We start from the raw sequence: 57,671 nt of genomic DNA on the forward strand, positions 1-57,671 counted from the left end.
CGATATTTGCATATATTGTTAGATAGATACTTTTAATATGTGCAAATACCATTCATATTGTGCAATGCAATTATTTTGATACACCGGAATACTCTCAAGTGTCTTACACTGGGGAATGAAAGCCGGTAGCAATGAAGAACCGGCCCGCACCACACGTGGACAAGGTAGTCATATGATCACCAGGGCGAAGCAAGCAAAATGGGGGAAGGCCGTGTGGTGCGCTTTGTGCGCGATAGCCATTACGTTGGCCCCGCTGCTTGACGCCATGTTTTTCTCGCCGCTTACCACCGTGACGGCATAGACCGACGAGGTCGGTCCCCAAGTTTTGCAAACCATTGATTACAAGCCGAAGCATCTACAAGATGCTGGCGACCAACAACCATATCAATACCGGTCATCCTGAGCTGCGTATGGACTTTGTGTTGCGTGTGGCACGCGGCCAGGTCAATCCGACCACTCCCGCCACATGTACGACCGGTACATCCCCTTCAGGACGCAGTCGCGGATTCAAACTGTTCTATCAGGCCGGGGCGAACACTTCTGATGATCTCGACCAGCTAGGGCATATCTATGCACTTGGCGATGGATTGCTTGGGCTGCCGGTGCGTTGGCTTGGGCAATGAATGTCAATGACAATTATACGATTCACAATATCGTCAATTCGGGTGTGTACGACTATCTGACGGTTTCAGTCGAAGCGAAGCTGAATTATACCGACGATGTCAATGAAAAGTATCCAGCGACACTGCACTTGAGCCTGGCAATATCGTCGATGAGATTGTCCCGGCGACCGGCGGCCTGGGAGTGATGACCAAAGGCCAGCTGAAGGTGGATGGCTTGGGTTCTGACATCTACACAGTCAAGGAGACTGCGGTGCCCGTGGGCTACAGCAACGCTTTCGCTTCGACGTTCACGGTGACCATGAACACGAACAATCCGAACAGTGCTGCGCAGTCTGCATACTCGAACACCGGTGATGGATGGCTTTTGGCCCAGGGCGCTTCGTGGCCGTATACCTCGGCTTCTAACCATATGATTACCGTTTGGGAAGCCACTTCCTTCTCTCAGCTGCCGATGACAGGCGGCGCGGGTGCGATTGTGTTCGGACTGGTTGTGGTGGTCCTGCTTGACGGCGCGGCTGTGCTTTTCTTCATTACCCGTCGCATCCTAAAGCCGTTTAGCGCCAGAATGGCGACATTCAGCCTCCTCCTGCGATACCCCCAATGCCTTGGTACTGATTGTGGGCACGCATTCTGATTATTATTTCAAAGTCGCATAATGAAGTGAGAATGGAACCATGAACGGATCGGAAGCAGAATCGAAAACGCGATCTGGCATTTTCTCAGGCATGGAGGCGAAAACGGAGTCTGTCGCGGACAAGACAAGCGGGGATTGGAACGTGTTGCTTAAGCAGTTTCTGGCGCATATCGACGTAGAGCGTGGACTGGCGAAATCCACGGTGAAGGCATACGCGGCCGATATCCGCAAATATCTGGATTGGCTGGCTAGGCGGGGTGTCAATAACCTAGCCGACGTGACCAGCCTTGACGTTGAAGCGTATGTCGCCGCGCTCGATAGCGCGGGGGAAAGTGGGCGCAGCAAGGCCCGAAGGCTTGCCAGTGTCCACGAATTCCACAAGTTTGCGCTGATGCAGGGTGTGGTGTCCGACGACGTTTCGGCTCGGGTCAAGGCGCCGAAGGCCAATGAGCATTTACCGGACGTGCTGAGTGTCGACGAGGTTGCCAGACTGCTTGACGCGGCTTCGATGGGGGGAAGTGATGACCCTGTTGTTTTGCGTGACAAGGCGTTGCTTGAGTTCATGTATGCCACTGGCTGCCGTGTCTCGGAAGCCGTCGGCGTGGATTTGAATGATATTGACACCGATGAGCGCGTCGTGGTGCTTACCGGCAAAGGGTCGAAGCAACGGCTGGTGCCGCTCGGAAAGTATGCGATCGATTCGGTGCAACGCTATGTTTCGTTGGGTCGTTCGCAACTGGAATCCAGAGCGAAAGACGCCAAGGAGCGCCGCGCGATGTTCCTCAACAAACGTGGCAGGCGCATCTCACGGCAATCGGTTTGGGAGGTCGTCAAAGTGGCGGGCGAACGAGCGCATATCGACAAGCCGCTTCATCCTCATACGCTCCGTCATTCCTTCGCCACCCACCTGATCCAGGGCGGTGCCGACGTGCGAACCGTGCAGGAGCTATTGGGCCATGCCTCGGTGACCACCACGCAGATCTACACCCATGTGAGCCCCGAAAACCTCATCGAAACCTACCTGACCGCCCATCCTCGTGCGCGATGATGTGAGGAAAATCAGGATTTCGGCACCATAATCCTTAAGTTTGCTCGCATGCTCATTGAAGCCGCGATGAAAATCACGATTTGAACGTGATTTTGCTGATTTTCCTCGCTAGTTCAATGGTGTCGAGGTTGGCGACTGTCTGTTTTGTTGGTATGCGGATGGATTAGGATGATTGCCAGTATGCTGTATGCGACGAGGCGGGAGAGACGTGATGGCAACGAAAAGTGCAAAGTCTCGCAAAAGTGACGATAAAAGTGCGGACAAAGCCCCAATCAAAGGTGGAAACGGCAAAACGGCGCATCGATCCAAAACCCAATATCGTGATGGCGGATTCAGCAAGGCGAGGTGGCTCGGTGAGGAACGTCCGAAGCGTGTGGTGCAGGGCAAGCTTTCGCTTCCGGGCACCGTATCGGTCAAGCCGGCGGACGATGCCGTGAACAGGCCTGTTGGTAGCATGAGGGATATGCCTACCGATCTTCTTGGACGAAAATATGAGACTTTTCCCGCGCCGAAACCGCTTGATCATCATGGTCCGGCGCGCATCATCGCGATGTGCAATCAGAAGGGCGGGGTCGGCAAGACGACAAGTTCCATCAACATCGGCGGTGCGCTGAGCCAGTACGGCAGACGGGTGCTCATCGTCGATTTCGATCCGCAGGGCGCTGCCAGCGTGGGTCTGGGCATCAATGCGAATACCGTGGACGCCACCATTTACAATGCGCTGTTCGATTCCTCGATGGACGTCCACGACGTTGTACAGCACACCGAATTCGAAAACCTTGACATCATCCCGGCCAACATTGACCTTTCCGCGGCCGAAATTCAACTGGTCACCGAAGTCGGGCGTGAACGCATTCTCGCCAGCGTTCTGCAGGGCGTACGTGATGAATATGATGTCATCATCATCGATTGCCAGCCTTCCTTGGGTTTGTTGACCGTAAACGCGCTGGCTGCCGCGGACGGCGTGATCATTCCCGTGGCCGCCGAGTTCTTCGCTCTGCGGGGCGTGGCATTACTGATGCAATCCATTGAAAAGGTGCGTTCACGCATCAACCCGCAGCTTGAGGTCTATGGTGTTTTGGTGACGATGTACACTTCGACCCTGCATTGCGAGGAAGTGCTGCAGCGCATTTATGAGGCGTTCCAGGACAAGGTTTTTCATTCGGTGATCTCGCGTTCCATCAAGCTGCCGGATTCCAACGTCGCCGCTGCGCCGATCACGATTTATGCGCCAAATCACAAAACTGCCAAGGAATACCGCGAAACCGCCCGTGAGCTCATCGCCCGTGGCATTGTGCAGTGAGCTTTCAGGTCTGCTTGGTTATGGGGATTTTGGATTCCGCAAGATTAATGGACATATTACGTAAGTGAGGCGTCGTGAACGAAGATGAGCTTGGTGCTCCCGTTGATGACACTGAATCGAGTGGGAAGACGGTACGAATCTACGATGCTGCAAATAGTGTCGCTTCGGTATCGAATGCGGGTTTCGATTCGCATGACGATGTAGACGACCCAGACAGAATAAGCACCTCTATAGGAGCCGTTAACACTGTGAATTCGCAAAAGCCTGAAACCGCTGGCTTTTCCGTCAATCTTTCCATCTATTCCGGACCGTTCGATGCACTGTTGACGATGATTGCCAACCGTCAGCTCGAGCTTACCGAGATCTCGCTTTCGGCCATCACCGAAGAGTTCATCGAGTACGTGCGCGGACTTGACATGGCTCGCGATATGGAGCAGGTCAGTGCGTTTCTTGATGTCGCGTCGGTGTTGGTCGAGGCTAAAAGTGCGACGATTCTGCCGGGCGATGAGAACGGCGAACGCGACGAACAGAGCATGGAAGCATTGCGCGAGCGCGATCTGCTCTTTGCCCGGCTGGTGCAATATCGTGCGTTCAAAAGCGCCGCCAATGATTTCCGTGAACTGTTCGCCGCCAATTCCGGACGTTTCTCGCATCCCGCCTTCAGCGACCCGGCGGTCGCCGCAATGCTGCCGGAGCTGGCCTGGACGCTTGGACCGAAGGATCTAGCCAAAATCGCGGCGGAGGTGTTCTTGAATGCTCCGGCGGATCAGGTGCGGCTCGACCAATTGCACGTCTCTCAGGTCGATCTGAAACGACAATCGCAAATCGTGCGTGACCGTTTGCGCGGATTGGATTCCGGTGGCTCGATGACATTTGCCGAACTGACCGCCGATGCCAAAAACACATTGGTGGTCGTCGCGAGGTTTTTGTCCATTCTGCTTTTCTTCAAGCAAGGTGTGTTGCAGTATAAGCAGGCCGGTCCCTTTGAGGATTTGCACTTACGATGGATACCAGGTGCCGATAACGGGGACGACGCCATAGAAGTGAACGAGGGTGATTTCGCATGAGCGAGACCAATGATATGGCCGAAAACGGCATCGAATCGGCAACTGGAAGCGAACGTCGCGAAAGCGGTGCCAAGGATTTTGTGATGGATGCCAAAATGTCAAATGCTGATAATGACTTATTGAGTGATGCCCAAAGCGAAACCGCTGGCTCGTCTGGGTGTATCGGTCGGCAGGCCGATGATGCCGATTCCGGTTCTGTACTAGAAAGTGCTGGAATAGGTAACGGTACGTCGGCCGATGATGGCCGAAAGCGGTTTGCCGATGAAGACGATGATGATGGTCATCCTGCTTCTGCCAAAGGCCCGAATACTGCGCCCACACGTCCGGAATACGTGGATTTTTGCGTCGACGATTTCCCCGGTGGCTTAGAATCCTGCCTTGAGGCGATCCTGATGGTTGCCGACCAGCCGCAGCAGGTGACGGATTTGGCTCGGGTGCTTGCCCTTGACGAAGATGAGGTGCGCGCTGCGCTTGAATCTATGCAAAGGGAATACGACGGCGATGAATCCAGGAATCTTGCGCCTCGTGGTTTCGAGCTGCGGCATACCGCGCTTGGCTGGCAATTCGGCAACCGCGCGGTGTTCGAGCCGGTCGTCTCCGCGTTCGTCACCGATGGACAGATGGCTCGGCTTTCGCAGGCGGCACTTGAAGCTCTTGCCATAGTGGCCTATAAGCAGCCGGTTACCCGCGCCCAGATTGCGGCCATCCGCGGCGTCAATTCCGACGGCGTGGTGCGTGCGCTGAGTGTGCGAGGGCTTATCCGCGAGGACGGCGCCGACTCTGATTCCCGTGCGGCTTTTTTGGTCACTACCGGGCTTTTCTTGGAGAAAATGGGCTTGGAATCGCTTGATCAGCTTCCCGAACTTGCTCCCTTCATGCCTGCCGCCAGTGATGTGGTCAATCAGGCCGAAGAGACTTCTGGACCTACGGTGAATTAAGTAAATCAAATAAAATTACGGAGAGTTAGGACAAAGTCCTTCAATATTGTTGAAAATCAGCGTGTCTGAATTATAGTCATGTTGACTATAAGTGGTATCTTAAAGATGTTTGTGCCGGTATTGGCACGATCATTGCTATTCGGCGGGTTATTTGCGTTGACAAACCAAGACCCACGAAAAGAAGAAGGACACTATGGTTACACAACTTTCGGGCGGGGCCTCGGCGGGGGAACCCAAAACCCTGACCCGCAACGAGCGGCTTGACAGGCTGCCGTTCAACAAAGCGCACCGTAAACTGCTGATTGCCTCCGGCATCGGCTGGTCGTTCGATTCGATGGATGTTGGCCTCGTCTCCTTCGTCGTCACCGCCATCGCCAAGGACCCGCATTTCGCGCTGAACCCCTCGCAGAAGTCGTGGGTGCTTTCCATCGGCTTTGTCGGCATGGCCGTCGGCGCGGCGCTCGGCGGCTATCTTGCCGACCGCATCGGCCGCAAGAAGGTCTTCACCTATACGCTTATCATTTACGGCCTGGCCGATGCGCTGATGGCCGTGTCGTGGTCGCTGCCGGTGCTTTTGATAGCGCGTCTCATCATCGGGCTGGGGCTTGGAGCCGAACTGCCCGTTGCCTCGACGCTGGTCAGTGAGTTCTCGCCGGTCAAGCAACGAGGACGTATGACAGTTCTGCTGGAATCCTTCTGGGCCGTCGGCTGGATCGTCGCCGCCCTCGTCGGTTTCTTCATCATCCCGAACACTGGCGACTGGGGCTGGCGTTGGGCCCTCCTGATCGGCGCGATCCCGCTTTTCTATGCCATCATCACGCGTACGCAGATCCCCGAATCCGTGCGGTTCCTCGAATCCAAAGGCCGTGAGGACGAGGCCGAGCAGGCCGTCCGCTACTTCGAGGAGGCCAGTGGCATAGCGCCCGTGCCGTCCCCGAACGGCAAGCCGCTGCCCAAGGTGCCTACCAGCGCCCTGTTCGGCCACAAGTATCTCGGCCGCACCGTCGCCATCTGGCTGACCTGGTTCTTCGTCAACTTCTCGTATTACGGTGCGTTCACCTGGATGCCGTCGCTATTGGCCGACCAGTTCGGCTCGCTCACCAAATCGCTGGGCTATATGCTGGCCATCACCATCGCCCAGCTGCCCGGCTACTTCCTTGCCGCATGGCTGGTCGAGATCTGGGGACGCCGCAAGACGCTGAGCATCTTCCTCGCCGTCTCCGCCGTCGCCGCCTTCCTCTTCTCGCAGGCCTCCAGCGTGGCCATGGTGCTGATTTTCGGCATGCTGCTCTCCGCCGCCAACCTCGGTGCCTGGGGTGTGCTCTACGCCGTCACCCCCGAGATCTATCCGACCCGTCTGCGTGGCGCCGCCGCCGGTGCTTCCGCCGCTGTCGGCCGCATCGCCGCGATTGTGGCTCCGCTTCTGATGCCGTGGTTCCTCACCATGTCGGGCGGCAACAAGGCGATCGCCTTCGTGGTCTTCGCCGTCGCCTTCATCCTGGCCTGCGTTTCGGCGCTTGCACTGCCTGAGCTTACTGGCAAGGAGCTTGAGGACTGAATGGTCGCCGCACAAGTCGGCATATAGGTTTTCAGCTTCCCCGGAATTCCAAGGATACGAAAAACCTATATGCCGACTTGTGCGTATTTATCGTCGTCTTGGTAGTCTCAAGGCGGAAGTTTTTTTATTTGCGATCGTCTCGTTGATGACGGAAGGTGCGTCGAAATGTGGCAGGGCAATGTTACGGAACGCAAGGCAGGGCCGCCCGAGGTCGGGGTTTCCGTCATCATTTTCGCGCTGGCGCACACTCACGACGAGCATGGCGGGAAAGCGAAACGCGACGAACTGTGGATACCGCTGGTGCGGCGTGTGCGCGAGCCGTTCAAGGGCATGTGGGCACTTCCCGGTGGGGATCTGCTCGCCGGCAGATCGCTGGAATGGTCGGCGTTCGTCGCGCTGGAGTCCACCACGAACCTGCGTCCCCGCTATCTCGAACAGCTCTATACTTTCGGCGACCCGCATCGTTCCGGCTCCGCCCTGCCCATGGTCTCCATCGTCTACTGGGCGTTGATCGGCAGCGCGCAGGTCGACGAGCTGCGCGACGGCGACAACGTGCAGTGGTTCGCCGAATCCGCCTTGCCGCCGCTGGCCTTCGACCACGCCGACATCATCAAGTATGCGTTGAATCGTCTGCGTTCCAAGATGTCATACCCCGACGTGGCTTCGAAGCTGGTCGGGCCCCGTTTTACGCTCCGTCGTTTGCACGACGTCTACGAGGCCATCGCCGGACGGACGTTCGATCTGGGCAATTTCCGCCGCAAGATGCTCGCTTCCGGGCAGCTTGAGGAGACGGGGGAGAAGCTTGCGGAAGGTCGGCACAGACCCGCCGCCGTCTACCGTTACATTCCCGGAGTCGTCGCCGTCGGCAATGAGGTGTGGAAATCGTGGGACACGCAGCTCAACCCCAAGCCGGGTGACGGCGTTGCGGCGCGTATCGGTTCGGGGGCTTCCGACGACATCCTCTCTCCGTTGACCACCGACTGATTGCTTCTTGCCGCGATAATTACGTGATGATGGCTCAAATCAACTGTCGGTCGGATGGCTATGGGCAAGTCGGTTGTGAACAAGTCGGTGATGGGGCGGATGGCCGTAGATGCAGTTGGTGGCAAGCCCATTGCTTGGGGTTCGGCTGAGCAAAGAGCAAAGTATCGATAATAAAAAATATTGCAAAATTAGACGTTTTGTCGATTTGCGGAAAGGCTGGTGCAACCTTGGTTTTCCGGCGCTTTGCAAATAGCGTACCCGTGTCGGGATACGTGGATAATATTGTGAAGGTTTGTGTGTAAGTGAAGGGCAGAATATTTCTTAGACCCTAAACACCCAAGAAAATACGCAGTAGGAGAGGCTTTTATGGCGGTACGTGGTGATATTCGAAATGTGGCGATCGTGGCTCATGTCGATCACGGCAAGACCACGCTGGTCAACGCGATGCTTCAGCAGTCGCATGTGTTCAGCGAACGTGAGGAAGTGCCGGACCGTGTGATGGATTCCAACGATCTCGAGCGTGAGAAGGGCATCACCATCCTTGCCAAGAACACCGCCGTGCAATATACCGGCCCCCTGGCCGCCAAGTACGGCGAGCCGCAAGGCATCACCATCAACGTCATCGACACCCCCGGCCACGCCGATTTCGGCGGCGAGGTCGAGCGTGGCATCTCCATGGTCGACGGCGTCGTGCTGCTGGTCGACGCTTCGGAAGGCCCGCTGCCGCAGACCCGTTTCGTGCTGCGCAAGGCGCTGGAAGCCAAACTGCCGGTGATTCTGTGCATCAACAAGGTCGACCGTCCCGATGCGCGCATCAGCGAAGTCGTCAGCGAGACCACCGATCTGCTGCTCGGCCTGGCGCAGGACGTCACCGAGGAAGGTGTCGACCTTGATATCGACTCCCTGCTTGACCTGCCGGTCATCTATTGCGCCGCGAAGGCCGGCTACGCCTCGCGCAACCAGCCCAAGGACGGAGGCCTGCCGGACAACAAGGATCTTGAGCCGCTCTTCGATACCATCATCTCCAACATCCCTGCGCCGGAATATACCGAAGGCGCGCCGCTTCAGGCGCACGTCACCAACATCGACGCTTCCGATTATCTTGGCCGCCTCGGTTTGGTCCGTATCTACAACGGCACCCTCAAGAAGGGCAAGCAGTATGGCCTTTCCCGCGTCGACGGCTCGCTCGAGAACTTCAAGCTGACCGAGATCCTGCGTACGCAGGGCCTCGACCGCACGCCGGTCGAAGAGGCCGGCCCCGGCGATATCGTCGCTGTCGCAGGCGTCAACGATATCATGATCGGCGAGACCATCGTCGACCCCAACGATCCGAAGCCGCTGCCGTTGATCCACGTCGACGACCCCGCCATCTCCATGACCTTCGGCGTCAACGATTCCCCGCTGGCCGGCCGTGAGGGCAAGGACCACAAGCTCACCGCCCGCATGATCAAGGACAGGCTCGACAAGGAACTGATCGGCAACGTTTCCATCAAGGTGCTGCCCACCGACCGTCCCGATACCTGGGAGGTGCAGGGTCGTGGCGAACTCGCGCTCGCCATCTTGGCCGAGCAGATGCGCCGCGAAGGTTATGAGCTGACCGTCGGCCGTCCGCAGGTGGTCACCAAGACCATCGACGGCAAGCTCAACGAACCTATGGAGAACGACACCATCGACGTACCCGAGGAATATATGGGCGCCGTCACTCAACTCATGGCCGACCGCAAGGGCCGTATGGACTCGATGTCGAACCATGGTTCCGGCTGGGTCCGTCTGCAGTTCACGGTTCCTTCCCGTGGCCTGATCGGCTTCCGTACCGCGCTTTTGACCGCTACCCGCGGCACCGGCATCTCCAGCTCCATTTCCGCCGGATATGCCCCATGGGCGGGCGAGATCGTGACCCGCCAGAACGGCTCCATGGTCTCCGACCGCGCCGGCGTCGCCACCCCGTACGCCATGCAGCGCTTGCAGGCTCGTGGCAACTTCTTCGTCGAGCCGCAGTCCAACGTCTATGAGGGTCAGGTCGTCGGCATCAACAACAAGCCCGACGAGCTCGATGTCAACGTCACGCTGGCCAAGCACATGACCAACATGCGTTCCTCCACCGCCGATGTGCTCGAAACACTCACCCCGCCGATCAAGATGAGCCTTGAAGAGGCGCTTGATTTCGCCAACGAGGACGAGTGCGTCGAGGTCACCCCCGAGGCGATCCGCGTGCGCAAGGTCATTCTCGACCGTGACGAATGGTACAAGTGGCACGCCCGTCAGCGTCGCCAAAACGCCAGCAAGGCCAATCAATAGTCGAACTGCTTCGATTCTTAACGCCTCCTGAATCATTCAGATTCGGGAGGCTTCTCTGTATCAGAAGTAAAAACCGGCTTCACGGCGCGAAATGAACATAAGTGCGCTGAGAAATGTTATTTATTGACGTGATTTATGACTGACGGCAACAAATGAACAAAATCCATCAGCAAAGTGGGTTTTCTCTGCCGTCCTAGGAATCAAATCGGTTCGGCAGACATGATTTAATTCATCGGTTTGATATGGCAACTCGGCGCTTTGACCGCCCGGTGGGGCATACTGGCATTATGACTTCTCCTGCTGTATCAGCTAAAACCGCCGCGCAAAAAGCGGATCTGCCGTGGTCATATCAATACAATGCATGGATTCGTGCGCTGATTTGTGTGGTGGCAGGAATCGTGGTCGGAGTGTGTGGCACGCTGGTGCACCGGCTGGGAGCACAATACAATGCACCAGTCGGTTTGGTATTGGCTTTGCTGATTGTCGGCATCTCGGCTTGGAGTTCTCGCGCCCGCAGTGGGGTAGTGGGGTTGGGATTGCATATGATTGTTTCCTCTGGCGTCGTCGCCGTGGCATCGGCCACCGCGATGTCCGGCGATATTCTGGTGCCTATGGGTTTCTACAGCTCAACCATTCCATTCTTTAGTCAGTACGCCGGCTGGTTCTGGTTCTTCGGCATGATCGTTATCCAGATCGTGATGGTCTTCCTGCCGCGTCGCTGGTTTGTCATTCCCGTATTGAAAAAATCTTCGGCAGCCCACCGCAGTGATATGGCGATTGCCGCGGCTTGCGATAAGGCAGCACGGCAATGAGCGCCGTAAACACCGACGTAGCGGGCAATGGCGTGGGGCAAATTGGGCGACACGAGCCGAAAACGTTCCTTTTCTTAGGCCCGGAAGGTTCATTCACCCATCAGGCGGCGGTGAACGCAGCACAAGCATTTGGCGGGCAGCATCGTCATATCGAGCTTGCTGCCAGGCAGAACGTTCCGAACATCATCCGAGATGTAGAGGCCGGTTTGGGTTGGGGGGTTATCGCTTGGGAGAACAGTGTCGAGGGCTATGTCGTGCCGAATCTTGATGCCGTCATCGACGCAAGGAACGTGGCTGGTTTGGCCAGGCTGGGCATTGAGATCGCGTTCGATGCGTTCGTTTGTCCGGAAAAGACACAAGAGGATCGTACCGTTGCCAACAAACCGAGCATCGACACGGGTTCATCCAACAGTATCGATTCAATAGAAGATCTCGCGTCATCCGTCGAAGGGCATGATACTCGTGGTTCTGTTCGCGAGAACCTTGCCTTGAACGACATCACTCTGCATGAGGCCACTGCGCACCCGCACGGTCTGGCACAATGCACGCGATTTATCAGCGAACACGATCTGACACCGGTGCCGTCATCCTCAAACGCGGCCGCGTGCCGCGATGTCCGGCCTGGCCAGGTGGCGTTGGGGCCGTCGATATGCGGCAGCCTGTATGGTCTACAAACGCTTGCACACAATGTACAGGATTTTGGCGGCGCCAAAACCGACTTCCTCGTGGTGGCTCCGCGCAACGAGGTCCGTCGCGTTTTACAGGCCAAGCGCGAAAGCGACGTTATCGATTTCGAGACGATCATCGCGGTGATACCGCTGAGTACCGGTCCCGGCGTCATCGCCAACCTGCTTGATGCCGTACGCGACGAAGGGCTCAATATGACCAGCCTCATGTCACGGCCCATCAAAGGCAACGCCGGTACCTACAGCTTTATCATCACACTCGACGCCGCCCCCTGGCAGCCCAATTTCAGCCGGCTGCTTCACCAGATCGTGTCCAAAGGCGATTGGGTCAAGACCCTGGCTGTCTATCCGCGTGGTGAACACCCGAATCCACCGGTCGACACATGGATGCTGCCGCAAGGCGGGATATGCCGCAGGCGCGAACATGATATGGTGGCCGGTTCCGTCGATGGCAGTACCGACACGGATCAGGTTTCAGATGTAAAAAGGGCCAAAGAGGAAAGGGAATTGCTGTGGTGACATCGGTCGGAATCGTAGGCTTGGGGCTTATCGGCGGTTCGCTGGCAAGACGTCTGGCTGCCCATGACGTCGAGGTGATCGCTTGGAACCATACCGACAGGCCGTATGCCGACGCGCGCAAGGACGGGATTGACTGCGTCGCGACGCTTGAAGCGTTGGCCGCCGCCAAGCCAGAAGTGCTGTTTCTGTGCAATCCGCTGAAAGCCATGCCCGAAATGCTTGCCCGCCTTGCCCCGGTACTCGACCGCGAGGCGACCACGCTGAGCGATGTCGGCAGTGTCAAGGCAATGGTGCGTTCCCAAGTCGTAGAGGCTGGTCTTGCCGATTGCTACGTCGGCGCGCATCCGATGGCCGGTACCGAATTTTCGGGGTTTGCCGCCAGTGATCCCGCCATCTACAAGGACGCGCTTTGGGCACTCAGCGTTGACAAAAAGACCGACTACGAGCGTTTTTTGAAGGTTGCCACTTTGATTACCGGGGTGGTCGGCAACCGAATCATCGTTCTGGACGACCAGACACACGACCGCGCCGCCGCGATGATCTCGCATGCGCCGCACGTCGTTTCCACTGCGTTCATCAATGAGTTGAGCGAGAGCCCCGACCGCAACATCGCGGCCGCGCTTGCCGCGGGTTCCTGGCGGGACATGACCCGCGTGGCCCTGACCGACCCGGAGCGCACGCGGGCGATGATCGAGGAGGATGCCAACAATGTTGAGGCGCTGTTGCGTGATTTGGCCAGGCGCCTGACAGCATTCGCCGACGACCTTGACGCCCGTGACGACGCTGCGTTGACCCGCTTTTTCGAAGCCGGGCAACCATTCCGGGACTACAAAATACGCCAGCGCGAAAACGAATCACATCTGCCGTGGGAATTTGACCAGCGTGCCGATGACTGTGCGGTTGAGAGTCAATCCGTAGCACTGCAGAAAAGCGAACGTACCGTCATTCCGATTCCCAAATCGGCGTGGCAACGTACCTTCCTTGATTCTGCGCGCCGAGGCGAACACGTGATACGCTTCATTCAGCCGTGGCAGGTAGAAGTCGAGACTCGTTCCGCTATCTGAAATTACTTGGCGTTTTCGGTTGCCGGTTTTGTCGCTGATAGGCGAAATTCTGATAGACGAATGTGTGCGAACCATTCTGCCGAGACTCGACCGATTTATTGCGTGGCCGGTTTGTTTTCCGCCTGTCCCGGTCGTTTCCGTTCGGGAATCGGCTTTAGCGCGACGATGACGTCACGGGGGATATCAACGTCATATGCAGGTCGTGAACCGTTGGCTGACGCGTCTCGTGTGATGCAAAGCGTGTACCTGTCCCACGAACGCACATGGCCGATGAAGTCTCGGTATTGCAAACAGCCTGTTTGCTCGTCACGGCCGTCAAGCGTGCGCACCATCAGACGGGCCCCGGCGGGGATGGATTTTGGCAGCGGCATTTTTCTTCCTTTTGCGTTTGCACAAGTTTTGAACGTTGCATTTATACTATGTCATTTCATGAGAATGAAGGATTCCTGCTTTGACGTCATATCAAGGAAGCCCAAGGTTCATGGTCAATACAATAATTGAAGAAATAAAGAAATAAAGTTTCGATTTGGTCGACGCCGAAACAAAAAATGCGGGGAGGCGGAAAACATGGAATATGAGCAACAAACAGAACGGTTCCTGGCTTTCCTCAAGGCCAATCGAGGGCTTTCGGACAACACCGTCAAGGCCTACCGCTCAGATTTGCTGGAATGCCTTGGTTTTCTTTCCGATTCCGGCGTATCCAACTTGGACAACGTGAGGTTGGAAGACCTGCGTGGCTGGATGGCGCACGAATCGCCCGACCACGCCCGCAGTTCAATGGCACGTAAAACGGTTGCGGTGCGCAACTTCTTTGCATGGGCGGACGAACACGATCTCATTGCCACTGACCCCGCGGCGACACTGATGACCCCGAAGATCGCGCAGACACTGCCTACCGTTTTAAATGAGACACAGGCCGAACGGCTGATGGACACCGTCGATGACGATTGCGTCCAAAAGCTCGAAGATCCGGGAAAAACCAAGAAGGATCGAGCCGAAGCCACAGCGTCGAAACGGAAGCCCGTCGATGAGGCGCTTGCACTGCGCGATGCCGCGATGGTGGAGCTGCTCTATGCCACGGGCATCCGCGTGGCCGAACTTACAGGGCTGGATGTCACTGATATCTCGTTTGATACCAGAACCGTGCGTGTCACTGGCAAAGGCGACAAGCAGCGCGTCGTGCCGTTCGGGGCACCGGCAATGCGCTCGCTGGAACGTTGGCTCGGCAGCGAGGGGCGTCCTGCGTTCGTCAAGAATGAAAAATCAGGAAATGCACTGTTTTTGGGTACCCGTGGAGCCCGCATTGACCAGCGGATCGTGCGTCAGGTGGTGCACCGCAAGGCCGAAGAGGCGGGTGTGCCCGATATCGGGCCGCATGCATTGCGCCACAGCACCGCCACCCATTTGCTTGACGGCGGTGCGGATCTGCGTGAGGTCCAGGAGATGCTCGGTCATTCCTCTCTGAAGACCACCCAACGTTACACGCATGTTTCCATCGGGCAACTGAAATCTCGATATGATCAGGCATTTCCGCGTGCATAAACAGGAATATGTTTTTTTATTGTCCGTTTTTGTTGTCCATTTGGTGAATTTCGGCTTGCATAATCTACGTGCTAGCGTATAAATGAGAAGTATCAGCAAAGAGGTTGGCGTGTCTGCCGGCCTTTTTTGTTAGATGTGCAGGTTCTCTGCACAATAAAAAAGATAGGAGAAATCTTATGAAGAAGAAAGGTCTGGCCCTCGCAGCGGTAGTCTGCTCAGCGGCCATGCTCCTCAGTGCCTGCGGTGGCTCCGGCTCTTCGTCAAGCTCATCGTCCAAAAGCACCAGTGGTGACAAGATCATCACTGCCTATAGCAGCGAACCACAGAACCCGCTGGTTCCCGGAAACACCAACGAAAGCGAAGGCGCAAAGCCGATTCAGCTTGCATTCTCCGGTCTGGTTACGTTTGATACCAAAGGCAACGCGAAGAATGAGGTCGCCCAGTCGATCACTCCGAACGCCAATTCGACCCAATACACCATCAAGCTGAAGCCGGGTTGGAAATTCACCGATGGCACCGCCGTCACGGCTCAGTCCTTCACCAAGGCGTGGAGCTATACCGCCAACGCGAAGAACGCCCAAAAGGGTTCTTCATTCTTCTCCACCATCAAGGGCTTCTCCGACCTGCAGAAGACGGATGGCTTGAAGGGTGACGAACAGCTTTCAGGCCTCAAGGTCGTCGATGACAAGACCTTCACCGTCGATATGTCTCAGCCTGATTCGACCTTCCCGATCAAGGTCGGCCATTATGTCTTCGCACCGCTGCCCGCTTCCTTCTACAAGGATCCCAAGGCCTTCGGCGAGAAGCCGGTTGGCGATGGCCCATACAAGGTCGTCCAGTGGGATCACAGCACCGATATCAAATTGGTGAAGAACAAGGATTACAAGGGTGTTCAGCCTGTCAAGAACGACGGCATCACCTTCAAGATCTACACCAAGGACGATGCGGCTTATGCCGACATTCAGTCCGGCCAGCTCGACGTCATGGAATCCATTCCCGCCGCCGACAGCAAGACCTTCCGCACCGATTCCAGCGTCCAGCCTTACAACAAGCCCGGCTCCGTCAACCAGATGTTCACCATCCCCTCTGACCTCAACCACTTCAAGGCTGGCACCGAAGAAGGTACCCTGCGCCGTCAGGCCATCTCCATGGCCATCGATCGCAAGGGCATCGTCGACAAGGTGCTCAATGGCTTGGACAAGCCGGCCGATGATTTCACTTCGCCGTTGACCCCTGGCTACAAGTCCGGGCTCAAGGGCAGCGAGAACCTGAAGTACAACCCGACCAAGGCCAAGGAACTGTGGCAGAAGGCCGATGCCATCTCCAAGGACACCGATCCCTTCACCCTGGCTTACAACGCCGATGGCGGTGCCAAGCCCGTCTTCGATGCGTTGGTCAATTCCATCAACAACGCGTTGGGCAGCAAGATCGCCGCCACCAACCCGATGCCGACCTTCCAGCAGTTCCGCGACGCGGTGGGCAACCACTCCATCAAGGGCGCTTTCCGTTCCGGCTGGCAGCCTGACTATCCTTCGGCTGAGAACTATCTGTTCCAGAACTTTGCTTCCGGCGCTGCCGATGGCAATGGCTCGAACGACGGCGGTTACAAGAACCCGAAGTTCGATGCGCTGATGGACAAGGCGTATGCGGCCAAGGATCAGAACGAAGCCAACGGGTACTATTCCGAGGCCCAGGAGATCCTGCTCAATGATCTTCCTGCCATCCCTATGTACTACAAGAACAATGATGGTGTCGCCTCCACCAAGGTCAGCGGATTCGAAATGAACTGGCAGGGTGAGCCTGTCTATGGCGAATTGGTCCGCAAGTAAGATAACCCCAAGCATAATCCTGCGTCTTTGCGCCGGTCTTTCGGATAATGGGCTGATACGCTGACGATTATGCAGGTTGTTGTGAAAAGGAAGCACATGCTTTGCCGTGTGCTTCCTTTTTGTGTTCGGATTCGGGTTCTTTTGCGAAAAGAGTTGAAGAAGGGACCGATAAAGCGGCTTTATCGCAAATTGCTTATTTCAGGCCGTTGTGAGGAAAACAATCGCCATCGGTGTGTCTGGCTAAATGTGTCGGATATAATCCCACTAGAAGCGGGATGTCATCATTCCATCACGGGCCAGAGAGAAGGGAAACCCGGTATGTCGATTACACGCACGCTGTCATGGTTGGACTGTGCAAGGTTCTATGAGATCTACCCCCAGAGCTTTTATGACAGCAATGGCGACGGTATAGGGGATTTGCCCGGTATCACCGAGAAGCTCGATTATATTCGCGACCTGGGCTGCAATGCCATCTGGATCAACCCATGCTTCGATTCCCCGTTCAAGGATGCCGGGTACGACGTTCGCGATTACAGGAAAATAGCCCCTCGCTATGGCACCAACCAGGATATGGTCGACCTCTTCGAAGCCGCGCATGCCAAGGGGATGCATGTGTTGCTTGACTTGGTTCCAGGGCATACCAGCGAGGAGCATGAGTGGTTCAAGGCAAGCCAATTGGCCGAGCGCAACGAATTCTCGGACCGTTATATATGGACAAACGGCGCTTTCGAGCGTTATACCATGCCGTTTGTGGGTGGTGAATGCCCACGAGACGGCGCTTATATCCTCAATTACTTCAAATCGCAACCCGCATTGAACTATGGTTTCGGCAGGCGTGACAGGGCCTGGCAGATGTCCCCGGATTCGCCCGCGGCACGTTCAACCCGCAATGCCATGGTCGATGTCATGCGCTTCTGGCTTTCCAAGGGATGTGACGGATTCCGCGTGGATTTGGCCGATTCGCTGGTCAAGAACGACGATGCCGACCATCGTTGGACGGTCGCGGCCTGGAGGCAGATGTTCGCCACCATCAGACCAGAGTTTCCCGAGGCCGCATTCGTCTCCGAATGGTCGAATCCCAAGCAGTCTTTCGCGGCCGGGTTCGATATGGATTTCTATCTCGACAACCTCGATGGAGGCCAGTCCGACACCAAGGAAGGCAACGGCTATCACAAGCTGGTACGCAACATTCTGACTTGGGAAGGCAGAAAGCAGAACCTGAGCTATTTCAAGGCCGAAAGCAGCACCGGCATCGGCGCGTTTCTTTCCGATTACCTTCCTCTTTATGAGTCCGGCAAAGGCAACGGCTATTTCTGCATGATCACGTGCAACCACGACACCAACAGGATCATGCCGATGCTTTCCAAGCGCGAGTACAAGTTGGCGTTGGGTATGATCCTGACCATGCCGGGGGCGCCTTTCATCTATTACGGCGATGAGATCGGTATGAATTACCTTGACGGTTTGCCCACCAAAGAAGGCGGCTACCGAAGGACCGGCACGCGTACGCCCATGCAATGGTCTTCCGGGAAAAATCTTGGTTTTTCGCAAGGGGATCCGGATTCGCTCTACCTGCCGGTTGATTCTTCGCCTGATGCCCCTACCGTTGCCGACCAGCAACGTGATGGCGATTCGCTCTTTGCCTGGACCAGGACCCTGCTCCATCTTCGTGACGATAACCCTGCTCTGCTGGCAAGCGCCGGTTTTGAAGTTCTTGCAGCGCCGGATGACGGCAAATCATTTGTTTATCGGCGTATTTGCGAGGACGGCGGTGACCTCGTGGTCGCGATGAACCCCGGTTTGAAAAACGAGAGTGTCAGAATCCATGCCCCTCAAGAAGGAACCGGAAAGATGCTTGTCTGCTTGGGGGAGATCAAACTGAATGACGGTGGGATGCTGCGACTGGGGCCGCAGAGTTTTTCCGTTTTTGCCGTCAACGGTTAATCTGCAAGTACTCGTCATTTGTTGTCAATTGGCATACAAAGCAATACATTTTATTTATGGTACGCTGATTTGGTCGCCAATATGACGATTTTGTTTCAATTGGTTATATAGAAGTAACCAAAACAAAGGAGAAAAATCAATGAAGAAGAAATCTCTGGCATTGCTCGCCATCGGTTGCTCGATGGCGATGCTTTTGGGCGCCTGTGGCAGTTCGTCATCCGGCGGCAAAACGTCCGCATCGAGTGACCATACCATCACGGCATACCTGACCGAGCCGAACAATCCGCTGATTCCCGGTGACACCAATGAGACCGGTGGCGGCAAGCCGATTCAGCTTGCCTTCTCCGGGCTGATCTACTTTGACGCCAAAGGCAATTCCAAGAATGAGGTGGCCCAGTCCATCACTCCAAATGCCGACGCCACGCAGTATACCATCAAGCTCAAGCCGGGCTGGAAATTCAGCGATGGTTCCGCAGTGACCGCGAAGACCTTCACCCGCGCGTGGAGCTATGTCGCCAATGTGAAGAACGCACAGAAGTGCTCCTCGTTCTTCTCGACCATCAAGGGTTATGACGATCTGCAGAACAAAGACAAGGTGCAGGGCGATGAGCAGCTCAGCGGTCTTAAGGTCGTCGATGACCAGACCTTCACCGTGGATATGGCAAAGCCGGATTCGACATTCCTGCTTCGTATCGGTCTGCCTTCCTTCTCCCCGCTCCCTGACGCCTTCTACAAGGATAAGAAGGCCTTCGGCGAGAAGCCGATCGGCAATGGTCCGTACAAGGTCGAAAAGTGGGACCACAATCACACGATCACGATGGTGAAGAATTCCTACTACAAGGGTGGCCAGACGCCGCAGAACGATGGCATCACCTTCAAGATCTACACGACCCCGGATTCCGCCTTCGCCGACGTGCAGGCGGGCAATCTCGATGTGATGGACACCATTCCGGACTCCGCGCAGAAGACCTTCCAAAAGGATTCTTCGGTTACGCCCTTCAACAAGCCGGGTTCGACCATCCAGATGATCGATATCCCCTCGTACGTCGAGCATTTCAAGACCGGAACCCAGGAAGGCACGTTGCGTCGTCGCGCGATTTCGATGGCGATCGACCGCAAGAACATCGTCGACAAGGTGCTCGGCGGTCTCGGAAAGCCGGCCCGCGACTTCACTTCGCCGCTTACCCCTGGTTTCGATGCCAATCTCAAGGGTGTCGAAAACATCGAATACAACCCGACGAAAGCCAAGGAACTCTGGAACCAGGCAGAAGCCATTTCGCATGATCCGAATCCGTTCACCATTTCCTACAGCAGCGACAGCGGCACCAAGGCCGTGTTCGATGCGGTTGTCAATTCCGTGAACAATGCCATTGGTTCGAAGGTTGCCCAAACCATCCCGATCCCAACGAATCAGGAGTTCCTCAAGCCCATTTACGATCACTCGATGACCGGCGCCTACAAGGCCGGTTGGGCTCCGGACTATCCGTCGGCGGAGAACTACCTGTTCCAGAACTTCGCCAGCGCGGCCGCTGACGGCAATGGCTCGAACAACGAACAATACAAGAACCCCAAGTTCGATCAGCTCATCGACCAGGCCTATATGGCCAAGAGCGTCGATGCCGCCAATAAGCTCTACAGCCAGTCCCAGGAGATTCTTCTTGAAGACTTGCCGGGAATCCCACTGTACAACAAGGCCAATGTCGGTGTCTCCTCGACCAAGGTCAAGGGCTACCAGATGGATTGGAAGAGCCAGCCGGTGTACAACGAACTGAAGAAGTGAGGAAATAAATAGACGGTCTTTTGTTTGCGTGCCAAAGCTTTTGGGTCTGCACAGGCACTAAGACTTTGGCACAGGCCGTATATGGATAAGTGTCGAAGTCGACCGGATAAGGATGCATCTGTCGCCTTTTCGGTCGACTTTGACGTGTGTGTGAGTTAAAGTAGCAATCATGTGTTTATGAGTTGGCCATTTAGACATTTTTGAGCTTGGTCGATTCCAAAATAAGGAGTAACCGATGGGTAAGTATCTTCTGCGCCGTATCCTGCAGATGATCCCTGTGGTTCTCGGCACGACATTGTTGGTTTATGCGCTTGTCTTCGCATTGCCGGGCGATCCGGTCAAGGCGATGTTTGGAGACAAACCTGTCAACCAGGCGGTGGCCGCCCAGATCCGCGCCGAATATAATTTGGATAAACCGTTCATTATCCAATACCTGCTGTTCCTCAAGAACGCGTTGACCTTGAATTTCGGCAACACGTTCGCCGGCCAGCCGGTTATCGATGAGATTGGCCGGGCGTTCCCGGTAACCATCAAATTGGGGCTTATGGCCTTCGTCTTCGAGGCGCTTTTCGGCGTCGCGTTCGGCATTGTATCCGGCTTGAAGAAGGGCAAGTGGTATGACTCCGTCATTCTCATCGTCTCCCTGCTTCTGATTTCGGTTCCTACGTTCGTCACTGGCTTCCTTGGCCAGTATTTCATCGGTGTCAAATGGCGTCTCCTTCCCGTGACCGCAGGCAACGACCCCGGTTTCATGGATTTGCTGATGCCGGCGATGGTGCTTGGATCTGCCTCGATGGCTTATGTCATCAGACTTACACGTTCCGAAGTCTCTTCGAACATCGCCGAGGATTATGTGCGCACTGCCCGCGCCAAGGGCATGAGCAATCGTTCGGTCATCGTCCGCCACGTGCTGCGCAATTCGCTGATCCCGGTCGTCACCTATCTGGGACAGGATCTTGGAGGCCTCATGGGAGGCGCCATGATTTCGGAAACGATCTTCAATATTCATGGCATTGGATTCCTGACCTATCAGAGCATTCTCAAGGGTGAAAGCAACATGGTGGTTTCCATTGTAACGTTGCTGACCTTGATATTTGTGATCTGCAACCTGGCTGTCGATATGCTTTACGCGGCCCTCGATCCTCGTATCCGTTACGCGTGAGTCTGGAGTGTGAATAAGATTTATGAGTGATAGCACTATTCAACAAACCAAGACTTCTTCCCACATTCTGCCGGGACAGGAGCGCTATGTCTCCCCGGCCGGGAAAGTGGAACTGCAGGATGTCGATTCTGTCGATGAGTCGATGCCGGCCACGAACATGTGGGCGGATGCATGGCGCACGTTGCGACGTAATCCTCTGTTTATCGTCTCCGCAATCCTGATTGTCTGCATTATCTTCGTTGCGTTGTTCCCTGGGGTGTTCACCCACAGGGATCCGAACTTCTGCCAACTGGACCATTCGCTCGAAAAGGGAAGCCCCGGCCACCCGTTCGGCTATGACACCCAGGGATGCGATGTGTTCACCAGAACCGTTTACGGCACACGGACTTCACTTTCCGTGGGTATTCTTACCGCGATACTCGTGGTCATCTTCGGTTCTTTGATCGGCGCCGTCGGAGGATTCTTCGGAGGCTGGATCGACGCAGTGCTCAGCCGTTTCACCGATATCTTCATGGCCATCCCGATGCTGCTCGGCGCCATCGTTGTGTTGCAGATGTTCCGTACTTCGGGTTCCATCTGGAAGATCGTGCTGGTGCTGACCCTGTTTGGCTGGACGCAGACCTCGCGTATCGCGCGAAGCGCCGTGATGGAGACCAAGAACCTTGAATTCAACACCGCCGCGACAGCGTTGGGTTCTACTCCAGGACGCAATCTGCTCAGGCATATCATGCCTAATTCCTTTGCTTCGATCATCGTCATCGGAACCACTTCGCTGGGCTCCTACATCGTCTCCGAAGCCACGCTGAGCTTCCTTGGTATCGGCCTGCCGACCACTACCGTCAGCTGGGGCGGCGACATCTCCAACGCACAGACGATTCTGCGTACCGATCCTTCGGTCCTCTTCTATCCGTCGGCCGCGCTGGCCATCACGGTGCTTGCCTTCATCATGATGGGCGATGCCGTCAAGGATGCGCTTGACCCCAAGAGCCGTACGGCGTGAGTGTAGAGGAAAGCACGATGAGCGAAATGAACAGCAAGAACGAAAAGAACGAAAAACTCTTCGAGATGCAGAAGGAGCAAGGGCCGATCCTCGAGGTCAAGGACCTCAAGGTCGACTTCACCACCGGCGACAACCATGCGGTCCACGCCGTGCGCGACGCCTCTTTCAACGTCTACCCCGGACAGTGGGTGGCCATCGTCGGCGAGTCCGGTTCCGGCAAATCCACCTCGGCCATGGCCGTCCTGGGCCTCCTTCCCGGCACCGGTCACGTCGTGGGCGGATCCATCAGGCTTGAAGGCGAGGAGATTTCCCACTACACGCGCAAGCAGTATGAGCAGATCCTCGGCGACAAGATGGGTCTGGTCCCGCAGGACCCGATGAGCAATCTGAACCCTGTTTGGCGTATCGGCACGCAGGTGGAGGAGGCTCTGAAGGCCAACCACATGGATATCTCGCATGAGAAGCGCTCGAAGCTCGCCCAGGCGTTGGCAGGCAACGAAGTGGCCGTAAAGAGCGAGGACGATGAGACTTTCATTGGCTCCAAGGAATTGCCTGAACTGCTGAAGGCCGCACAAGCTGCACTCGGCGAAGCTGATGTCACCGGCGACGCGGCAAAGGCCAAGATGGATTACTTCACCAAAGAATGGGTTCCCGGTTCGGAAACCCGTTGGCGTGTGGCCGATGACCTGATCAAAGCTGGTGTGAACGATGACAAGGCTTGGCAGATCGCCAAGCAGTATGTTATCGGTAGTACCATGACCGACCGTATCTCCGGTCTTTTGGAAGAGGCCGGTTTGCCGGATGCGGCGACCCGTGCCCGTCAGTATCCGCACGAGTTCTCCGGCGGCATGCTGCAGCGTGCACTAATTGCCATTGGCCTGGCCTGCCGTCCTGACCTGTTGATCGCTGACGAGCCCACTAGTGCCCTTGACGTCACGGTGCAGAAGAGGATTCTTGACCACCTGCACTCCCTGACCGATGAGTTGGGGACCGCAGTGCTCTTCATCACCCATGACTTGGGCTTGGCTGCTGAGCGCGCCCAGCACATCGTCGTGATGTACAAGGGGCAGGTCGTCGAATCCGGTCCATCGCTCGAGGTGCTTCAGCATCCGCAGCATCCGTATACCAAGCGTCTGGTGGCTGCGGCTCCGTCACTGGCTTCGCAGCGCATCATCTCCGCCAAGGAGCACGGCGAGAACGCCGAGTCCCTGATGGAGCATCATGTCAAGGGCGAGGAAACGCTCGAGAAAAGCGAGCACATCATCACGGTGAGCCACTTGACCCGTGAATTCAAGCTTCCGCGCCGCAAAGAGATGTTCAAGGCCGTTGATGATGTGTCGTTCTCGGTCAAGCGCGGTACGACACTGGCGATTGTGGGCGAATCGGGCTCCGGCAAATCGACCGTGGCCAATATGGTCTTGAAGCTTCTGAAGCCCACCAGTGGCACGGTTACTTACGAAGGCAAGGATATCAGCGCGTTCGAAGGCAAATCGCTTCTGGACTTCCGCAGGCATGTCCAGCCGGTCTTCCAGAACCCGTACGGTTCGCTCGACCCGATGTATTCGATTTACCGTTCCATCGAAGAACCACTGCGTATCCACAAGATTGGTGACAAGAAGAGCCGTGAGAAGCGCGTGCGTGAGCTGCTTGATTTGGTGAAGATGCCGCAGTCAGTGATGCAGCGTTACCCGAACGAGCTTTCCGGTGGTCAGCGTCAACGTATCGCCATCGCGCGAGCCATGGCCCTGAACCCGGATGTCATCGTCTGTGATGAGGCGGTTTCTGCACTCGATGTTTTGGTTCAAGATCAGGTGCTGCAGCTCCTAAACGATCTTCAGGCCGAACGAGGGCTCAGCTATCTGTTCATCACGCATGATCTGGCGGTCGTCCGTCAGATCGCCGACGAGGTCGTGGTGATGCAGAAGGGCAAGCTCGTCGAGCACGCCACCACCGATGAGGTCTTCGACCATCCGCAGCAGCAGTACACCAAGGATCTGCTCGATGCGATTCCTGGCGGCCATCTGCAGCTCGGTCTGGACTGATATTCGGATTCGTCCATCACGGTCTGAGTAACGATTTGATTGATCCCGTCACGTTATGTGACGGGATTTTTCATATCGTGCAGCAGATGCCAACAATCCTTGGCCGCGACTACACAGGCGTGTATCGTCGTGAATCATGAGCATAACTGTGACTACTTCGAATCTCAACGGTATCCGCGCCGCCAAACGCAAGGGTGTGCTTGACTGGGCCGAGGCCAATACCCCCGATATCTGGTGCATGCAGGAGGTGCGTGCACCGCAGGAGGAGATTGATCCGATCTTTTCGGCAATGGCCGACGGCTATGAAAAGGCCGGGAAAGTCTCCGCAGCCGATGGACTTGGCCGTATGGACGAAGTCTGCCGTATCAAAGGGCGTGCGGGCGTTGGGCTTCTTTCCGATTTGAAGATCGAGGAGCAACGCTACGGGCTGATGGATTTGAGCGAGGCTGTCGACTCAGGCCGGTGGATCGAGGCCGATGTCACCACGCCGAGCGGGATGAAACTGACGGTCGCGAGTGTCTATGTACACGCAGGCAACACCGACGACCCCGAGAAAATGACCCAGAAATACCGTTTCCTCGACCGTATGCTCCAACGCATGGGCGAGCTGCGTGACGAGGCCGCGGCAGGTGGCCGTCAGGCGCTGCTTTGCGGTGATATGAACATCGCGCACACCCCGCTGGATATCAAGAACGCCAAGGCCAACGAGAAGCATTCCGGTTTCCTGCCGCAAGAACGCGCCTACGTCGACAAGTGGCTCGACCCGCAACAATATGGCTTCGTTGATGTAATGCGACAGCTTGCCGGCGATGTGCAGGGGCCATATACATGGTGGAGCCAGCGCGGACGCGCCTTTGACAACAACGTCGGCTGGAGGATCGACTATCAGCTGGCGACGCCGAGATTGGCGCAAAAGGCTGTATCCTTCGACATCGACCGTGCTTCTTCCTACGACACGCGTTGGTCCGATCATGCGCCGTTGAGCGTGGTCTATGACATTTAGGCTTGCGTTTTCCGAACGTTCAACAATGTGAGCCGAAGTGGACATCTTGTCACGGGTATACTTTCGAAAATCGTTGACACCGTACGATTTATGGGAAGGACAACGGATAATGATATTCAATTGGCTCTCATTTTTCAAAGACACGAAAAGTGTGAGCTGTGCCGGTTCATAGCCCGGTGATAGGCTTGAGCCATCAATGCAGGTTTTGAAACGAGGGACTATGGGACTGTTCGGATTCGGCAAAAAGAAGCACCGCGATGACGATAATGAGGCCGAAACAAAGGCCAAGGAGGCTGCGGTTGAGGATGACAAGACTGGTGAAACCGGTGAGAATGAAGCCAAGGATGTCGAGAATGACGCGGTGAATGCCTCTGACGATAAGAATTCGGAAGCCGAATCCAGTACGGAATCGGATGCTGGCAGCGATGAGGATGTGGAAAACAGGCACAAGGTTCCCGATGAGCCGAGTGAAGCCTATCCGGATCGTGGCGAGCTTTATGGGCCTTGGGACATTGAAGAGCAAAAAGCCCCCAATTACGATGAGTACCTTGACATGGGTGCTTATTATCTGCCGTTCATGCCGGATACCAAACTTCGTGTGAAGGCCAATCGTGCCAGCGGCCAGGTGGTTGGCTGCACCGTTTCCTACAAGGATTCCAGCCTTGAGATCGAGGCGCTTGCTGCCCCCAAGACCCTCGGACTTTGGGACGGGGTCAGTGAGGACTTGCTTGCGGCCAATCCCAAGGCGAACGAGCAGCCTGGCATTTTCGGTACGGAAATCAAGCTGCCGGTCACCGTCAATGGTGGCAAGAGGCTGATTACACGTATCGTAGGTGTCGACGGCCCGCGTTGGATGCTTCGCGGCATCTTCTCCGGTCGTGCTGCCACCCATCCGGAAAGTCCGGAAACCAAGGCATTGAACCAGTACTTTTCCGATATCGTGGTCGACCGCGGTGAAGAGCCGCTGGCCCCGCGTGACCTGGTTCCGATGCACCCGCCCGTTTCGCCCGAACAGCGTCGCAAGGCTGACGAGGCAGCCGCCAAAGCCGACAAGGATGGCGACGGCCACAAGATTCCCAAGCGCATCAAGGGACCGTTCGTCGCTGACCAACAGACCGAGGTGCAGACCACGATTTCCCGCGGACCGATGTTCTCGGAGCTGCGCTGATTCCAAATACTTGGTTCGCCGGTTATGCCTTCGTAGGCTGACCGGCGAATTATGTATCGGCGTCGATGGATGGAACAATAAAAAATATTAAAATATGTATATGTGGAATGCTGGCAGCGCCGGTGCGAATTGTGGTGATTGCCGGTCAGGTCGATATTGAAACGCAGATTTCAACAATACATGCTTCAATAACACAGGTAACACCAAACCGGATAAGGGATTATGACCGAGACGAAAAAAAAGCAGGGGCTAGCGGCGCTGGCTGCGGCCGGTAACGGCGAGGACTTTTCCGTCATCGACGCCATCGGCGGGGTGCGTGGCGTCATCGAATCGATGCTGCCCGGATTTGTCTTCGTGGTCATGTTCGTCATCACGTCCGACCTCAAATTGACGATTATCGTTTCGGCGGTGTTGGCAGTGGTTTTGGTTGTGGTGCGCCTTGTGCAGCGCCAGACGATACTCGGCGCGCTGGCGGGTCTGATCTCTGTGGCCATCTGCCTGATTTGGGCGTGGAACACCCATGAGGCCCGCAACTACTACATGTATGGGTTCATCACCAACAGCGTCTATATTGTCGTACTGGCCATCACGCTGGCCATCCGCGTACCGGGAGTCGGTTTTCTGGTCGAATTCATCCGATCCCTGCCCACCGAGCATTTCCGGGCATGGCTCGCCGATTGGCGAGGTGACAGGAAACTCGTTCGCGCCTATGACATCGTCACGGCCATGTGGATTGGTGTCTTCGCGTTGCGTTTGGTGGTGCAGGTGCCGCTTTACCTCACCAATCATGTCACTTGGCTGGGCACAACCCGTCTTCTGATGGGGCTGCCGTTCTGGGCGTTGGCCATTTGGATCTCCTACTTGATCATTGCTGATCCGATGAGGCATCATCCCAAATTCAAGTCCGGTGGTGAGGATGAGGACGATAACGATGACAAAAAGAAGTCGGACACTCAGGCAGTGGACGAAGACGAGCCAAACGTCGACGATATGCGCACCGTAGAAGCCGCAAACGCGGAGGTCGTCGTGAAGGCTGCGGACGAGGGCCAACGATAGACTGGGATTCCAGTCATGGGGATATGCCGGTTACGGAATCAGATGAATATCGGCGTCGTTATGTCATACAAAATGAATGATAAGGTGCGGAATCTCATAGTTTGCCGTGCCGCCATAACTTTAGAAGCAGAGGTCAGAAATGCAAGCCACAGTACGTATCGAACGTTACGCGGATCAGGGGCGTTGCATCGCCCATATCGACGGGCGGGTGGTCTTCGTGCGTTTCGCGCTGCCCGGCGAATTGGACACCATCGAACTGGACGAACCGCACGAGCGCGATGACCGCTTCTGGACCGGTGAAGTCGTGGACGTGGTCGAGCCCTCGGAAGACCGCGTGGAGCCGCTGTGGCCGTTGGCCGGCCCGTTGGCGCAAGGCGGGGGAGTCGGTGGCGCCGATCTGATCCATGTCTCGCTGTCTGGTCAGCTCAAGTGGAAATCAGCGGTTATCACCGACCAGATGCGGCGTATGGGTCACCTTGACATCGACGATGTTCCGGTGGCGCGCATGGACGGCGATGTCGATGAAAAGGGCCTGCACTGGCGCACTCGTATCGAGCTCATCGCCGACGAGGAAGGCCGCGTGTCGATGCGCCGCCGCGCCTCGCATACCCGTGTGCGTATCGATACGATGCCGCTGGCCACGCGGGCGCTGCTCGCCGTCGCCCGTGACCAGAAACTTTGGGATGAACAGTTCGAGCCTGGTGCCAAGATTCGTGTCGCCGTGCCGGAACCCCGTGATATCCACACCTCCAAAGTACCCAACAAGGTCTTGCTTGAGGCCATCGGTGACAACTTCGCCATCACTGTTGACGGGCATCTTCATGCAGGTTCAAAGCGTCTCAAAGAAGTCGTGGACGTGGACGGCAAACGCTATAAGTACGGTGTGGAGGCCGACGGGTTCTGGCAGGTGCACCGCATGGCCCCGCCGACACTCGTCAAATATGTGATGCGTCTTGTCAGCCAGGAGCTTTCCGGAGTTCAATCCGCGACGCTGTGGGACCTTTTCTCCGGCTCTGGCCTGTTTACCGTACCGCTGGCCAAAACCTTTGCGCACACCCACATGCTGTCTGTCGAAGGCGGACGTATGGCGGTGCGCAATGCCGAACGCAATCTGCACATTGCCAAGGACGCCAATGTCACCGTGTTGCAGGGCGATGTCTCGCACTGCCTGCGCAATGTTCCTGAAGAGCTGGCCAATCCCAATGTCGTTGTGCTTGACCCGCCGCGCGCCGGAGCCAAAGCACAGGTTTGCCGGCAACTCGCTGAGGCAGACACGCACTCGATCGTTTACATCGCCTGCGACCCCACCAGCCTCGCTCGTGACATGGCGACGCTCACCAAGCTTGGCTATGGTCTGAAGTCGATTCAGGCGTTCGACATCTATCCGATGACCCATCACGTTGAGACGGTGGCGCTGTTCACGCGTGAAAACCAGTGAAGTAGGCGAATACGTTGCACCGGGAATTGTCAATCGTTCTGAGCGCTTGTATGGCATTGTCGTCCTTGCCGGCGCTCGTTTCCTGTGCTCCGGACAACATGATTGCCGGTGACACCCAGTCGGTATCTGGCCATGTCACCCATGACAGCCGTGACAAATCCGACTTGCTTATCGGTGTGGTGACGGCAGGCGACGAAAACCTTGACCAGACGGTGATAGAGGCATTCGAGAAGGTTGATATCAAGGCCATATATGCCGCGGCCCCGGACGGCGGGGTGCCGGACCCGAATCAGTCGTTTACGGATATGACCCGTCGGCCGGTCAGTGCATTCGTGGTCAGCGGCCTTGATATGCGCGGCAATCGGGCCAACGGGTGGAACCAGGCTTTTCGCACGGCGCATGACGCCGGGATCCCGGTGATATTGGTCGATGCGGTGCGCTCCGATACCAAGTTGTACGCCGAAGCGTTGCGGATAGTCCCGCCCGGAGGCGACAACGGCACGGTTTCTTTCGCCGATGCCGTCCAATTGGCGATCAACGACAATCCGCATCCCAAGATGATGAGCGTGACGTTACCGTAAATATGCAGGAAGTGCCCACCGCGAACGTGGCCGACACGATAGAGTGGCACAACATATACTTTTAACGGAGCAAACCGCCTTAGCGTCTGAAATTTAGGCGGTTGATGCGACAACATGAAAGCAGCGGCGAACCGTGGAATGATGCGCACGGGCGAATCAACGGGGGTAAGGGGCATTCAATGAGCGCGACCGGAATTTTCGGGCAGAACGACGGCCGGGAACCAGATGAGGCATCGACGGGCAGCCAGGCCGTCAGTGGCGGAAACGCTGGGAACACAAGCGGCAGCGGGCAGCAGGGTGCACCCGCGGTTCGTCTTCCCCAAATCCCTGAAGTCGGGCTGACCTCCGCAGAGGTTCAAGAGCAGGTTGCACAGGGCAACATCAACCGGATCGATACGGAAAGCTCACGTTCGCTGGGGCAGATCATTCGCGAGAACGTCTTCACACTGTTCAACGCCATCATTTTCGTGGCCATGGTGCTGGTGCTGTTGACCGGCCAGTGGAAAGACGCCGTTTTCGGTCTGGTCATCATCATCAACTCCGGCATCGGCGTCTTCACTGAAATGCGTGCCAAGCACACGCTTGACAAGCTTTCCATTTTGATCGCCTCAAAATCATTGGTTCGTCGCGACGGACGTGACATGGAAATCGAACATGAGGACATCGTGCTCGGCGACCTGCTTTGGCTTCGGAGCGGCGAACAGGTGCCCGCCGACGCCACCATCGTGCACACATGGGGGCTTGAGCTCGACGAATCCATGTTGACCGGCGAATCGCGTACGGTCAAGAAAGGCGAGGGGGCCGAGGTCTATTCCGGTTCCAACGCGACTTCCGGCATGGCGCTGGTTCGCGTCGACGCGGTGGGCGAGAACGGCTACGCGGCCAAATTGACGGCCAAGGCCAAGGTCTATAAGAAGACCGTCTCCGACTTGAGCAAAGGCATCAACACCATCCTCAAAGTGATGACCGTCATCGTCATTCCGCTCTGCATTCTTTTGGTCATCTCGCAGATCCGCACCGTCGGCGGTTGGCAGGTGGCCTTCTCCACCGGCGCTTGGCGTTCTGCGATCGTTTCGGCTGTCGCCGGCGTGGTCGGCATGATTCCCGAAGGCCTGGTCCTGCTGACCTCGCTCAACTTCGCCATCGCCGCGATGCGCCTGGCGCGACAGCACACGCTGGTGCAGGAACTGGAAAGCGTCGAGACCCTGGCCCGCGTCGACGCGTTGAACCTTGACAAGACCGGCACCATCACCGACGGCGGCATCGTCTTCAATCAGGTCGTCATGCTTGGCGAGGCCGATACATTCAGCCCGGCAGCCGACGCCGACATCGTGGTGGACGCCCCGTCCGGCCAGAACGCGGTGCATGCCAGCGTGACCGTCGGCACCACCGATGACGAAAAGTCGGCAGCGGTGCAGGCGCTGTATGACCTTTCCAATGAAGAGAACCCCAACGGAACAGGGGAGGCGGTACTCAAGGCGTTGAACGCCAAAGGCGTTCGACCCCAGCCGGTCGACGCCCGCGTGCCATTCTCGTCGGCCCGCAAATGGAGCGCCATCGTGCGCGGCGGTGACGCGTGGTATATGGGTGCCCCCGAAATGCTTTTGAGCGGCTTCGAAGGCGACAACACCGCCGCCAAGAACATGGTGGCCAAGTATGCCAATCAGGGCATGCGTGTGCTTCTGCTGGCGCGCGCCTCGGGTGCCGGAAGCACCCCGGCGGCCGCAAACGACTTCGCCGACACCCCTGTGCTGATTCCTTCGGCGCAGCCGGTGGCGTTGGTGCTCTGCAGCGAGCATATCCGCGACGACGCCGAAGAGACGCTGGCATGGTTCCGTGAGCAGGGCGTGCGTTGCCGCATCATTTCCGGCGACAGCCCGGCCACCGTCGGTGCCATCGCCAGAACCGTCAAACTGACCGGCGATCGCGAACCGGTGGCCATGGACGCCCGCGAGCTGCCCAGCGACGTCAAGAAACTTTCCACCGTCATGGAGAATGTCGACGTGCTCGGCCGTGTGTTGCCCGAGCAGAAGAAGGCCATCGTCGACGCACTGCACGAAAGCGACCACGTCGTGGCCATGACCGGCGACGGCGTCAACGACGCGCTGGCCTTGAAAGAGGCCGATCTCGGCATCGCAATGGGCAACGCCGCACCCGCCACCAAGGCCGTGGCACAGGTCGTCCTGGTCGATTCCAAGTTCTCCCACCTGCCGAGTGTCGTGGCACGCGGCCGTCAGGTGATGGCCAACATGGAACGCGTCTCGTCGCTCTTCCTCGTCAAGACCGTCTACTCCGCGCTCATCTCGCTCGGCGTGGTCTGCACGTTCATCCCGTTCCCGTACCTACCGCGCCACATCACCTATATCGGCGCGCTGACCATCGGCATCCCGGCCTTCATCCTCGCGTTGGCGCCCAATAACCGCCGCTATATTCCGGGCTTTTTGGGACGTGTGGTGCGTTTCGCCTTGCCGGGAGGCATCGCGGTGGCCCTTTCGGTGCTGCTCACCGCATGGGCGTTGCCCGGCTTCATGAACTGGAACCTTTCGAAGCCTGCCGATCTGTTGAAGCTGCGTGACATCTGTGCCATTATCGTCTTCGTATTGGGCATCCTGGTGATGGCTCGCGTGGCCCAGCCACTCAACTCCTGGCGCGGCGTCTTGGTGGCCGGTTTCGCATTGGCCGGTCTAATCGGCATGTTCATCCCGATTGTCTCGAATTTCTTCGAACTGGTTTTCCCGACCGGTTGGATGTTGGTCGCCACGATCATTGTACTCGCGCTTTCCATCGTCATCTTTGCCGGCATCCAGACGATTGCCGATCTCTTCGGTCGTCTTTATTCAAGCATCGTCAACCGCAAGAAGAACAAGAACAAAAGCAAGTAGACCTGCGATTTTTGCAAAGTTTTGTCAAGTGTGCAGGTTCGACATCATTGGCAACAAAGGGAAAGCTCAATCTGCATATATTGTTGTTGTTTGATAATAACGCGCTGGTTCTGATAATCCTTGCGGGCTTCCTGACGCTTGTATCCTAGGCGGTCTCACATAGTGAATTGACCTCTTTCGTTGATTTTCCAAGCATTTCATCTTGTAATTATCGTGGAATCGAACACGAAACGGCATTATTAACGTTTCTGACTTTTGATTGGCCGATAATGAAATAAGGATATTGTCAAAACACTCGGAGGATTTCAATGTCATTGCGGGACGAACAGCTGGATACGTTACGGGTCGGTGACAGGGATGTCGATTATTACCGGATTGCGGATCTGCCCGGTATCGAGCACCTTCCGTACTCACTTAAGGTACTGGTCGAGAACCTGTTGCGCCGCATCGACGGCGTCAATGTCACCGAAGATCAGGTCAACGAACTGCTCAGGTGGGACCCGAACGCCGAACCCAGCCATGAGATCGAATTCGGGCCTTCCCGTGTGCTGATGCAGGACTTCACCGGCGTGCCGTGCATCGTCGACCTCGCCACCATGCGCGACGCCGTGGCGGACCTGGGCGGTGATCCCGAGGTCATCAACCCGCAGGTTGAGGCCGACATGGTCATCGACCACTCCGTGCAGATCGACCATTACGGCGTCGCCGACGCGGTGGCCCGTAACATGGACCGCGAATACCAGCGCAACGGCGAACGCTACCGTTTCCTGCGCTGGGGCCAGCAGGCGTTCAAGAACTTCCGCGTCGTGCCGCCGGGGACCGGCATCATCCATCAGGTCAACATCGAATATCTCGCCAAAGTCGTCATGACAAAGGCAGGGGAGCGCGGACGTGACCTCGCCTATCTCGACTCCTGTGTCGGCACCGATTCGCATACCACTATGGTCGGCGGTCTTGGTGTGCTTGGCTGGGGCGTCGGCGGCATCGAGGCCGAGGCGGCCATGCTTGGCCAGCCCATCTCCATGCTCGTCCCGCGCGTGGTCGGCTTCAAACTGACCGGTTCCATTCCCGAAGGCGTCACCGCCACCGACGTGGTGCTCACCATCACCCAGATGCTGCGCGAGCATGGCGTGGTCGGCAAATTTGTCGAGTTCTACGGCGACGGCGTCGCTTCCGTGCCGCTGGCCAATCGCGCCACCATCGGCAACATGAGCCCCGAGTTCGGCTCGACCTGCGGCATCTTCCCGATCGATCAGGTCACGCTGGATTATCTGCGCCTGACCGGCCGCAGCGACGAGCAGATCGCGCTGGTCGAGGCCTATGCCAGGGCCAATCGCCTCTGGGGCGACACCAGCGACCCCGATTACGTGGAGCCGGAATATTCCGAATATATGGAGCTTGATTTGGGTACTGTCGTCCCGTCCATCGCCGGTCCGAAGCGTCCACAGGACCGTATCCGTCTCGATCGGGCCAAAGAAACGTTCGAAAGAACGCTGCCCGACTACGAAACGCCGAAAACCTATCAGAACCCGGTGCCGGTGCATACGGATTTCCGCGGTGACTTCGAGATCACGAACGGCGACGTCGCCATCGCCTCCATCACCAGCTGCACCAACACCTCCAACCCCTCGGTGATGATCGCCGCCGGACTGCTCGCCCGCGCCGCCCGCAAGCACGGCCTGAAGCCCAAACCATGGGTCAAGACCTCGCTGGCCCCGGGCTCGCAGGTCGTGGCCGACTATTTGAGGAAAGCCGGTCTGCAGGAGGACTTGGACGCATTGGGCTACGAGCTGGTCGGCTTCGGCTGCACCACTTGCATCGGCAACTCCGGCCCGTTGCTGCCCGAAATCTCCAAGGCCGTGGGCGACAACGATCTGACGGTGGTCTCGGTGCTTTCCGGCAACCGCAATTTCGAAGGGCGCATCAGCCCCGATGTCAAGATGAACTATCTGGCCTCGCCGCCACTGGTCATCGCCTACGCCATCGCCGGCACGCTCGATTTCGACTTCGAGACCCAGCCGCTGGGCATTGACGCCAAAACCGGCCGCGAGATTTTCCTGCGCGATATCTGGCCAAACAACGAGGAGATTGACAAAGTCGTCTCGTCGTCCGTCAACCGTGAGATGTTCGTGCGCGACTACGCCGACGTCTTTGAAGGCGACGAACGTTGGAAGTCCCTCGACGTGCCGAAGGGCGAGCGTTTCGCATGGGATCCGGATTCGACCTACGTGCGCCGTCAAATCTTCTTCGACGGCATGAGCGCCAAGCCGCAACCGGTGAGCGATGTCTGCGGTGCTCGCGTGCTGGCACTGCTCGGTGATTCGGTGACCACTGACCACATTTCGCCAGCTGGAGCCTTCCCTGCTTCAAGCCCAGCAGGCAAATACCTGCTGGAACGCGGCATCCAACCCAAGGACTTCAATTCCTACGGTTCCCGTCGTGGCAATCACGAAGTGATGGTTCGTGGCACATTCGGCAACATCCGCCTGCGCAACCAGCTGCTTGCTTCGGTGGGCGAAGAGGTACGCCCTGGCGGATTCACCTACGATTTCGTCACCGGCAAGCCCTCCACGATTTTCGATGCCTCGCTCGATTACCGCAAGGCCGGCACTCCGTTGGTAGTTTTGGCGGGTTCGGAATACGGCACCGGTTCTTCGCGCGACTGGGCGGCCAAAGGCACGCTGATGCTTGGCGTCAAGGTTGTCATCGCCTGTAGCTTCGAGCGCATCCACCGCTCCAACCTCATCGGCATGGGCGTGTTGCCCCTGCAATTCCCCGAAGGCCAATCGGCCGAGTCATTGGGTCTCGACGGTACCGAAACCTACGATTTCCAAGGTATTGAAGCGCTCAACAACGGCACCATACCCGAAACCGTCCACGTCGTCGCCACCAAGCCTGCAACCGATGATGGCGTGACCGGCACCGCCAAGCCTGCCGCCGCCGGCAAGCCGGTGCCGCAGCCCATCGAATTCGACGCCACCGTCCGCATCGACACCCCCGGCGAGGCCGAGTACTACCGCAACGGCGGCATCCTCCAGTACGTCCTGCGTCGGTTGATGAAATAGGTTCCGACACAAGTCGACAGATAGGTTTTAAGAAATGGTGGAATAGAGCCAATCTCAAAAACCTATCTACCGACTTGTGCTTTGCTAAAGATCCGCCCGCTCCACAATCCTGCTCAGCAGCACGCGGTTGACATCGAGTTTCGCGCAAGCCGAGGAGAGTTCCGCCTTCACCGTGCGTTCGGAAATGAACATGTCCTTGGCGATTTCCGCATTGGAAAGTCCTTCCGCCGCCAGCACCGCGGCCTTGCGTTCGCGGTCGCCAAGCGTGTCCAACAATCTTCTCGCCTCGTCACGCCGCGAACGAAAACGATCCTTTTCCAGATCGTTCATCAGTTGCCGTTGGCTGTCGGTGTTGAACTGGGGGCTTCCTTGGCAGATGGCCAAGATATGTTTGACGATGTCTTCGGCGGGGTCGGTTTTCGAGACGAACCCTTCGGCCCCGGCCTCGATGGCGCGTTGCACCGTGCTTGAGGGACTCAGTGCCGTAAGAATAAGGACATGCGGGCGCGGTGTGAGATCAAGCATCCGACGTGTCGCTTCGATGCCATTCATGCCGGGCATATCGATGTCCATCAGCACTACATCCGGATGTTCCGCCCTGGCATGTTCCAGAGCCTGTGTACCGTCGGTTGCCGTGGACAGTACCTTGACCGTCCCGTCTGAGGATTCCGTGAGAATCATGGCCAGCGCCTGGCAGATCAGCGGGTCGTCATCGATGACGCTGACGGTGATTGGTTTGCTGGTGCTGTTCTCGGTGACGGTTTGCTCGCTCATGGTTGCAATTCTAGCGAATCGTGGGCCATAAAAGGTATCGGATATTGATTTTTCCTTCTTCTATATGTCGAAGAACGAATGCGCTATGCAAGATGAACACTTTTGACCTATAACCTGTGATCTGTGATTTGAACGATGAATATGGTGTGTGAAGCAACGGTTTACGCACCGGTTTCACTTCGCGATCCAAGGCAGCGACACTTCAAGGTTGAATTGTCCGCGTCCATCAAGTCCGTACGAGCAGTTTCCGCCGGCCGTATGTACGCGCTCGGTGAGTCCTGGCAGTCCTGCACCACCGCTGCCTTGTGCATGGCCGTTTTGAATGTTCTGTGGAATCGGGTTGATCAGATGGACATGGATTCCCGCTTCCGGGCGCGCGGTGACCTCCAGGGAAACCGTTGTTCCCGGCGCGTGTTTGCGTGCGTTCGTCAGCCCCTCCTGAATAGCGCGGTAGGCCACCTTGCCGATGCTTTCATTCAGTTCGCTGAGTTGGTTGATGTCGATCCATGTCGAAAGATGCATACCGTTGTCGGTCGACGAAGCCAAAAGTTCTTCCAAAGTGGCCCGGCTCAATGAGGTCTCATCGCTTGCGGCGAGGGTGTTCACCGCCGCTTTCGGGTCGCGCAGCATATCGATGACGGTGTGTGCCTCGTTGACCGCTTGTGCCGCCTGGCTGCGTATCTGCTCGGATTCCCGTTTCGTCTGGTCGACCAAAGCTGTCAGTGTATGGTCGCTATCTATTTGATTATCCGAACGCACGAGTTTCGCCAGTTTTCCGGTTTGTATGGTCAGTGCATTGGCGTTGAGCGCGACCAATGACAACGTATGGGCCAAGGTGTCATGCGCTTCAGCAGCGATGGCATCGGAAAGTTGTTGGTTGCTCAAGCTCGTTTGCAGATTATCGGCTTGGATTTGAGCCGCATCGGCCTTGAGTGTTTCGGCTTTGAGATTGGCGCGGGAGCGGATATGCAGACCGACCAGCGTGGCAATGAGCACGCTGACGAGCGCCGCAACGATGGCCGTGACACGCATGGTGGTGATACTGGAAGCCAGCACGATGGGATCGTGTGCGGTGTCGGCCCGTGGCTTGGCGAAGAAAACCGCCCATACCGAGCGATTCAATGGTTGAAACGTGTCGCGTGCCTGGGCGAATACTGCGATGGCGGTGGCCATGACTATCGCCACAATCGAGCGTCGCTGCCCTGAACGACGTGCCAACAGTGCGCTCAGGGCCATGGTGGAGATGATCGAATCAAAGGGGAATACCAATACCAGCAGGCAAGCGAAAAGAAAAACATATTCCGGGTATGTCGACCTTTTCGGGAAGATGAATCCTACAGCCAGGGAGAGCAGTAGCGACAAGACGCTCCAGAGTGCGCCCAGTCCGCCTTGTTTGACGGCGTCGGACATCAGGAATATCGTTTCCACGAAGCACATCAGATCGGCGAACACAATCATGGCGACGGTGCACCACCATTTGGTGTCCACCTCCACGATCTGCGAATCATCCGATTGCATGCCCAAGCGTGATGGCAGATGCTGCAAACCAGCTATGAAAGAGGTCATAGCGCCATTCTATGGGATGGATATACACAACGCCATTGGACATCCGGGTTAGAAAATCTTAAGGATTCTGCCCTTTCGGGCGATTGGATTTGTCCGTTGGCCCAATAGAAAAAGGCTCTCTAACAAAGAATAATCAATTGTAGGGCGTGACCGAGGGGATCGTCAATCTTTCCTGCACTCGCCTGTCATGATTAGAGCAAAAGAAAAGGGGTTATCGTGCCAGATTCACCGCAGCCTTTTAATGGGTATCCCAACAATTCCACGGATAATGGTGGCGCTGCGCCATACAACGGTTCGTCGGTTTATCCGCAAGGAATGGATTCCACACAGTCCGGGGTCGGTCCCAACGGCTCAACCAATCCGTCCGTAGGTAATTCGAATGGGCCCATTCAGGGAAATCCGTTTCCTGTGATGGGTGGTAATCCGCAATTCCCGGATTCTGGCGGTAATCATCACTCGGTTGGTCGCCGGTCCGAACATTTTTCGGCTTGCGGTGTGACCGCTTTGGTGCTTGGCATCGTCGGCACCGTGTTGAGTTTCATCCCCATCGTCAATAATGTCGCCGCGGTTCTGGGCGTCATCGGCGTTGTGTTCGGTATCATCGGCTTGGTCGGGGTGTTCAGAGGCAAGAAGCGCGGCAAAGCGCTCACCATTGCCGGCGCCGTACTGAGCGTTGTCGCCATCGTCATCACGCTGGTCATGCAATCGGCGGCAGGCAAGGCTTTCGATTCGGCTTCCAAAAGCATGCCTTCATCCACTTCGCAGCAGCAAACCCCTCAGCAAAAGAAGCCAAATGTACCTGCGGAATATACCAATGCGTTGGCCTCTGCCAAGACGTATAGCGATACCATGCATATGAGCAAGCAGGGTATTTACGATCAATTGACCAGCGAAGCCGGTGACAAATTCAGTGCGGATGCAGCACAATATGCTGTCGACAATCTTAAAACGGATTACAATGCGAATGCCCTCGCGGCGGCCAAATCGTATGAGAAAAACATGCATATGAGTCCTGAGGCGATACGAGAGCAGCTTACTGCATCTGCCGGTGATAAATTCACTCCTCAGGAAGCGGACTATGCAATCCAGCATCTTAACGATTAAAATTCTTACACAAGTCGGTAGATAGGTTTTTGACAATGGCGGAATAGAGCCAATCTTAAAAACCTATTTGCCGACTTGTGTATTGCGACACTCCCGGGCGTCGTGGATAACCCCTATCATTCGACCACAATCATCGGAAGCGACGCGATAATTTCAGCAATTCTGTTATGTTCGGTTTATGTATGAAATACGATACGAGCCACATTCCGGTCAGCTAATGCGGCACCAGGCCTGGCAGACGCAGCAGGAAGCCATAGGCCGGTGTCATAAGATCGTCGAAAGATCGGGTACCAAACAGGTTTTCGCACTGGGTACCGCTTTGCAACTAATGGGTGTCAACGTCGATTCTGTAGCCTGCGTTGATGGTGGGGTTGATGTTGACTTTTACCGATATAAGAGGTCACGTAAGTTTCCTGTTGACATGCATTGCCATTTATGGAATCAATTGAGATATAAAGAATGTGTAACGAAAGTGGCCGATCTGTGGTGCACCACTCCGGAAGCAACATATGCGCAACTGGCGCAAGTTTTGCAATTCGAGCCTCTTATCACAGTGGCAGATAATTTGATGCGACGCGATAGGCTGTTGAAACGCACAACGCCGGAGCGTTTGCATGCTTTTGTGAAAACGCGAAAATATCTCACTTGTCAGAGCAAATGCCTGAGGGCATTAAACCTTGCCGAGCCCAATACGGATTCTTCTATGGAGACGCGACTTCGTCTTGAGCTATTACGACGGGGGTTTCCCAAGCCTGTGGTTAATTTTGAGGTTGATGATTCGGTGGAAGGTACAAAATATTTAGACATTGCTTATCCGCAATATCATGTCGCGGTTGAATACAATGGTCAGCATCATCTTCACCAGTATTTTGCCGATTCGGTGAGGCTCAACAGATTGGCGGCGGGAAACTGGCTGGTTTTCGCAGCGTGGGGAGAGATGTTCAATGATGAGATGGCATTGGATATGTTCTTCAATAACGTTCTTGAAGGGTTGCGTCATGCGGGAATGACGGATGAGCTGGTGCCAATAGATCTTTGGAAATGCTCTGATGGTCGAAGAAAACCGCACAAGTCAGCAAATAACTTTTAAGGAATGGCTTAATTCCGCCAATCTTAAAAACCTATCTATCGACTTGTGCGGCTGAACTCAGTTGTCATTGTTGCTGAAGATCTGCAGCAGATAGAGGAACATGTTGATGAAGTCGAGGTAGAGGTTCAGGGCGCAGATGATCGAGATGCGGTTCAACATCACGGTGTCGCCGGAACGCTCGGCCACGTCGAACATGGCGCGTGTCTGTTGGGCATCGTACATGGTCAGGCCCGCGAAGATGATGAGGCCGAGCGCGCCGGTCACCATAAGCGTGGTGTGCGAAGGCGCAAGGAACATCATGATGACCTCGCCGACCAGGAGGACCAGCAGCGCGACCATCAGGATCGGGCCGGCCTTGAGCATATCCTTCTTGGTGGTCAGCGAAAGCATGGTAAGCACGAAGAAGAACGCAACGCACAGCCCCAGCGCGATGCCGATGGACGGCAGGCTGTAGGCCTCGAAGATCGTGGCGAGCGTGAATCCGGTCAGCGCTGCATAAAGGTAGAACATCACGTGTGCGGTGCTGACCTTCATCTTGTCGATGCGCCAGCCCAGCACAATGGCGATGGCCACCTGCGCCACTGCCAAACCGATCCAGCCGATCATGCCCGTCGCCATCAGGAAGCTGTCAAGGGCACCGGTCATCTGGGTGAAAACGGCGACCACTGCGGTGAGCAGCAGGCCCAGCGTCATCTCACCGTAGGCCTTGGTGGTGGAGACGTGACGCGCGCGTTCGAAGGAATAGGCGGTCTGCCCGTTCATCGTCATCGTTGGCGCTGCCGTCCCGGCACCCGCGCCCGCGTACGCCGGCTGCCCATACTGAGGCTGCTGGTACTGCGGTTGCGCGTAAGGCTGGCCGTAGGGCATGTTTTGCCCTTGCCCATAAGGCTGACCCTGAGGCTGCCCGTACTGGTTGTATTGCTGTTGTCCGTAGTTCTGCCTATACGCGCTCGGTTGCCCATAAGGCTGCTGCGTATTGTTCTCTTCAGGCCTGTTCCCGAAAGCCATGCCTGCTCCTTTTGTCGATTTTCATTGACACTTGTTACTTATGGTTCTAAGTCTATCGGTAGTTACTGGCAATTGGCTGAGTGTGAACAACGAAAGTTCTTGGAACCGATGTGAATGCATTGCTTTGTTTTCCGCTGATGGATCGGTGAATGTTCCGCTTCTCGCAGAGCGGAGATTATTGTTCCGCGCGATTAGCATGGAAGGGATTCACATATTTGTTTTTCAAGGCGTTTGGCAGCAACGCCGGAATATGGAGGCGGCAATGGCCGACAACAAGGTTCCGAATATCGTATTGAACAATGGCATCACCATCCCGCAATTGGGATTGGGCGTGTTCCAGACCCCAGAGGGGGAGACGACAGCCAACGCGGTCGATGTCGCGCTGCGATCGGGCTATCGCCATATCGACACCGCGAAAATCTATGGCAACGAGCAGTCCGTCGGCGAAGGTATGCGCCGTTCCGGTGTGCCTCGCCATGATATTTTTCTGACCACGAAGCTATGGAACGAGGATATTCGCGCAGGTCGTACCCGTGAGGCCTTCTATGAAAGCCTCGACCGCCTTGGCACCGATTATGTCGACCTGTACCTGATTCATTGGCCGGCTGACGGCTGGCAGCAGGCGTGGAAGGATATGGTCGCGCTTTATAACGACCGCCGTATCCGTGCCATTGGCGTGTGCAACCTGCAGGAGCACCATTTGAAGGAGCTGGAGGGACTGGGTACCGGCGTCAAGCCGGCCGTCGATCAGATCGAGTCCTCGCCGCAGTTTTCGAATCAAGAGCTGGTCGATTTCGTCCAATCGCAGGGCGTTGCCGTGGAAGCTTACAGCCCGCTCGGCGGTACCGGTGGTTCGCTGCTTGCCTCGCCGCTGCTGGCGCAAATCGGAGCGAAGTACGGCAAGTCGCCGGCCCAGGTCGTTATTCGTTGGCACCTGCAGCGTGGTGTCATCGTCATCCCGAAGTCCGTTCACGACGAGCGCATCAGGCAGAACATCGATGTCTTCGATTTCGAACTGAATCAAGGGGAAATGAAGCAGATCGCCGGCCTGTCCACTGGAGTGCGCACCGGTGGCGATCCAGATAATTTCGATTTCTAGCTTGTAATTCGCCATTATTGATGATAGTTCGCTGTTGTTGATGACAAACATCTTATAAAACGAATTTTGCCGGCTCCCTGATTGAAGGAAGTCGGCAAAATTCGTTTTTCGATGGAAACTATTGTCTAGTAGGAGATTAGAAGGTCAGGATGCCAGAGGAATTCTCACTTCTTCGGGTCGAAGGCCTGCGAGGTCGGCGCTTCCTCCTGCTGGGGTGCGCCGTTGATGTCACGGTGGATGTTCTGCATCTGCGTTTCGATATTCTGCAGGCTGCGTGCGCAGTCGAGCAGCGTCTGCGAATGTTCGGTCAGTTTGGTGTCCGGCAGGTTGGACTTGTAACGCAAGGCGTGTTCAAGGCTCGCCCAGTAATCCATGGCGATGGTACGGAACTGTACCTCGACCGGCGTGTAATGCTCGCCGTTGGAAAGGAAGACAGGAACCGCATAGATGACGTGCAGGCTGCGATAGCCGTTCTGTTTCGGGCTCTTGATGTAGTCTTTGACGCGCAGTACCTGGATGTCGGATTGGCTGGAAAGATAGTTGGCCACGGAGTAGACGTCATCGCGGTAGTTGCAGATCACGCGTATGCCGGCCACGTCGAAGAGGTTGTCGCGGATTGATTTGGTGCACATCGGCAGGTTGCGGCGTTGCAGTTTGCCCAGGATCGAGTTGACGGACTTCAGCCTGCGCTCCATGTGGTGGATCGGGTCGTGGGCGAAATGGACGTGGAATTCGCTGTCAAGCACCTCGAGCTTGGTGCTGATCTCGTACATTGCGCCTTCATAGACCTGCATCATATCGATGAATTCGGTGATTTCATCCGCCGGGAAAAGCTTTGAGCCCTGCTCTCCCGTGCCGCTTTGGGCGACTTTTTCGAGCCTTGCCTGGATTTCTGCGGTGTTAATGCGTTCGTGTCGATCAAGTATCACGTCTTCCCATCTTAACGAGGGCTGTCTATTTAAACTGGATGTTTGCTGACAATTTAACGTAAATATCGTAGGTGATACCAGTCGTTAGAATCTGCAATGTCAGGTTTTAGGCGGTTGGCCGGAAGGTGGATATATGGAAACGAATAGCAGCGAAGTCCGTGTCGTTTCCATCATCGGGCCCACCGCCTCAGGCAAGACCGGCTTGAGTATCGCGTTGGCGAAAGGGCTTGCGCAGCTTGGGCAAAAGGCCGAAATCGTCAACGCCGACGCTTACCAGATGTACCGTCTGATGGACGTCGGCACCGCCAAGGCGAGTGCTTCCGAACAGGCGGCGGTACCACATCACATGCTTGACATCATCGATCCGGACGAGACGATGAGCGTGGCAAGGTTCCAGAAGCTGGCCCGTGAGGAGATCAGCAAGTTGCAAAGTCAAGGAATACGGCCGATTCTTGTCGGCGGTTCCGGCCTCTATGCGCGCGCTGTGATTGATGACATTTCGTTTCCTGGCACTGATCCGAAAGTACGTTCGCAACTTGAGCGACGCGCTGAACACGAGGGGGCCGGGGCGTTATACGACGAGTTGAAGCGCAAGGATCCTGAAGCCGCCGAGCGTATGGACCCGCATAACGCGCGCCGCACCATTCGGGCGCTGGAAGTCATAGAAATCACCGGTCGGCCCTATTCGGCGAGTTTGCCGCGTTACCGTTACGTCATCCCGTCCGTCCAAATTGGCCTCGACCTGCCGCGTGAAGAACTTGACCGACGCATCGATATTCGTACCGAACAGATGCGTGAGCAGGGTTTTGTCGATGAGGTGCGTAGAATTCGTCCACAGCTCGGCGTCACGGCTTCACGTGCGTTGGGCTATTCCCAGATTGAGGCGTATCTCGATGGTGAAATGAGTGAGGATGAAGCGTTCGCCGATATCGCACAGAAGACGAAGCGTCTGGCCCGCAAACAGATGGGCTGGTTTGGCCGTGATCCGCGTATCCACTGGTTGAATGCGCTTGACAAGGACTTGGTGGAGAAAACGCTTGATATCGTGTCTCGTGCCGATGCTGGTGAATTCGACGAGGCCGATGCCCACGTCAACGATCACCACGTCACCCATCATCTGGGCAACATCGCCAACCAGTGAGGAAAGTACTAAAAATGCTTGAAAATGGTGCTTTTTCACTGGCTTCGTGAGAAAAGCACCAAAAACGGACTTAAAAGGTGCTTTTCTCCGCAGTAACCCGTAAACCAGTGGGGAAAACACTAAAATGGGGTCTAAATGGTGCTTTTCTAACTGGTTTCGATACTTTCCGCAGTGGTGAGTTCAGTGCGCGGGGCCTTGGTCCCAACCGGAGATGAGGAAGATTCGGGTCGGGTTGGCGAGCCTGATGATTGAAGCGAACATGCGCTCGAGCCCAGATATGTCGTGATTGAGCAGCGCCAGATTGGTCGCGTCCCGATAGCTTTTGAACGTGACCGAGCCCCAGTTTAAATCCCAGCCTACCGCGTGTGTCAATTCCGAAATGAACATGCGTAGCACCATCCCATTGCCGTAAGCGAAGGGATGTAGGGCATTGAGCTCATCGTAGGTGCTTGCCAAGGCGCGGATAAAGCCGGAGCGGTCAAGATGGGAAAAGTAATCTTGCTCTTCAAGTTGCGAAAAGATATTGGCCGCGCCCGTTTCGATAAGCGCAGATGGAAAATAAGGGCTTGGGTATTGATTGTTCTGGCGAAAATCTGAACGGTTGGTCTGATTTGATGGTTTCGTTTCAACCCTGATGGCGCGATTTGTAGTGGTACCGCTCTCGCTACGCAGTGTTCCCGTCCCGTTCATTGCCCCGACGAACAGCCCGCGATGAATGATTTTGAGCTCGTCAAGCCCGCCATAAGCAGGCCATCCGCAATCGATGAGTCGCACGGAACGGGCGAAAATCCGGTCGTCACGAAGCTTTGTTTCTTCGGACGTTTCGGTTTGGTTCTGCTTATGGTTGCCATTGCCGCCGTCAATTTCCGCAAATTCAATCGATGAGATGTTGGCGGCATCATGGGATCCGGAACCCTGCCGGCTTGGTTCATTTTGAGATTTAGACTTTTCCTTACGTAAACGTTGTGCCTGCTTCTCGGGTGTTTCGACGAAATCCGAAAGGCCGATGGTGCCGCGCTGATAGCCGTTTGCGGCTGCTATCATAGCGTCGCTCGGTGTGATTGTGGAAAGCTCGCAGTTTTTGTAGGAGAACGCGACGGCGCTCGCGCGTTCGGCAGGGGTCATGACCATGCCTTCATCGTAAGGCATTGGTGAAGGCATGGTCGTTTTCCTGGCGTTGCGTAACCGATATGAAGTGCTATTGTCCGCGAAGCCGCGCTATATTCACTGTACGTATTGCAAATATTCCGGTGGGGCTGACAAGAAATTCGTCCGACTTTGAAAGGGTTGGGCAGGTTGGCCACTCTATGCCTTCAAGGGGCGGGGTTTGAAGTAGAATCACTGTTGTTATGGCGCGTAAGACACAGACGAATGGAAAGAACACAAAGACCCGTCGCAGTAAGGCGAACGGGTCTTCTTCTGGTAAGGACGTTGAGCCAACGAAGGTCATGGTGCCTGAAGACGCCTCGTTCTTCGAACGCCACTCTACGCTGTGCCGCATCGTCGGTTTCTTCGCATTGGTGATACTGGCCATCATGTTCTGTGCCTCCGAATGGTTCCATGTCAACGGGTTTCTGGGCCATTGGCTGCACATGATCGCCGCCGGGCTTTTCGGTGTGATGAGCGTGGTGCTTCCCATTTTCCTCGTGGTGGTGGCCTATCAGGTGCTGCTCGATCCGACCAAGCACAAGCGAAATCTGCGTCTGATCATCGGTAGTGCGCTGCTGTTCTGGTCGATTTGCTCGATTATCGATGCCATTGTTGCTTCTCCATCGCGCGAATTCAATATGGATGTGCTGCGCGGGGCCGGTGGATTGCTCGGTTTCGTGTTGGGTTCTCCCTTGGCTTGGGGTCTTTCCAGCGTGTTCGCCGTCGTGATTTTCGTGGTGGTGGCCATATTCTCGCTGTTGCTTATTGTCAGGCTTGATATCACACAGATGGCGGAAAAGTTCCACGATTGGTCACAACGGCACAAGGCTGGCGCGCAAGACGATGATGCCGCCGACAACGCCGATGTGAGTGCACAAAGCGAGCAATTCCCCAATGAGGTGCGCGTTGGCGACGAAACATTGGAACTTGCCGAGGGGGTACCGTCCCATGACGGCAGTGACGAGAACGAATCCGAGGAGGCGCCGCAATCCCGCAAACGTGGCATAGGTGCCTTCTTCTCCCGTATTTTCGGCCACAGCGATGATGATGACGGCGAGGCAAAGCTGGAACGTTACGCTGGCGACGAGGCGTTTGACAAGGCGGCGAACCTTAATGGCCAGAGCGATGAGACGCCGCTGGTCGAAGGGCATCCGCAGCCCATGGTCGACCCCACCACCGGCGAGATTCAGGGCGTTGCCGGTACTCCTGCTTCCACGCCAACCGGCATGCCGGGATTCAATGGGCAGGGGAGCGCCGACACAACAATGCCGGGCTCCGCGGTGAATGGGCATCCCGGCGCTTTTGATACCTCGAAGCCGGCAACCTCATCCGGGCCTTATGGGGCTGACGTTGCTTCCAGTCTTCCGGTGACAAGTCCTGCATCCGACCCGTGGGCGGCGGTCGGCAATGACGGTAGCGCGGCAGAGCCCATGGTGCCCCAAATCAAAGGCATCGCCGGGGGAGCTGCGAATCTTCCGGCTTCCATCGCCAATCACGGCGGCGATGATTCGGTTGCAAGGCACGAGGCCGAGAACGCCGAAGACGAGGATGACAACAGGCCCTATCGCCTGCCCAGCCTCGACATTCTGGTGAAAGGCAAACCGCATCAGGCCCGAACGCAGGCCAACGACAACGTCATCAAGGCGCTGACCGCCACCTTCCACCAGTTCCACGTCGACGCCAAGGTTGTCGGCTTCCTGCGCGGCCCGTCGGTGACCCAGTACGAGGTCGAGCTGGGGCCGGGCGTCAAAGTTGAAAAGGTCACCAACCTGCAGCGCAACATCGCCTACGCCGTGGCTTCCACCGACGTGCGTATCCTCTCGCCGATCCCCGGCAAATCCGCCATCGGCATCGAGATTCCGAATATCGACCGTGAGATCGTGCATCTGGGCGACGTGCTGCGCAGTGACAAGGCCATGAACGACCCGAACCCGATGCTTGCGGGCGTCGGCAAGGACGTCGAAGGCCATTTCGTCACCGCCGATCTTACGAAAATGCCACATCTGCTGGTCGCGGGCGCCACCGGTTCCGGCAAGTCGAGCTTTATCAATTCCATGCTCACTTCGATCATCATGCGCGCGACCCCCGAGCAGGTGCGCCTGATTATGGTCGACCCCAAGCGCGTCGAGCTCTCCGCCTACGCCGGCATTCCACACTTGCTGACCCCGATCATCACCGACCCTAAAAAGGCCGCACAAGCGTTGGAATGGGTGGTCAAGGAGATGGACGCCCGATACGATGACCTCCAATATTTCGGTTTCCGGCATATCAAGGACTTCAACAAAGCCGTGCTTGCCGGCAAGGTCCATGCCCCGCTCGGCTCCAAGCGCAAGGTGGCCCCGTACCCGTATATCCTCGTGGTCGTCGACGAGATGGCCGATCTGATGATGCTGGCCAAGAACGACGTCGAAAGCTCGATTCAGCGCATCACCCAGCTCGCGCGTGCCGCCGGCGTCCACCTCGTGCTCGCCACCCAGCGCCCGTCCGTCGACGTCATCACCGGCCTGATTAAGGCGAACATTCCCTCGCGTCTGGCTTTTGCCACGTCGTCGGCCACCGATTCACGCGTCATTTTGGACACCACCGGTGCCGAATCGCTGATCGGTCAGGGCGATGCTCTGTTCCTTCCGATGGGCTCCGCCAAGCCGATCCGCGTGCAGGGTTCGTGGGTCGGGGAGTCCGAGATTCGCAAGGCCGTCGAATTCGCCCGCACCCAGCGCAAACCGCACTATCGCGAGGACATCGAGGAAATGGCCAAGAAGGCCGAGGAGAACGAAACTCATCCCAACGAGGAAATCGGCGATGACATGGACACGCTCTTGGAGGCGGCGAAGCTCGTGGTCACCACGCAGTTCGGGTCCACCTCGATGCTCCAGCGCAAGCTGCGCATCGGGTTTGCCAAGGCCGGCCGCATGATGGATCTGCTCGAATCCCGCGGTGTCGTCGGTCCTTCGGAGGGGTCCAAGGCCCGCGAAGTCCTGGTCCAGCCGCAGGATCTGGGTCAGGTCCTCGACTTCATCCAAGGCAAAACCGGCTCCATGGCGCCGTCGGCTTCTAGCGGTTCCTCTGAGGAGTAGCGAATTCTGTTCTTTTTAGGTGAGAGGAATCGGACTCTATGATTCGTCATATTACGGTATCGTCGCCGCGCTAAGGTATTGGGTATGCAACAACGAGATGGGAAAAAATCGCTTCTGGACGGCTGGAACAGTCCGCCGAATCTGGTGACGTATACGCGTATCGTGCTGGTCCTTATATTTCTGTGGATTGACATCGCTGCAGGCCCTTGGGGGCAGCACAGTCCTTGGATGCGTTTTGCTGCAGCCGTGCTTTTCATCGTCGCCGCTTCGACCGATAAGCTCGATGGCTGGATGGCCAGGAAGTACAACCAAGTCACGGAACTGGGCAAACTGATGGATCCCATCGCCGACAAACTCCTGATTTGTTCGGCGCTCGTCGTCGCCTCGGTTTTCGGTGAAGTGCCGTGGTGGGTCACTGCGCTGTTCCTCATCCGTGAAATCGGCATTACCATCATGCGTTTCTTCGTCATCGACACCGGCGGCAAGGTCATCGCGGCGGACAAAGCCGGCAAGTACAAGACCTTGACCCAGTGCATCGGTTTGGGGATGCTCTTGATGCCGGTGTGGGCGTTGTCCTCGGACATCACCAATCCTGGACGAGTGGCTTTTCTTGGAGGTGCTCCGGCATTCTCGCATATCGGCCCCGGCGTTCCCGTTTGGTGGTTCTGCTATTACAGCGTGACCGATTTGCTGATTGGTATAGCGCTGATTCTTTGCCTGTATTCAGGATACGTATATGTCCGCAATGTGGTGCGTGCGCGAAAAGCGGCGTGAGAGCTTGTAGAATCTGCCCCAAACCAACTACTGACCGAGTGGTAGGTAACAGGGTTTGGGATGGTTTCATAGGTTCTGAATGCAGTGGCATAGGTGTTTGTGAACTTATGAATCGCCTGGGCGGGAGGAAAAATGCAAGACTATACGCAAGCGTCTGATGGCGCTTCGTCGACCACGGCAGGTTTCGAAGGTATGGTTTCGAGTGGTACGGTGTCTGAAATCCAGCCACGTTGCGATGCTCTGGCTGCCCGAATTCTCAAAGGGGCCGAAGCCCGTGGTTTCAAAATTGCCGCGGCTGAATCCTTGACCGGCGGGCTGCTTGCGGATGCATTTGTGCGCATTCCCGGGGCCTCCGACGTATTCCTCGGTTCCGCAGTGACCTATGACATCCACGCCAAGGCAAGTGTGCTCGGTGTGGATGCTGATTTGCTCAACCGCAAGGGTGCCGTTTATCCCGAAGTGGCACGGCAGATGGCCTTGCGAACCTCGCAGCTGTATCGTCAGCCTCAGTATGGCGATAAGGTTCTGGGCCTGTCAACTACGGGCGTGGCAGGGCCTGGTTCGGATGGCGACAAACCGGCCGGCCTTGTCTATATCGGTATCAGTGTTCCTGCACGTAGTGTTGCAGATACCCGTCGGACAACGACGGCCGAGCTACGGCTTTCCGGCTCAAGAGAAGAGGTTCGAAGGCTTACCGTACTTAATGTATTGCAATTTGTGACGCAGCTCACAGCGCTCACAGAGGAATAAACTTACCTCTTAGCTGTTGATGAAAGTGACAACAGAATCAGCACAAGATAAGAGGGGTGGCGTAATGGAAACGATGACTCGACCACAGGAGCAGATGGCAATGAACACGCTTGCATCAGGGGCGACGCGCCCAAGCAATGCGCGCAACAGGGACTTGACCCCTGCTCAGCGACGCGCGGTGGCTTTTGCGCAACAACAGGTTTTGAAGGCCCGTGCCGCCAAAAAGGCGAAGGACGAACGCCAGGCAGTACTCAACAGGATGTGGCAGGAAGAGGATGCAGAGCAGTCCAAGCCCAGGGCGGCCGCACGCAAACACGACACCGAGGGTGAGAGCCGCGATATCTCGTTGCGCGAGGCCATTGGCCACGTGCTTCGTGATCTGCGCACCCGTGACCACAAGACGCTGCGTGAGGTCAGTGAAAAGGCCGGCGTCTCGCTCGGTTATCTTTCGGAAGTCGAGCGCGGACAGAAGGAGGCCAGCTCCGAACTGCTGGCATCCATCGCTGAATCGCTGGGACTGAGCACCTCGCAGATGCTGCGTATGGTGGCGGATTACCTCGATTACACCGAGGCGTGACCTGCGGTTTCGCTACGTTTTGAAAAGAGCCCGTCAGTTTTGAAGTTGGCGGGCTCTTTTGTTGTATCGGCGTCGTCGGTTTTGGGGATTTATCCGGATAGTGTGGTTTGTGTTTCTCGATACCGCTTCACATTCCATCGCCAACCCGTGTTTGTGGTGTCTGTCATGCGTCGGTGATTTTGCCTGTGGATTTGGGCAGGGTTGCCGGTTGGATCGGGAATTTCGCGGATAGATTGGTATTCGAGTGCGTTGATAGACTGGCAGCGTGAAGGAACGTGAATTTTGGCAGTTGCTCGAAGAGGTGCTCGGACGCACATATGGTCGTTCGTTGGCGCGTGATCAGGTGCTGACGGCGCTTGACGATATGACTGTGGTCGAGGCGCTTGCGGCCGGAGTCGAACCGCGTGTTGTCTGGAATGTGCTGTGCGACCAGTTGCAGATTCCCGATTCGCGCCGTTGGGGCAAGGACCACAATGCACCGCCGTTGCCGGCCAGGTGAATCTCGGCGTTGCTTATCTTCCCGGCGCGTCTCATTCGAACAAATGTTCGTATGTGGTTCTATGATTGTTCACGTACATCTTGCATGAACATATGGGTTAGGGGCTCAAAATCCCGGAAAACCACGGCGTGTCGAAAAGGCAATCATTCGACCACATAACCCCGTTCAGCTTGCATAAGTGGCGCATTGCTCCGTACTCTGGTAGTGCAGGAGCGAACATAAAGGAGAACGATGGCACAGCAATCAAAGACGGCAAAAGACAGCAAAGCCAAAGATGCCGAGCCACAGGCCAATGGCGGGCACGGCATTGACCCGCGCAAGCAGGCGGCGCTCGATACCGCACTGAAACAGGTCGAAAAGGATTTCGGCAAGGGTTCGGCGATGCGGCTTGGCGACAAGCCGGTGCAGAACGTCGAGGTCATTCCCACTGGTTCGCTGGCGCTCGATATGGCGTTGGGGATCGGAGGTCTGCCACGAGGCAGGATCGTCGAGATCTATGGTCCGGAATCTTCCGGCAAGACCACTTTGGCGTTGCATGCGGTCGCCAATGCGCAGAAGGCCGGCGGCGTGGCCGCCTATATCGATGCGGAACACGCGCTCGATCCGGTCTATGCCAAAAAACTTGGTGTCGATACCGATTCGTTGATCATTTCCCAGCCTGATAACGGCGAGCAGGCGCTTGAGATCGCCGACATGTTGGTGCGAAGCGGCGCGCTGGATGTTGTGGTCATCGATTCGGTGGCAGCTCTCGTGCCAAAGGCTGAAATCGAAGGCGAGATGGGCGACAGCCATGTCGGCTTGCAGGCCAGGTTGATGAGCCAGGCGCTGCGCAAGATGACCGGTGCGCTGGCCCAGTCCAACACCACCGCCATTTTCATCAACCAGCTGCGTGAGAAGATCGGCGTCTTCTTCGGCAGCCCAGAGACCACAACCGGTGGCAAGGCATTGAAGTTCTATGCTTCGGTACGTCTTGACATTCGTCGTATCCAGACTTTGAAGAACGGCGACGAGGCCATCGGCAACCGTACCAAGGTCAAAGTCGTCAAGAACAAGATGGCTCCACCATTCAAGTTCGCCGAATTCGATATCCTGTACGGGGAGGGCATCTCCAAGGAAGGCTCGGTGCTCGACATGGCCTTGCAATGCGACGTCGTCAAGAAGTCCGGTTCATGGTTCACCTATGAGGGCGATCAGCTGGGGCAGGGGCGTGAGAACGTCCGCCAGTTCCTCAAGGACAACCCGGCGCTGACTGATGAGATCGAGCGCAAGGTCAAGGTCAAGTATGGTCTGATTCCCGACGATCCCAAGCCTGATGGCGGCGATGGTAATAATGATCAAGGTTCCGATTCCTCCAAGGTGGCAGACGATGCCGATGCTTCTATTAGTGGCAGCAGCGCCACCTCTGCGAATGCCAACGCGAAAGCCTAGGCGCACAGAGTCGACATTATGATCAGCGTCGAAGAATTTCTTCATGGCCGTCATCTATCCGATGCCTCATCGGACGATGACGGCCATGCTCAAGCTGATTCTCAGGTTGGCGCAGATATCGATGGTGCCGTCGCATCCGGCTTGCAAGGTGGGCGGGCGGTTGCCGAAGGTTCTTTCTTCCCAGTCGGCGACCATCGGTCCGGGGCTCGCCAGACCGATCAGAGTCGTCATGACAGTGGCGACAAAGACCATTACGCCGGAACTTCCGATATAGGTGTTTCCGCGAGTGACAACGGCGCTGGATCAAAAAGCGCCTCGAAATCCATGCGAAGCAAACGCCCGAACCGTGCACACACCCATGCGGTGCCAGTGACCAGCAATTACACCAGTGGTTTCGGCGGTGCTCTTGATTCCGAAGAGACGTTCAACGGTCAACGTGGGCGTGGAAAATACGATAAGTATCGCCGTGGCCGGGGTAAAGCCCATTATCGGAAATACCGGACGGGAATGCCGGTGAAACGTGTACCGGACGATCCAGCCGACATGGATGCCTGTCGTGAGGCGGCGCTGACCCTGTTGGATTCTGCGGCGCGTTCTTCGGGCGCGCTTGTCAAACGGCTGATTGACAAAGGCTATGATCCGGTTGTCGTTCAGGATGTGGTGAATCGTCTTATCGACGTCCATCTTATCGATGATGAGGAATACGCGCGTTCTGTCGTGCGAAATTGCGCAGCGAGGATGCTTGGTTTCCGTGGAACAATAATGGAGCTGAAGCGCAAGGAAGTCGATGATCGGCTTGCACAGCGTACAGCTGCAGATGCTCGTGAACAGGGCGTTTTCGAGGACGCTGCATGGCAACTGGGCCGAAAGACGGCCGCAAGGACGGAAGGTATGGAGCTTCAGGTCCGCCGCCGTCGTTTCTGGAGCGCCGGAGGCCGCAAGGGGCATGACCCGGAAACGTTGCGCCGCGTCGCCCATGAGTTGTTTGACGGGCAGGACAGTGTCTGATTGGGGTTGGTTTGCCTTGTGCCCAAGTGTCGTGTGCATTTTCTGGCCGATGAACCGATACGCGGAAATGGCGATTGTCTGACTGGACACCGCGGTTGTGCCAATGTTTTTGCTGTCATTCGCAGTCTGAATTGAATTTGGCCATGGCGAATAAATCCGGAAACGCCATTGCACGGCACTGCCCTGTGCTGACAAAAAGAAGAATGAAGTGAGACCTCGTATACCCCGGGTTCTGTCGCGTGTCGCCACGCGGATGGCCATCCATCTCGACCTGACGTCGCCGCCAGGCTCCAGCAGCCTACCCGAAGGCCGGGCGAGCAGCCCGTGTCGGGATGTTGCCCCCGACGTGCCTTCTGCTTGGCCTTGCTCCCGATGAGGCTTGCCAGCGGCCGACTGTTGCCAGCGGCCCGGTGGTCTCTTACACCGCCGTTTCACCCTTACCCGATTGCTCGGGCGGTTTGCTTTCTGTTGCGCTTGCTCTCAGGTCACCCTGGGCGGACGTTATCCGCCATCGTGCTCTATGGAGCCCGGAAGTTCCTCAGCCGATTCGGAGAAACCGAACCGGCCGCGACCATCATGAGGTCTCACAAGCATCAAATTATAGCAAACAGATGAACACGGCGTTGCAGACATGCGAACGGCGTATTTTTCGGGCTATATCCAGCTTTCTCCAAGCCGAGCCGCTAGACTGGAAACTAGCAGCACAGCAGTAATGTCGCTGCTGGTACATCAGGCGGGGCGAAACCTGCCGAACCTAACAGGAGGTCGACCATGGATATTGTCGTCACCGGACGTCACATGCAAGTCAATCAAAAGTTCCGTGATGTCGTGGACACGAAGATGAATCGTGTCACGTCCATTGCCCCGGACGCTGAACGCGCCCAGATTGTAGTGTCTCGCGAAGGCAACCCGCGTCAGGCCGATACCGCCAAGCGAGTGGAAATCACCATCGAGGCCGGGGCGACCGTGGTCCGCGCAGAAGCGTCGAGCTCTGACGAATACAGCGCCCTTGATATTGCGCTTGACAAGCTGACGCTGCGTCTGCGCCGCGTCCGTGACCGCCGTAAGAGCCATCGTCCTACCCGCAAGGAGCAGAAGACCGTCGATATGGGTGTCGTGCCAGTCGACGAGCCCATCAACCCGGAGCCCACACCACTGCAGGAGCCTGAAGAGATGGAGCATCCGCTTTCCACGGACCTCGGCCCGGGGGAGAGCGTTGAGGTACAGGTCGGCGACACCCCGATTGTGATTCGTCGCAAGCTGCACATCGCGGAGCCGATGACCATCGACGAGGCACTGTATGAGATGGAACTTATCGGCCACGACTTCTTCCTGTTTGTCAACAGCGAGACCCATCGCCCGTCCGTCGTCTATCGTCGTCACGGCTGGAGTTACGGTGTCTTCGAGATCGATACCGCTGAAAATGTCAAGAAGGCGCGGAAGGCCGCCAAGAGCAAGAAGTAGATTTTACTTCGGGTTCCATCGTCTATGCCTTGTCAGATAAGGGCATCGTGATTGGAATCCATGATTGTGCGATCATTGACCCATCGGCAGACCCGGTGGGTCAATCTATATGGAAAAGAAAACCAGATTATGTATGACGAGGGATGTAAAAGGGCAGAAAATCTGCGCCGTCGCGTAAGATAAGCAACAGTCTGTGCCAAGCCTCCATTGGCTTGGTCTTGCTCGTTTATGGGAAACGAACTAGGGAGCGAAATTGGTAGATATCGTCGATAAGGCCCTACGTATGGGCGAAGGCCATCAGCTCAAGAAGCTGGAGAACGTGGCCAAGGCGACCAACGCGCACGAGGACGAAATCGCGGCGCTGAGCGACGAGGAACTTGCCGGGCAAACCGCCAAGTTCAAGGAACGTCTCGATAACGGCGAGGATCTTGACAAACTGATGCCCGAGGCGTTCGCCACGGTGCGTGAGACCTCCAAGCGCACGCTCGGTCAGCGTCACTTCGACGTGCAGCTGATGGGCGGCGCCGCCCTGCACTGGGGCAATATCGCCGAGATGAAAACCGGTGAAGGCAAGACCTTGGTCGCCACGCTTCCTGCCTACCTCAACGCGTTGAGCGGCGAAGGTGTCCACATCGTCACGGTCAACGATTACCTCGCGAGCTACCAGAGCGAGCTGATGGGCCGTATCTTCCGGTTCCTGAAAATGAACGTCGGTTGCATCATCACCGATCAGAAGCCCACGGAGCGCCGCAAGCAATATGAGGCGGACATCACCTACGGTACCAACAATGAGTTCGGCTTCGACTACCTGCGTGACAACATGGCGTGGGAAAAGAGCGAGCTGGTGCAGCGCGGCCACCACTATGCCATCGTCGATGAGGTCGACTCCATTCTTATTGATGAGGCCCGTACGCCTCTGATCATTTCCGGTCCGGCCGAAGGCGGTGTGACCCGTTGGTACCGTCAGTTCGCCAAGCTCGTTACCAAGCTGACGCGCGACGAGGATTATGAGGTCGACGAGAAGAAGAAGGTCGTGGGCATCCTCGATCCGGGCATCACCAAGGTCGAGGACTTCCTGGGGATCGACAACCTTTATGAGCCCAACAACACCGCGCTGATCGGTTACCTCAACAACGCCATCAAGGCCAAGGAACTCTTCCTGCGTGACAAGGACTACGTCGTCACCGGCGGGGAAGTGCTTATCGTCGACGAGCACACCGGTCGTGTGCTTCCCGGCCGCCGCTACAACGAAGGCCTTCATCAGGCCATCGAAGCCAAGGAAGGTGTCGAGGTCAAGGCCGAAAACCAGACCTTCGCCACCATCACCCTGCAGAACTACTTCCGTATGTACGACAAGCTCGCGGGCATGACCGGTACGGCAGAGACCGAAGCCGCCGAGTTCATGAACACCTACAAACTGGGCGTGTTGCCGATTCCGACCAACAAGAAGATGATCCGCGTCGATCAGGACGATCTGATCTACCGTACCAAGAAGGAAAAGCTTACTGCCGTCATCAAGGATGTCGCCAAGAGGTACAAGAAGGGCCAGCCGGTCCTGCTCGGCACCGCTTCCGTCGAGTCCTCCGAAGTTGTCTCCTCGCTGCTTGATGTGGCGGGCATTCCCCATCAGGTTTTGAACGCCAAGCACCATGAGAAGGAGGCGGCGGTCGTCGCCGTCGCCGGACGCAAGGGCGCCATCACCGTGGCCACCAACATGGCCGGCCGTGGTACCGACATCATGCTCGGCGGCAACGTCGAGTTCCTTGCCGACCAGAAGCTCAAATCCGAGGGCTATTCCGCCGACGATACGCCGGAGGAATACGAGAAGCGCTGGCCTGGCACCTTGGCCGAGATGAAGGAACAGGCCAAGGATGAGCACGATGAGGTCACCAAGCTCGGCGGTCTTTACGTGCTGGGCACCGAACGCCACGAATCCCGCCGTATCGACAACCAGCTACGCGGTCGTTCCGGCCGTCAGGGCGATCCTGGCGAATCCCGCTTCTACCTGAGCCTTGAAGACGATCTGATGCGTCTGTTCAACACCCAGCTGGTGGCGCGTGTCATGGCCAAGGGGCTGCCGGAGGGCGAGCCCATCGAGTCCAAGAGCGTTTCCAAGGGCGTGCGCACCGCGCAGAAGTCCGTGGAATCCCGCAACTTCGAAATGCGTAAGAACGTCCTCAAATATGATGACGTGATGAACAAGCAGCG

Annotated in this window: 45 protein-coding genes, 1 other RNA gene and 1 pseudogene (1 of these 47 cut by a window edge); 40 read left to right on the forward strand and 7 right to left on the reverse strand. The window is 56.5% G+C overall.

Annotated features, from left to right (window positions below):
* Positions 1-172: 172 nt before the first annotated feature.
* From PT275_RS01240 to PT275_RS01300, 13 genes are all read left to right on the forward strand, one after another.
* Positions 173-301: a hypothetical protein gene (locus tag PT275_RS01240; protein WP_277151579.1), complete on the forward strand. Its 129-nt coding sequence runs from the start codon at positions 173-175 to the stop codon at positions 299-301.
* 61 nt (positions 302-362) lie between these two features.
* Positions 363-623 (forward strand): hypothetical protein, encoded by a 261-nt coding sequence (locus PT275_RS01245; RefSeq protein ID WP_277151581.1) that lies wholly within the window; start codon positions 363-365, stop codon positions 621-623.
* A gap of 184 nt (positions 624-807) precedes the next feature.
* Positions 808-1,257: a SpaA isopeptide-forming pilin-related protein gene (locus tag PT275_RS01250; protein ID WP_277151583.1), complete on the forward strand. Its 450-nt coding sequence runs from the start codon at positions 808-810 to the stop codon at positions 1,255-1,257.
* 91 nt (positions 1,258-1,348) lie between these two features.
* Complete coding sequence (xerD, locus tag PT275_RS01255) at positions 1,349-2,305, forward strand: site-specific tyrosine recombinase XerD (protein WP_277153609.1); 957 nt, start codon at positions 1,349-1,351, stop codon at positions 2,303-2,305.
* Between the two features lie 463 nt (positions 2,306-2,768).
* Positions 2,769-3,608 carry an AAA family ATPase gene (locus PT275_RS01260; protein ID WP_277153610.1) on the forward strand — a complete coding sequence of 280 codons (840 nt, stop codon included), beginning with the start codon at positions 2,769-2,771 and terminating at the stop codon, positions 3,606-3,608.
* A gap of 218 nt (positions 3,609-3,826) precedes the next feature.
* A complete protein-coding gene (locus PT275_RS01265) occupies positions 3,827-4,675 on the forward strand; it encodes a segregation/condensation protein A (RefSeq protein WP_277153611.1) in 849 nt (282 codons plus the stop codon).
* A gap of 332 nt (positions 4,676-5,007) precedes the next feature.
* A complete protein-coding gene (gene scpB / locus PT275_RS01270) occupies positions 5,008-5,613 on the forward strand; it encodes an SMC-Scp complex subunit ScpB (protein WP_277153612.1) in 606 nt (201 codons plus the stop codon).
* A gap of 193 nt (positions 5,614-5,806) precedes the next feature.
* Positions 5,807-7,171 carry an MFS transporter gene (locus tag PT275_RS01275; RefSeq protein ID WP_277151585.1) on the forward strand — a complete coding sequence of 455 codons (1,365 nt, stop codon included), beginning with the start codon at positions 5,807-5,809 and terminating at the stop codon, positions 7,169-7,171.
* A gap of 165 nt (positions 7,172-7,336) precedes the next feature.
* Positions 7,337-8,155 (forward strand): NUDIX hydrolase, encoded by an 819-nt coding sequence (locus PT275_RS01280; protein WP_277151587.1) that lies wholly within the window; start codon positions 7,337-7,339, stop codon positions 8,153-8,155.
* 366 nt (positions 8,156-8,521) lie between these two features.
* Positions 8,522-10,453, forward strand: a complete 1,932-nt coding sequence (gene typA, locus PT275_RS01285) for a translational GTPase TypA (RefSeq protein WP_277151589.1) — start codon at positions 8,522-8,524, stop codon at positions 10,451-10,453.
* A 287-nt stretch (positions 10,454-10,740) separates the two neighbouring features.
* Positions 10,741-11,265: an alcohol dehydrogenase gene (locus tag PT275_RS01290; RefSeq protein WP_277151591.1), complete on the forward strand. Its 525-nt coding sequence runs from the start codon at positions 10,741-10,743 to the stop codon at positions 11,263-11,265.
* Positions 11,262-12,470 carry a prephenate dehydratase domain-containing protein gene (locus tag PT275_RS01295; RefSeq protein ID WP_277151593.1) on the forward strand — a complete coding sequence of 403 codons (1,209 nt, stop codon included), beginning with the start codon at positions 11,262-11,264 and terminating at the stop codon, positions 12,468-12,470. Before PT275_RS01290 ends, PT275_RS01295 begins: the two co-directional genes overlap by 4 nt.
* Entirely contained in the window at positions 12,464-13,534 is a 1,071-nt protein-coding gene (locus tag PT275_RS01300; RefSeq protein ID WP_277151596.1) for a prephenate dehydrogenase/arogenate dehydrogenase family protein, read from the forward strand. The genes PT275_RS01295 and PT275_RS01300 overlap by 7 nt, the downstream gene beginning before the upstream one ends.
* Positions 13,535-13,629: 95 nt before the next feature.
* Here PT275_RS01300 and PT275_RS01305 read toward each other — a convergent pair whose 3' ends face one another.
* Positions 13,630-13,905, reverse strand: a complete 276-nt coding sequence (locus PT275_RS01305) for a DUF6725 family protein (RefSeq protein WP_277151598.1) — start codon at positions 13,903-13,905, stop codon at positions 13,630-13,632.
* Between the two features lie 196 nt (positions 13,906-14,101).
* Between PT275_RS01305 and PT275_RS01310 the strand changes: the two genes are divergently transcribed.
* The 14 genes from PT275_RS01310 to acnA all read left to right on the forward strand — a co-directional run bounded on the left by PT275_RS01310 (position 14,102) and on the right by acnA (position 36,026).
* The gene (locus tag PT275_RS01310) at positions 14,102-15,076 is read left to right on the forward strand and encodes a tyrosine recombinase XerC (RefSeq protein ID WP_277151600.1); all 975 of its coding nucleotides are present in this window, start codon (positions 14,102-14,104) and stop codon (positions 15,074-15,076) included.
* Positions 15,077-15,252: 176 nt separating this feature from the next.
* On the forward strand, positions 15,253-16,905 hold the full coding sequence (locus tag PT275_RS01315) for an ABC transporter substrate-binding protein (RefSeq protein ID WP_277151602.1): 1,653 nt from the start codon (positions 15,253-15,255) through the stop codon (positions 16,903-16,905).
* 318 nt (positions 16,906-17,223) lie between these two features.
* Entirely contained in the window at positions 17,224-18,849 is a 1,626-nt protein-coding gene (locus tag PT275_RS01320) for an alpha-amylase family glycosyl hydrolase (RefSeq protein ID WP_277151604.1), read from the forward strand.
* A gap of 139 nt (positions 18,850-18,988) precedes the next feature.
* Positions 18,989-20,629 (forward strand): ABC transporter substrate-binding protein, encoded by a 1,641-nt coding sequence (locus PT275_RS01325; RefSeq protein ID WP_277151606.1) that lies wholly within the window; start codon positions 18,989-18,991, stop codon positions 20,627-20,629.
* Positions 20,630-20,864: 235 nt separating this feature from the next.
* Positions 20,865-21,791, forward strand: a complete 927-nt coding sequence (locus tag PT275_RS01330) for an ABC transporter permease (protein WP_277151608.1) — start codon at positions 20,865-20,867, stop codon at positions 21,789-21,791.
* A 22-nt stretch (positions 21,792-21,813) separates the two neighbouring features.
* Complete coding sequence (locus tag PT275_RS01335; protein ID WP_277151610.1) at positions 21,814-22,791, forward strand: ABC transporter permease; 978 nt, start codon at positions 21,814-21,816, stop codon at positions 22,789-22,791.
* Positions 22,792-22,808: 17 nt separating this feature from the next.
* The gene (locus PT275_RS01340) at positions 22,809-24,833 is read left to right on the forward strand and encodes an ABC transporter ATP-binding protein (RefSeq protein ID WP_277151613.1); all 2,025 of its coding nucleotides are present in this window, start codon (positions 22,809-22,811) and stop codon (positions 24,831-24,833) included.
* Between the two features lie 136 nt (positions 24,834-24,969).
* On the forward strand, positions 24,970-25,836 hold the full coding sequence (locus PT275_RS01345) for an exodeoxyribonuclease III (RefSeq protein WP_277151615.1): 867 nt from the start codon (positions 24,970-24,972) through the stop codon (positions 25,834-25,836).
* Positions 25,837-26,041: 205 nt separating this feature from the next.
* Positions 26,042-27,004, forward strand: a complete 963-nt coding sequence (locus PT275_RS01350) for a DUF3710 domain-containing protein (RefSeq protein ID WP_277153613.1) — start codon at positions 26,042-26,044, stop codon at positions 27,002-27,004.
* Between the two features lie 222 nt (positions 27,005-27,226).
* Positions 27,227-28,060 (forward strand): DUF3159 domain-containing protein, encoded by an 834-nt coding sequence (locus PT275_RS01355; RefSeq protein ID WP_277151618.1) that lies wholly within the window; start codon positions 27,227-27,229, stop codon positions 28,058-28,060.
* 139 nt (positions 28,061-28,199) lie between these two features.
* Positions 28,200-29,498 (forward strand): TRAM domain-containing protein, encoded by a 1,299-nt coding sequence (locus PT275_RS01360; RefSeq protein WP_277151620.1) that lies wholly within the window; start codon positions 28,200-28,202, stop codon positions 29,496-29,498.
* Positions 29,499-29,548: 50 nt separating this feature from the next.
* Positions 29,549-30,079 carry a hypothetical protein gene (locus PT275_RS01365; RefSeq protein ID WP_277151622.1) on the forward strand — a complete coding sequence of 177 codons (531 nt, stop codon included), beginning with the start codon at positions 29,549-29,551 and terminating at the stop codon, positions 30,077-30,079.
* 179 nt (positions 30,080-30,258) lie between these two features.
* Positions 30,259-32,961, forward strand: coding sequence for an HAD-IC family P-type ATPase (locus PT275_RS01370; protein WP_277151624.1), 2,703 nt, complete (start codon positions 30,259-30,261; stop codon positions 32,959-32,961).
* Positions 32,962-33,269: 308 nt separating this feature from the next.
* Positions 33,270-36,026: an aconitate hydratase AcnA gene (gene acnA, locus PT275_RS01375; protein ID WP_277151626.1), complete on the forward strand. Its 2,757-nt coding sequence runs from the start codon at positions 33,270-33,272 to the stop codon at positions 36,024-36,026.
* Between the two features lie 84 nt (positions 36,027-36,110).
* Here the strand turns inward: acnA and PT275_RS01380 are convergent, their stop codons facing one another.
* Together PT275_RS01380 and PT275_RS01385 are read right to left on the reverse strand one after the other, a co-directional pair.
* Positions 36,111-36,800, reverse strand: coding sequence for a response regulator transcription factor (locus PT275_RS01380; protein WP_277151628.1), 690 nt, complete (start codon positions 36,798-36,800; stop codon positions 36,111-36,113).
* 174 nt (positions 36,801-36,974) lie between these two features.
* On the reverse strand, positions 36,975-38,366 hold the full coding sequence (locus PT275_RS01385) for a sensor histidine kinase (RefSeq protein WP_277151630.1): 1,392 nt from the start codon (positions 38,364-38,366) through the stop codon (positions 36,975-36,977).
* 216 nt (positions 38,367-38,582) lie between these two features.
* Between PT275_RS01385 and PT275_RS01390 the strand changes: the two genes are divergently transcribed.
* Both PT275_RS01390 and PT275_RS01395 read left to right on the forward strand, forming a co-directional pair.
* Positions 38,583-39,470: an Ltp family lipoprotein gene (locus tag PT275_RS01390; RefSeq protein WP_277151632.1), complete on the forward strand. Its 888-nt coding sequence runs from the start codon at positions 38,583-38,585 to the stop codon at positions 39,468-39,470.
* Between the two features lie 328 nt (positions 39,471-39,798).
* The gene (locus tag PT275_RS01395; RefSeq protein ID WP_277151635.1) at positions 39,799-40,560 is read left to right on the forward strand and encodes a DUF559 domain-containing protein; all 762 of its coding nucleotides are present in this window, start codon (positions 39,799-39,801) and stop codon (positions 40,558-40,560) included.
* 57 nt (positions 40,561-40,617) lie between these two features.
* On the opposite strand, the gene PT275_RS01400 is transcribed toward PT275_RS01395, so the two are convergent.
* Positions 40,618-41,568, reverse strand: a complete 951-nt coding sequence (locus PT275_RS01400; protein WP_277151638.1) for a Bax inhibitor-1/YccA family protein — start codon at positions 41,566-41,568, stop codon at positions 40,618-40,620.
* Between the two features lie 262 nt (positions 41,569-41,830).
* Between PT275_RS01400 and PT275_RS01405 the strand changes: the two genes are divergently transcribed.
* Positions 41,831-42,667 carry an aldo/keto reductase gene (locus PT275_RS01405; protein ID WP_277151641.1) on the forward strand — a complete coding sequence of 279 codons (837 nt, stop codon included), beginning with the start codon at positions 41,831-41,833 and terminating at the stop codon, positions 42,665-42,667.
* 164 nt (positions 42,668-42,831) lie between these two features.
* On the opposite strand, the gene PT275_RS01410 is transcribed toward PT275_RS01405, so the two are convergent.
* Positions 42,832-43,596 (reverse strand): GTP pyrophosphokinase family protein, encoded by a 765-nt coding sequence (locus tag PT275_RS01410; protein ID WP_277151644.1) that lies wholly within the window; start codon positions 43,594-43,596, stop codon positions 42,832-42,834.
* Positions 43,597-43,729: 133 nt separating this feature from the next.
* On the opposite strand from PT275_RS01410, the gene miaA reads away from it, so the two are divergent.
* Complete coding sequence (miaA, locus tag PT275_RS01415) at positions 43,730-44,737, forward strand: tRNA (adenosine(37)-N6)-dimethylallyltransferase MiaA (protein WP_277151646.1); 1,008 nt, start codon at positions 43,730-43,732, stop codon at positions 44,735-44,737.
* 180 nt (positions 44,738-44,917) lie between these two features.
* Here miaA and PT275_RS01420 read toward each other — a convergent pair whose 3' ends face one another.
* Positions 44,918-45,898 (reverse strand): Fic family protein, encoded by a 981-nt coding sequence (locus tag PT275_RS01420; RefSeq protein ID WP_277151648.1) that lies wholly within the window; start codon positions 45,896-45,898, stop codon positions 44,918-44,920.
* A 188-nt stretch (positions 45,899-46,086) separates the two neighbouring features.
* On the opposite strand from PT275_RS01420, the gene PT275_RS01425 reads away from it, so the two are divergent.
* The 7 genes and pseudogenes from PT275_RS01425 to PT275_RS09190 all read left to right on the forward strand — a co-directional run.
* Positions 46,087-48,963, forward strand: coding sequence for a DNA translocase FtsK (locus tag PT275_RS01425; RefSeq protein ID WP_277151650.1), 2,877 nt, complete (start codon positions 46,087-46,089; stop codon positions 48,961-48,963).
* Between the two features lie 84 nt (positions 48,964-49,047).
* A complete protein-coding gene (gene pgsA, locus PT275_RS01430) occupies positions 49,048-49,737 on the forward strand; it encodes a CDP-diacylglycerol--glycerol-3-phosphate 3-phosphatidyltransferase (RefSeq protein WP_277151652.1) in 690 nt (229 codons plus the stop codon).
* A 219-nt stretch (positions 49,738-49,956) separates the two neighbouring features.
* A complete protein-coding gene (locus PT275_RS01435) occupies positions 49,957-50,487 on the forward strand; it encodes a nicotinamide-nucleotide amidohydrolase family protein (RefSeq protein ID WP_277153614.1) in 531 nt (176 codons plus the stop codon).
* Between the two features lie 64 nt (positions 50,488-50,551).
* On the forward strand, positions 50,552-51,064 hold the full coding sequence (locus PT275_RS01440) for a helix-turn-helix transcriptional regulator (RefSeq protein ID WP_277151654.1): 513 nt from the start codon (positions 50,552-50,554) through the stop codon (positions 51,062-51,064).
* 265 nt (positions 51,065-51,329) lie between these two features.
* Positions 51,330-51,563: a DUF3046 domain-containing protein gene (locus PT275_RS01445; RefSeq protein WP_277151656.1), complete on the forward strand. Its 234-nt coding sequence runs from the start codon at positions 51,330-51,332 to the stop codon at positions 51,561-51,563.
* 231 nt (positions 51,564-51,794) lie between these two features.
* Positions 51,795-52,991 carry a recombinase RecA gene (gene recA, locus PT275_RS01450; RefSeq protein ID WP_277151659.1) on the forward strand — a complete coding sequence of 399 codons (1,197 nt, stop codon included), beginning with the start codon at positions 51,795-51,797 and terminating at the stop codon, positions 52,989-52,991.
* A gap of 522 nt (positions 52,992-53,513) precedes the next feature.
* Positions 53,514-53,999, forward strand: a pseudogene (locus PT275_RS09190) (regulatory protein RecX); the annotation flags it as partial.
* Between the two features lie 205 nt (positions 54,000-54,204).
* On the opposite strand, the gene rnpB reads toward PT275_RS09190, so the two are convergent.
* Positions 54,205-54,586, reverse strand: an RNA gene (gene rnpB / locus PT275_RS01460) — RNase P RNA component class A.
* Between the two features lie 184 nt (positions 54,587-54,770).
* Between rnpB and raiA the strand changes: the two genes are divergently transcribed.
* Together raiA and secA are read left to right on the forward strand one after the other, a co-directional pair.
* The gene (gene raiA / locus PT275_RS01465) at positions 54,771-55,463 is read left to right on the forward strand and encodes a ribosome-associated translation inhibitor RaiA (protein ID WP_277151664.1); all 693 of its coding nucleotides are present in this window, start codon (positions 54,771-54,773) and stop codon (positions 55,461-55,463) included.
* A gap of 253 nt (positions 55,464-55,716) precedes the next feature.
* Positions 55,717-57,671: the 5' portion of a preprotein translocase subunit SecA gene (gene secA / locus PT275_RS01470; protein WP_277151666.1), read on the forward strand. It continues 982 nt past the right edge of the window; only the first 1,955 of its 2,937 coding nucleotides appear in the window; the start codon lies at positions 55,717-55,719; the stop codon falls past the right edge of the window.

This window comes from Bifidobacterium sp. ESL0745, from assembly GCF_029433335.1.
GTDB lineage: Bacteria > Actinomycetota > Actinomycetes > Actinomycetales > Bifidobacteriaceae > Bifidobacterium.

Coding starts and splice junctions, on each gene's coding strand:
- PT275_RS01335 (WP_277151610.1), top strand. CDS start 21,814: ATGAGTGATAGCACTATTCAACAAACCAAGACTTCTTCCCACATTCTG.
- PT275_RS01370 (WP_277151624.1), top strand. CDS start 30,259: ATGAGCGCGACCGGAATTTTCGGGCAGAACGACGGCCGGGAACCAGAT.
- PT275_RS01385 (WP_277151630.1), bottom strand. CDS start 38,366: ATGACCTCTTTCATAGCTGGTTTGCAGCATCTGCCATCACGCTTGGGC.
- PT275_RS01405 (WP_277151641.1), top strand. CDS start 41,831: ATGGCCGACAACAAGGTTCCGAATATCGTATTGAACAATGGCATCACC.
- xerD (WP_277153609.1), top strand. CDS start 1,349: ATGGAGGCGAAAACGGAGTCTGTCGCGGACAAGACAAGCGGGGATTGG.
- PT275_RS01320 (WP_277151604.1), top strand. CDS start 17,224: ATGTCGATTACACGCACGCTGTCATGGTTGGACTGTGCAAGGTTCTAT.
- PT275_RS01340 (WP_277151613.1), top strand. CDS start 22,809: ATGAGCGAAATGAACAGCAAGAACGAAAAGAACGAAAAACTCTTCGAG.
- miaA (WP_277151646.1), top strand. CDS start 43,730: ATGGAAACGAATAGCAGCGAAGTCCGTGTCGTTTCCATCATCGGGCCC.
- recA (WP_277151659.1), top strand. CDS start 51,795: ATGGCACAGCAATCAAAGACGGCAAAAGACAGCAAAGCCAAAGATGCC.
- PT275_RS01425 (WP_277151650.1), top strand. CDS start 46,087: ATGGCGCGTAAGACACAGACGAATGGAAAGAACACAAAGACCCGTCGC.
- PT275_RS01395 (WP_277151635.1), top strand. CDS start 39,799: ATGGGTGTCAACGTCGATTCTGTAGCCTGCGTTGATGGTGGGGTTGAT.
- PT275_RS01275 (WP_277151585.1), top strand. CDS start 5,807: ATGGTTACACAACTTTCGGGCGGGGCCTCGGCGGGGGAACCCAAAACC.
- PT275_RS01420 (WP_277151648.1), bottom strand. CDS start 45,898: ATGCCTTCACCAATGCCTTACGATGAAGGCATGGTCATGACCCCTGCC.
- PT275_RS01330 (WP_277151608.1), top strand. CDS start 20,865: ATGGGTAAGTATCTTCTGCGCCGTATCCTGCAGATGATCCCTGTGGTT.
- raiA (WP_277151664.1), top strand. CDS start 54,771: ATGGATATTGTCGTCACCGGACGTCACATGCAAGTCAATCAAAAGTTC.
- PT275_RS01280 (WP_277151587.1), top strand. CDS start 7,337: ATGTGGCAGGGCAATGTTACGGAACGCAAGGCAGGGCCGCCCGAGGTC.
- PT275_RS01355 (WP_277151618.1), top strand. CDS start 27,227: ATGACCGAGACGAAAAAAAAGCAGGGGCTAGCGGCGCTGGCTGCGGCC.
- acnA (WP_277151626.1), top strand. CDS start 33,270: ATGTCATTGCGGGACGAACAGCTGGATACGTTACGGGTCGGTGACAGG.
- PT275_RS01325 (WP_277151606.1), top strand. CDS start 18,989: ATGAAGAAGAAATCTCTGGCATTGCTCGCCATCGGTTGCTCGATGGCG.
- PT275_RS01250 (WP_277151583.1), top strand. CDS start 808: ATGACCAAAGGCCAGCTGAAGGTGGATGGCTTGGGTTCTGACATCTAC.
- typA (WP_277151589.1), top strand. CDS start 8,522: ATGGCGGTACGTGGTGATATTCGAAATGTGGCGATCGTGGCTCATGTC.
- PT275_RS01315 (WP_277151602.1), top strand. CDS start 15,253: ATGAAGAAGAAAGGTCTGGCCCTCGCAGCGGTAGTCTGCTCAGCGGCC.
- PT275_RS01240 (WP_277151579.1), top strand. CDS start 173: ATGATCACCAGGGCGAAGCAAGCAAAATGGGGGAAGGCCGTGTGGTGC.
- PT275_RS01245 (WP_277151581.1), top strand. CDS start 363: ATGCTGGCGACCAACAACCATATCAATACCGGTCATCCTGAGCTGCGT.
- PT275_RS01290 (WP_277151591.1), top strand. CDS start 10,741: ATGACTTCTCCTGCTGTATCAGCTAAAACCGCCGCGCAAAAAGCGGAT.
- PT275_RS01440 (WP_277151654.1), top strand. CDS start 50,552: ATGGAAACGATGACTCGACCACAGGAGCAGATGGCAATGAACACGCTT.
- PT275_RS01310 (WP_277151600.1), top strand. CDS start 14,102: ATGGAATATGAGCAACAAACAGAACGGTTCCTGGCTTTCCTCAAGGCC.
- PT275_RS01360 (WP_277151620.1), top strand. CDS start 28,200: ATGCAAGCCACAGTACGTATCGAACGTTACGCGGATCAGGGGCGTTGC.
- PT275_RS01295 (WP_277151593.1), top strand. CDS start 11,262: ATGAGCGCCGTAAACACCGACGTAGCGGGCAATGGCGTGGGGCAAATT.
- PT275_RS01400 (WP_277151638.1), bottom strand. CDS start 41,568: ATGGCTTTCGGGAACAGGCCTGAAGAGAACAATACGCAGCAGCCTTAT.
- PT275_RS01305 (WP_277151598.1), bottom strand. CDS start 13,905: ATGCCGCTGCCAAAATCCATCCCCGCCGGGGCCCGTCTGATGGTGCGC.
- PT275_RS01365 (WP_277151622.1), top strand. CDS start 29,549: ATGGCATTGTCGTCCTTGCCGGCGCTCGTTTCCTGTGCTCCGGACAAC.
- PT275_RS01345 (WP_277151615.1), top strand. CDS start 24,970: ATGAGCATAACTGTGACTACTTCGAATCTCAACGGTATCCGCGCCGCC.
- PT275_RS01380 (WP_277151628.1), bottom strand. CDS start 36,800: ATGAGCGAGCAAACCGTCACCGAGAACAGCACCAGCAAACCAATCACC.
- PT275_RS01260 (WP_277153610.1), top strand. CDS start 2,769: ATGCCTACCGATCTTCTTGGACGAAAATATGAGACTTTTCCCGCGCCG.
- pgsA (WP_277151652.1), top strand. CDS start 49,048: ATGCAACAACGAGATGGGAAAAAATCGCTTCTGGACGGCTGGAACAGT.